Annotated in this window: 50 protein-coding genes (2 of these 50 running past the window's edge); 13 read left to right on the top strand and 37 right to left on the bottom strand. The window is 53.4% G+C overall.

Going from position 1 to position 57,671, the window contains the following annotated elements; genetic code table 11:
• Window positions 1–284, bottom strand: the 5' end (the start) of a protein-coding gene (locus HNR64_RS17025; RefSeq protein ID WP_338061800.1) for a TonB-dependent receptor domain-containing protein. Its footprint begins 625 nt before the window's first position; only the first 284 of its 909 coding nucleotides appear in the window; its start codon is at window positions 282–284; the stop codon falls past the left edge of the window.
• A 114-nt stretch (window positions 285–398) separates the two neighbouring features.
• A complete protein-coding gene (locus tag HNR64_RS17020; protein WP_239547431.1) occupies window positions 399–1,877 on the bottom strand; it encodes a TonB-dependent receptor in 1,479 nt (492 codons plus the stop codon).
• 234 nt (window positions 1,878–2,111) lie between these two features.
• Here HNR64_RS17020 and HNR64_RS02145 point away from each other — a divergent pair, with 234 nt between their 5' ends.
• Together HNR64_RS02145 and HNR64_RS02140 are read left to right on the top strand one after the other, a co-directional pair.
• Window positions 2,112–2,780: a pseudouridine synthase gene (locus tag HNR64_RS02145; RefSeq protein ID WP_239547429.1), complete on the top strand. Its 669-nt coding sequence runs from the start codon at window positions 2,112–2,114 to the stop codon at window positions 2,778–2,780.
• Between the two features lie 16 nt (window positions 2,781–2,796).
• Window positions 2,797–3,702: a DMT family transporter gene (locus HNR64_RS02140; RefSeq protein WP_288363562.1), complete on the top strand. Its 906-nt coding sequence runs from the start codon at window positions 2,797–2,799 to the stop codon at window positions 3,700–3,702.
• Here the strand turns inward: HNR64_RS02140 and HNR64_RS02135 are convergent.
• Window positions 3,699–4,607, bottom strand: coding sequence for a LysR substrate-binding domain-containing protein (locus HNR64_RS02135; protein ID WP_204994943.1), 909 nt, complete (start codon window positions 4,605–4,607; stop codon window positions 3,699–3,701). The genes HNR64_RS02140 and HNR64_RS02135 overlap by 4 nt on opposite strands.
• 144 nt (window positions 4,608–4,751) lie before the next feature.
• Here HNR64_RS02135 and HNR64_RS02130 point away from each other — a divergent pair, with 144 nt between their 5' ends.
• Genes HNR64_RS02130 through HNR64_RS02120 form a run of 3 tightly spaced genes read left to right on the top strand, consistent with a single transcriptional unit; the run spans window position 4,752 to window position 6,465 of the window.
• A complete protein-coding gene (locus HNR64_RS02130) occupies window positions 4,752–5,306 on the top strand; it encodes a carboxymuconolactone decarboxylase family protein (RefSeq protein WP_204994942.1) in 555 nt (184 codons plus the stop codon).
• A gap of 58 nt (window positions 5,307–5,364) precedes the next feature.
• A complete protein-coding gene (locus HNR64_RS02125) occupies window positions 5,365–5,952 on the top strand; it encodes a pyridoxamine 5'-phosphate oxidase family protein (RefSeq protein ID WP_204994941.1) in 588 nt (195 codons plus the stop codon).
• Window positions 5,953–6,465: a nuclear transport factor 2 family protein gene (locus HNR64_RS02120; RefSeq protein ID WP_239547427.1), complete on the top strand. Its 513-nt coding sequence runs from the start codon at window positions 5,953–5,955 to the stop codon at window positions 6,463–6,465.
• A gap of 164 nt (window positions 6,466–6,629) precedes the next feature.
• Here the strand turns inward: HNR64_RS02120 and HNR64_RS02115 are convergent, their stop codons facing one another.
• From HNR64_RS02115 to rpmH, 27 genes are all read right to left on the bottom strand, one after another.
• Complete coding sequence (locus HNR64_RS02115) at window positions 6,630–8,243, bottom strand: GMC family oxidoreductase (RefSeq protein WP_239547425.1); 1,614 nt, start codon at window positions 8,241–8,243, stop codon at window positions 6,630–6,632.
• A 110-nt stretch (window positions 8,244–8,353) separates the two neighbouring features.
• Window positions 8,354–9,631, bottom strand: coding sequence for a cytochrome P450 (locus HNR64_RS02110; protein WP_051171358.1), 1,278 nt, complete (start codon window positions 9,629–9,631; stop codon window positions 8,354–8,356).
• Window positions 9,632–9,648: 17 nt separating this feature from the next.
• Entirely contained in the window at window positions 9,649–9,969 is a 321-nt protein-coding gene (locus HNR64_RS02105; protein ID WP_027874990.1) for a 2Fe-2S iron-sulfur cluster-binding protein, read from the bottom strand.
• A 231-nt stretch (window positions 9,970–10,200) separates the two neighbouring features.
• Complete coding sequence (locus HNR64_RS02100) at window positions 10,201–11,229, bottom strand: helix-turn-helix domain-containing protein (protein WP_204994940.1); 1,029 nt, start codon at window positions 11,227–11,229, stop codon at window positions 10,201–10,203.
• A 272-nt stretch (window positions 11,230–11,501) separates the two neighbouring features.
• Window positions 11,502–12,539 carry a DUF262 domain-containing protein gene (locus HNR64_RS02095; RefSeq protein WP_204994939.1) on the bottom strand — a complete coding sequence of 346 codons (1,038 nt, stop codon included), beginning with the start codon at window positions 12,537–12,539 and terminating at the stop codon, window positions 11,502–11,504.
• Window positions 12,524–13,570: a hypothetical protein gene (locus HNR64_RS02090; protein WP_204994938.1), complete on the bottom strand. Its 1,047-nt coding sequence runs from the start codon at window positions 13,568–13,570 to the stop codon at window positions 12,524–12,526. Before HNR64_RS02090 ends, HNR64_RS02095 begins: the two co-directional genes overlap by 16 nt.
• Window positions 13,571–14,499: 929 nt before the next feature.
• Complete coding sequence (locus HNR64_RS02085) at window positions 14,500–14,925, bottom strand: F0F1 ATP synthase subunit epsilon (RefSeq protein WP_204994937.1); 426 nt, start codon at window positions 14,923–14,925, stop codon at window positions 14,500–14,502.
• A 39-nt stretch (window positions 14,926–14,964) separates the two neighbouring features.
• Entirely contained in the window at window positions 14,965–16,362 is a 1,398-nt protein-coding gene (atpD, locus tag HNR64_RS02080) for a F0F1 ATP synthase subunit beta (protein WP_204994936.1), read from the bottom strand.
• Window positions 16,363–16,416: 54 nt separating this feature from the next.
• Complete coding sequence (gene atpG / locus HNR64_RS02075) at window positions 16,417–17,283, bottom strand: F0F1 ATP synthase subunit gamma (protein WP_204994935.1); 867 nt, start codon at window positions 17,281–17,283, stop codon at window positions 16,417–16,419.
• A gap of 52 nt (window positions 17,284–17,335) precedes the next feature.
• A complete protein-coding gene (gene atpA, locus HNR64_RS02070; RefSeq protein WP_204994934.1) occupies window positions 17,336–18,880 on the bottom strand; it encodes a F0F1 ATP synthase subunit alpha in 1,545 nt (514 codons plus the stop codon).
• Between the two features lie 32 nt (window positions 18,881–18,912).
• Entirely contained in the window at window positions 18,913–19,449 is a 537-nt protein-coding gene (locus tag HNR64_RS02065; RefSeq protein ID WP_027873454.1) for a F0F1 ATP synthase subunit delta, read from the bottom strand.
• 11 nt (window positions 19,450–19,460) lie between these two features.
• Complete coding sequence (locus HNR64_RS02060; RefSeq protein ID WP_027873453.1) at window positions 19,461–19,931, bottom strand: F0F1 ATP synthase subunit B; 471 nt, start codon at window positions 19,929–19,931, stop codon at window positions 19,461–19,463.
• A gap of 56 nt (window positions 19,932–19,987) precedes the next feature.
• Window positions 19,988–20,227 carry a F0F1 ATP synthase subunit C gene (atpE, locus tag HNR64_RS02055; protein WP_022958922.1) on the bottom strand — a complete coding sequence of 80 codons (240 nt, stop codon included), beginning with the start codon at window positions 20,225–20,227 and terminating at the stop codon, window positions 19,988–19,990.
• 55 nt (window positions 20,228–20,282) lie between these two features.
• Window positions 20,283–21,221 (bottom strand): F0F1 ATP synthase subunit A, encoded by a 939-nt coding sequence (atpB, locus tag HNR64_RS02050; protein WP_204994933.1) that lies wholly within the window; start codon window positions 21,219–21,221, stop codon window positions 20,283–20,285.
• 35 nt (window positions 21,222–21,256) lie between these two features.
• Window positions 21,257–21,667 (bottom strand): ATP synthase subunit I, encoded by a 411-nt coding sequence (locus HNR64_RS02045; RefSeq protein ID WP_204994932.1) that lies wholly within the window; start codon window positions 21,665–21,667, stop codon window positions 21,257–21,259.
• A gap of 233 nt (window positions 21,668–21,900) precedes the next feature.
• Entirely contained in the window at window positions 21,901–22,821 is a 921-nt protein-coding gene (locus HNR64_RS02040) for a ParB/RepB/Spo0J family partition protein (RefSeq protein WP_204994931.1), read from the bottom strand.
• Window positions 22,814–23,638, bottom strand: a complete 825-nt coding sequence (locus tag HNR64_RS02035) for a ParA family protein (RefSeq protein ID WP_204994930.1) — start codon at window positions 23,636–23,638, stop codon at window positions 22,814–22,816. The genes HNR64_RS02040 and HNR64_RS02035 overlap by 8 nt, the downstream gene beginning before the upstream one ends.
• Window positions 23,639–23,648: 10 nt before the next feature.
• Window positions 23,649–24,305, bottom strand: a complete 657-nt coding sequence (rsmG, locus tag HNR64_RS02030) for a 16S rRNA (guanine(527)-N(7))-methyltransferase RsmG (RefSeq protein WP_204994929.1) — start codon at window positions 24,303–24,305, stop codon at window positions 23,649–23,651.
• Between the two features lies 1 nt (window position 24,306).
• Window positions 24,307–26,196, bottom strand: coding sequence for a tRNA uridine-5-carboxymethylaminomethyl(34) synthesis enzyme MnmG (mnmG, locus tag HNR64_RS02025; protein WP_204994928.1), 1,890 nt, complete (start codon window positions 26,194–26,196; stop codon window positions 24,307–24,309).
• Between the two features lie 416 nt (window positions 26,197–26,612).
• Entirely contained in the window at window positions 26,613–28,475 is a 1,863-nt protein-coding gene (locus HNR64_RS02020) for an ATP-binding protein (protein ID WP_204994927.1), read from the bottom strand.
• Window positions 28,476–29,360 (bottom strand): type 1 periplasmic-binding domain-containing protein, encoded by an 885-nt coding sequence (locus HNR64_RS02015; RefSeq protein ID WP_204994926.1) that lies wholly within the window; start codon window positions 29,358–29,360, stop codon window positions 28,476–28,478. It abuts the gene before it with no gap.
• Window positions 29,361–29,395: 35 nt separating this feature from the next.
• On the bottom strand, window positions 29,396–31,363 hold the full coding sequence (locus tag HNR64_RS02010; protein WP_204994925.1) for a TonB-dependent receptor plug domain-containing protein: 1,968 nt from the start codon (window positions 31,361–31,363) through the stop codon (window positions 29,396–29,398).
• Between the two features lie 112 nt (window positions 31,364–31,475).
• Window positions 31,476–32,831: a tRNA uridine-5-carboxymethylaminomethyl(34) synthesis GTPase MnmE gene (mnmE, locus tag HNR64_RS02005; RefSeq protein WP_204994924.1), complete on the bottom strand. Its 1,356-nt coding sequence runs from the start codon at window positions 32,829–32,831 to the stop codon at window positions 31,476–31,478.
• Between the two features lie 3 nt (window positions 32,832–32,834).
• Window positions 32,835–34,523, bottom strand: coding sequence for a membrane protein insertase YidC (yidC, locus tag HNR64_RS02000; RefSeq protein ID WP_239547424.1), 1,689 nt, complete (start codon window positions 34,521–34,523; stop codon window positions 32,835–32,837).
• Entirely contained in the window at window positions 34,520–34,780 is a 261-nt protein-coding gene (gene yidD / locus HNR64_RS01995; protein WP_204994923.1) for a membrane protein insertion efficiency factor YidD, read from the bottom strand. Before yidD ends, yidC begins: the two co-directional genes overlap by 4 nt.
• 3 nt (window positions 34,781–34,783) lie before the next feature.
• A complete protein-coding gene (gene rnpA / locus HNR64_RS01990) occupies window positions 34,784–35,161 on the bottom strand; it encodes a ribonuclease P protein component (protein ID WP_204994922.1) in 378 nt (125 codons plus the stop codon).
• A gap of 31 nt (window positions 35,162–35,192) precedes the next feature.
• A complete protein-coding gene (rpmH, locus tag HNR64_RS01985) occupies window positions 35,193–35,327 on the bottom strand; it encodes a 50S ribosomal protein L34 (RefSeq protein WP_084497939.1) in 135 nt (44 codons plus the stop codon).
• 505 nt (window positions 35,328–35,832) lie between these two features.
• Between rpmH and dnaA the strand changes: the two genes are divergently transcribed.
• The 4 genes from dnaA to gyrB all read left to right on the top strand — a co-directional run bounded on the left by dnaA (window position 35,833) and on the right by gyrB (window position 42,260).
• Window positions 35,833–37,305, top strand: a complete 1,473-nt coding sequence (gene dnaA, locus HNR64_RS01980) for a chromosomal replication initiator protein DnaA (RefSeq protein WP_204994921.1) — start codon at window positions 35,833–35,835, stop codon at window positions 37,303–37,305.
• 92 nt (window positions 37,306–37,397) lie between these two features.
• Complete coding sequence (gene dnaN, locus HNR64_RS01975; protein WP_204994920.1) at window positions 37,398–38,510, top strand: DNA polymerase III subunit beta; 1,113 nt, start codon at window positions 37,398–37,400, stop codon at window positions 38,508–38,510.
• A 107-nt stretch (window positions 38,511–38,617) separates the two neighbouring features.
• Window positions 38,618–39,757, top strand: a complete 1,140-nt coding sequence (gene recF / locus HNR64_RS01970) for a DNA replication/repair protein RecF (protein ID WP_204994919.1) — start codon at window positions 38,618–38,620, stop codon at window positions 39,755–39,757.
• Window positions 39,758–39,839: 82 nt separating this feature from the next.
• A complete protein-coding gene (gene gyrB, locus HNR64_RS01965) occupies window positions 39,840–42,260 on the top strand; it encodes a DNA topoisomerase (ATP-hydrolyzing) subunit B (protein WP_204994918.1) in 2,421 nt (806 codons plus the stop codon).
• 65 nt (window positions 42,261–42,325) lie between these two features.
• On the opposite strand, the gene HNR64_RS01960 is transcribed toward gyrB, so the two are convergent.
• From HNR64_RS01960 to glyQ, 3 genes are read right to left on the bottom strand one after another with little or no spacing between them, the layout of a single operon-like run.
• On the bottom strand, window positions 42,326–43,051 hold the full coding sequence (locus HNR64_RS01960; RefSeq protein WP_204994917.1) for a lysophospholipid acyltransferase family protein: 726 nt from the start codon (window positions 43,049–43,051) through the stop codon (window positions 42,326–42,328).
• A 27-nt stretch (window positions 43,052–43,078) separates the two neighbouring features.
• Entirely contained in the window at window positions 43,079–45,163 is a 2,085-nt protein-coding gene (gene glyS / locus HNR64_RS01955) for a glycine--tRNA ligase subunit beta (protein WP_204994916.1), read from the bottom strand.
• Window positions 45,163–46,113 (bottom strand): glycine--tRNA ligase subunit alpha, encoded by a 951-nt coding sequence (gene glyQ, locus HNR64_RS01950; protein ID WP_036255786.1) that lies wholly within the window; start codon window positions 46,111–46,113, stop codon window positions 45,163–45,165. The genes glyS and glyQ overlap by 1 nt, the downstream gene beginning before the upstream one ends.
• Before the next feature lie 141 nt (window positions 46,114–46,254).
• Here glyQ and djlA point away from each other — a divergent pair, with 141 nt between their 5' ends.
• Genes djlA through HNR64_RS01935 form a run of 3 tightly spaced genes read left to right on the top strand, consistent with a single transcriptional unit; the run spans window position 46,255 to window position 49,891 of the window.
• On the top strand, window positions 46,255–47,055 hold the full coding sequence (gene djlA / locus HNR64_RS01945) for a co-chaperone DjlA (RefSeq protein ID WP_204994915.1): 801 nt from the start codon (window positions 46,255–46,257) through the stop codon (window positions 47,053–47,055).
• 33 nt (window positions 47,056–47,088) lie between these two features.
• Window positions 47,089–47,670: a hypothetical protein gene (locus HNR64_RS01940; RefSeq protein ID WP_204994914.1), complete on the top strand. Its 582-nt coding sequence runs from the start codon at window positions 47,089–47,091 to the stop codon at window positions 47,668–47,670.
• 10 nt (window positions 47,671–47,680) lie between these two features.
• Window positions 47,681–49,891 carry a PKD domain-containing protein gene (locus tag HNR64_RS01935; RefSeq protein WP_204994913.1) on the top strand — a complete coding sequence of 737 codons (2,211 nt, stop codon included), beginning with the start codon at window positions 47,681–47,683 and terminating at the stop codon, window positions 49,889–49,891.
• Window positions 49,892–49,949: 58 nt separating this feature from the next.
• On the opposite strand, the gene HNR64_RS01930 is transcribed toward HNR64_RS01935, so the two are convergent.
• A complete protein-coding gene (locus HNR64_RS01930) occupies window positions 49,950–51,830 on the bottom strand; it encodes a putative bifunctional diguanylate cyclase/phosphodiesterase (RefSeq protein WP_204994912.1) in 1,881 nt (626 codons plus the stop codon).
• A 159-nt stretch (window positions 51,831–51,989) separates the two neighbouring features.
• Between HNR64_RS01930 and HNR64_RS01925 the strand changes: the two genes are divergently transcribed.
• Window positions 51,990–54,422 carry a penicillin acylase family protein gene (locus HNR64_RS01925; protein WP_204994911.1) on the top strand — a complete coding sequence of 811 codons (2,433 nt, stop codon included), beginning with the start codon at window positions 51,990–51,992 and terminating at the stop codon, window positions 54,420–54,422.
• Here HNR64_RS01925 and HNR64_RS01920 read toward each other — a convergent pair.
• The 3 genes in view from HNR64_RS01920 to trkA are tightly spaced (at most 12 nt apart) and all read right to left on the bottom strand, a layout consistent with a single transcriptional unit that may run on beyond the window.
• A complete protein-coding gene (locus tag HNR64_RS01920) occupies window positions 54,412–54,987 on the bottom strand; it encodes a class I SAM-dependent methyltransferase (RefSeq protein WP_204994910.1) in 576 nt (191 codons plus the stop codon). The genes HNR64_RS01925 and HNR64_RS01920 overlap by 11 nt on opposite strands.
• Window positions 54,987–56,435 carry a TrkH family potassium uptake protein gene (locus tag HNR64_RS01915; protein ID WP_204994909.1) on the bottom strand — a complete coding sequence of 483 codons (1,449 nt, stop codon included), beginning with the start codon at window positions 56,433–56,435 and terminating at the stop codon, window positions 54,987–54,989. The genes HNR64_RS01920 and HNR64_RS01915 overlap by 1 nt, the downstream gene beginning before the upstream one ends.
• Before the next feature lie 12 nt (window positions 56,436–56,447).
• Window positions 56,448–57,671: the 3' portion of a Trk system potassium transporter TrkA gene (gene trkA / locus HNR64_RS01910; protein ID WP_204994908.1), read on the bottom strand. It continues 150 nt past the right edge of the window; 1,224 of the gene's 1,374 nt are visible here — the last part of the coding sequence; the start codon falls outside the window, past its right edge — the gene reads right to left on this strand; it ends in the stop codon at window positions 56,448–56,450.

The raw sequence follows: 57,671 nt of genomic DNA, 5'->3' as shown, positions 1-57,671 counted from the left end.
TCCCAAAAGTCAGCTTTAATGCCTATTTCATAAGCATCCAGGAATTCAGGAGCGGCATAGGCGTCTTCAAATTCACGCTCTTCGTAATACACGCCAGCATTGAAGTTCCCCGCTCTGAAGCCTTTGCTATATGAGCCATATACCATCAGGGAATCATTCAGACGGTAGTCCATACCTATTTTTCCGGTCCATTCTTTTTCCTGAGCACTCAGCAGGGTCGCTGACTCCTCGGTGTAGGGACCGTGGGTATAGCCAGTTTGTGCCGTTAGCAAAAGGTCATTCACACTTATTTCTCCGGCGAGGAGCTCTTGTATCAACACCCCAGGCTCAAAGGGACTTTGCCCCGCTACATTTGCTGGAATGAAGATATTATCAACACCCGTATTATTCCCTGGAACTTAGGTACCCCTGGGCGATCCGTCATAGCCCACGCGTGAGATATTTAAATAGGGGAGGTCTATCTTGTCGTCGGTATAGCGTACGCCGAAATCAATACCAAAGTCCGCGGTGACGTTCCAACGCATCTGCGAATAGAGTGCAAAGCTCTCTTTCTCAGTTTCCATTTTTTGGTCGAGCGCACCAAAATCCAGTAGATATGGATAGTAACCCCCAACCCCTGGGAAGGTAGCTGCTACACGCGTATCCGGCGGCGTTTCATACAATCGATAAACGTTGTTTAGCTGTTGATCTTCGAACTGGTAGTAAGCGCCCGCTATCAGATCAAAATCCTCTTTAAACGTCGTCGATATCCGTAGATCTTGGCTAAATGCCTGGGTAGCGACCGCCCAATCGATTTCGAGAAGCCCATCAGGACTACCATCTACATTTTGCTGTTGCGCATAATCATTGTCGGTGTAAGACGTAACCGAGGTAACCGTAAAGGCATCATGGATATAATCTATTTTATGCACGTACTGGTCTAAATTAACCACTAAAGCACCAGTGTAGTTATCCTCAACCTCGTAATAGTCTAAGCCCCTCGCAGGCCGGGAGTAGCCGGTATTGTCGATATATCCATTGTTAGGCTGATCGTAGACACCGACCCCAGACGTCTCTAACGCAGTCACCAATGCCGGATTATTTGCCAACCTGCCACGCGGTTCATTGCGACTGGGGCTACCCAAGGCGTCGTTTCTTGCCTTGGTATACTTGAAGACCATATTGATATGATCTGTCATATCATAGTTAAGTACTAGGCGCGCACCCTGGAAATCCTGCTGAGATAGATCAGGTCCGCCAAGCGCATTTTTATAATAGCCGTCGCGACGCGAATAAGAGTAAGCAAGCCTCGCAGCCAGCTTATTTTGGACTAACGTACCCTCTACACCGTAATCGCCTTTATGGCTGTTGTAGTTCCCAACTCCCTGCTTAGCATCGAAGTGAAGACCATCGTCGATCTGCGGAGTTTTCGTAACAATATTGATAGCTCCACCCGTAGTATTCTTGCCGTACAGTGTTCCTTGAGGACCGCGCAATACCTCCAACCGAGCTACGTCAAAAAAACTCATCCCATGGGTATACACGGCACCCATATATGCTTCGTCGTTATACACACCTATTGGGCTTGCTTGGTTTGAGCTGTAGTCCGACATGCTAACGCCGCGAACCGAAAAAATCGGCTGTACTTCTCCGTAAGGGCCACTAACTTGCATATTTGGCACCTGGGCCGATATGTCATTAGCGCTAGAAAATCCAAATTTTTCCAGTTGATTCTCCGACATACCGGTAATTGCGATTGGTGTGTCTTGCGTGCTCTCAGATTTTTTCTGAGCTGTAACAATCACCTCCTCGAGCATAGGAGCAGCGACTGCTGTACTCCCAACACTAAGCAGACCAATACTAATAGCACTGCCTAGCAATAACTTCCGCGACTCCATTATTATTATCTCCCGCAACTTTAGATATTATGATTTATAACCTCACGCAAGATACGCTTGTGCGTTTATGAATAGCCGCCATTATTATTCAAATCAGGTCAAGCTATTGCCCGTCGCCAAAGGTACTTACACGATAATTACCAAAGCGGGTCCCCATCTACCCGCAATAATACGCGCATGACTGCCAACACGACTCGCCTCGACCGTTTCATCCGCCAGCATACGGCGTTCGCTATGTCGGATACGCGGCTGTTATTGGCGCAGGGGCGTATCCTGGTGGATGGGGAGCTGGCCCAGTCGATTAACCAACGTATTGATCGCTTTAGTCGCGTTGAAGTGGATGGGCTGTGCCTGCAAGCGGACTCACCGTTGTATATTGCCTTGAATAAGCCGAAAGGGGTGGTGAGCGCGACGAAGGATGATGCTCACCGCACGGTGATTGATGTGCTGGATCACCCGCGCAAGGCGGAGCTGCATTTCGTCGGTCGCTTGGACTTTAATACCACGGGTTTGGTGTTGCTTAGCAATGACGGCGGCTGGTCGCGGCGTATCAGTTTGCCGGAAACGAAGCTCGCCAAGGTGTATTGGGTGGAGGTGGCCACGCCGCTCTCCCAGGACTATATCGATGCCTTTCAGCGCGGTGTTTATTTTGCTTATGAGGGCATTACCACTCAGCCCGCGCAGTTGCAGATTCTGTCGGCCACCACGGCGCGGCTAACGCTTACCGAGGGTAAGTACCACCAGGTGAAGCGGATGTTCGGCGCTTTTGATAACGAGGTGTTGGCACTGCATCGCGAGTCGGTGGGGCCGGTAGCCTTGGCGGACTTAGCCCTGGGTGAAAGCCGCTTGTTGAGTAGTGAAGAGCTTGCGGCGATAGCGCGATATACTGCCCCGCCAACGTAAGGACGCGAAGACGGCAGTGGACGCATTTCATCATCAACAAACGCCCCGCGCGGCGGCCTGGATGGCTGGCGCCTTGGCGTCGTTCAGCACAATGGCGATATCGGCGCGTGAGCTGAGCGGCGAAATTGCCGTACACCAGCAACTGTTCTTTCGCAGCGCTATCGGTTTGCTGTGTTTGTTACTGATTATGCTGGTGGCCAGGTTTTCCCACTCAAACCACTTAGCGTCATCAGCGCTGCGGCTGCGCAGTCAGCGCCCGGGTTTGCATGTGCTGCGCAATGTTTTTCACTTTGGCGGCCAGTACGGTTGGTTTGTCGGCATTGGTTTGCTGCCATTAGCCGAGGTGTTTGCGCTGGAATTTACCGTGCCGTTTTGGACGATGCTGATTGCCGCCGTTGCCTTAAACGAGGCGATAACGCGCCGAAAATTATTGGCCATTTTGATGGGCCTGCTGGGCGTGTTGGTGATTGTTCAGCCGGGCTACAGCATTGTCGATAGCGCATCGCTTATTGTGTTGGCGGCGGCCATTGGCTACGCCGTTTCTCACACCTGCACGAAAGCACTCGGCGGTGCCGACTCGCCGTTCACAATTATTTTTTATATGTGTCTGGTGCAGTTACCCATTGGTTTTGCCCTGTCGATTGCCCACTGGCAGTGGCCTGATTCCGGGCAGTGGGGGTGGTTGCTGCTGATAGGCCTTATGGCGTTGTCGGCACATTTTTGCATGAGCAAGGCCATGCACTATGCCGAGGTAAGTGTGGTAGTTACGCTGGACTTTTTGCGTTTGCCATTGATAGCGCTATTGGGTGTGGCGCTGTACGCCGAGGCGTTCGACTGGGCAATATTATTGGGTGGTACATTAATGCTGGCCGGAAATATCATTGCCTTGCAGCCGCTACGAAAACACGGTCAAGCGCGTTAATGTAGAGCTGAATGGCCCGCAAGTTCTTTAGCTAACATATCAATAAAGGCGCGAACCTTTACCGCTGGATTGCGATCTTCTCGATGGAGAATGGTGATCGGTTTGGCGGCTGGTTGATAGTCTTCCAGTAGTATTTCTAACTTGCCTGCCGCGACCTCGTCGGCCACTTGGTAGGACAATACGCGGGTAATCCCCAGCCCATTCACGGCCGCTTCAACGGCGGCATCATTCGTTGTGACCGTGAGTCGTGGCGCAATCGTAATGCGCTGTTGCGCGCGGGCTTTGTCCGGCGATTGAAAGTGCCAGTGCTGGTTTTCGCCAACCGCCAGTGAGGCGATCAAGCTGTGCTTGCGCAGTTCGTCCGGGCGTTCTGGGCGATCATAGCGCTGCAAGTAGTCCGGCGAGGCGCAGACCACCATACGCACGCTGCCGACGTTGCGGCCGCGCAGTGACGAATCCGGCAGCTCGCCAATGCGTATACCGACATCAATCCCTTCTTCCAGCAGGTTAACCACGCGGTCGAGAAACACGGCATTTACCGTGGTTTTGGGATAGCGCTCCAGGTAACGAACAATACTGGGCGTAATAAAGCGCCGCCCAAACAGTACGGGCGCGGTGACGGTGAGCTGGCCCTGGGGTTCGGTGTTGATCCCGCTTGCGGTGTGGTCGGCGGCCTCCAGCTCGGCAAGAATCCGTTTGGCATCGTCCAGATAACGCCTGCCGATATCGGTCGTGCGCACGTAGCGGGTGCTGCGCTGCAACAGCTTTACGCCCAGGTTATCTTCAAGTGCGGCAATGGCGCGGGTAACGGCGGGGGGCGACAGCTCCAAACGCCGCGCGGCGGCGGCAAAGCCCTCGGCTTCGGCAACGGCCACATACACCTTAAGCAAGTGAAATTTGTCCATAAGTCTTGCGCGCCATTATTCCGGTTAAAGTAATAATGAATTGCAATGTACGCCGATTCTTCTTCTATGTGAAATTCGGCAAGGTAGCGGTGTCGGGCAGTTACGGCGGTAGCTGCACCAAACCACTTACTTGAGGATGCCACGATGAGCCGTTTACCTATTATCGACCATGACAACGCCAGTGCCGAGCAGCAAGAGTTGCTTGATGCAATTCAACAAAAGCTGGGCATGGTGCCAAATTTTCTGAAGATCTTTGCCAATTCCCCCGCGGCGCTGCGCGCCTTTCTCGGCCTGCACGGTATTGCCGGTGAGGGTGAGTTGCCGCCGGCTACCCGCGAGCGCATCGCTCTGGCGGTGGCTCAACAAAATGCCTGCCAGTACTGCGTGTCGGCGCACACGGCCATTGGTCGCAAGGCCGGTTTGAACGGCGACGAAATTGCCGCCAATCGCGCCGGTGGCAGCCAGGATGCCAAAGCCGCGGTGGCGGTGAAGTTTGCCAATACGCTGGTTGAACACAGTGGCAGTGTCACCGCCGCCGAGATCGCCGAGCTGCACAGCGCGGGCTACAGCGACGCGGAGGTGGTGGAGATTATCACCCACGTTGGCATGAACATTCTGACCAAATTCATCGGCAAGGCCAGCGAGGTGGAGATCGACTTCCCCACGGTAGAACTGAGCCTGAGCCAAGGCGCTGCCTGAGCGTTTTCAGCCACGGCCCCTTGGCAGTCGAGGGCAAGGGGCCACCGGAGGCAGCACCATGGGACACCGCTACGCCAAGCTAATGTTTAGCCCCGCCGCCAAAGCGCTGCAAAGCCAGGGCCGCAGCCGCGACACTTATGCGCGAATGGAGCAGGGCGAGGACTACAACTATTTGCTCAGCGACAAGGAGGCGCAATTTATTCGTCAGCGCGACAGCCTGTATATGGCCAGCGTTAGCGAGTCGGGCTGGCCCTATGTGCAACATCGCGGTGGCCCGCCGGGGTTTATCAAAGTGTTGGACGCGGCGACGCTGGGCTTTGCCGACTATCGTGGCAATCGCCAGTACATCAGTGCTGGCAATGTGCAGAGCAATAATCGCGTGTCGCTGTTTTTGATGGACTACCCAAACCGCCGCCGTCTGAAAGTGGCGGGGCGGTTGGAGTTTATCGACCCAGATGATGCGCGCTTACAGGCCTTGCTGGACCCGAACTACCGCGCCCGCATTGAGCGCGGCGTGCTGATACACATTGCCGCCTTTGACTGGAACTGCCCCCAGCACATCACCCCCCGTTATACCGACGCGGATATTGATCGCATGGTCGAGCAGCGCTTGCGCGAACTCGGCGTAGACCCCAACCAACAGTAAATGCCAACCCTAATAGCCAAGCACAAGGAAATGATGATGACCGACCCCAATACTCGCCCACCGCTGCCCCCGTTTAGCTACGAAGAAGCGGTAGTGAAAACCCGCAAGGCAGAAGATGCCTGGAACAGCCGTAACCCCGAGGCCATCGCCCTGGCCTACACTGAAGATTCTCAATGGCGAAACCGCGCTGACTTTCCGGTGGGCCGCGCAGAAATCATCGCGTTCTTAGCCAACAAGTGGCAGCGCGAGCAGGAATATCGTCTGATTAAAGAAGTGTGGGCCCACAGCGGCAACCGCATTGCCGTGCGCTTTGCCTACGAATGGCGCGATGACGGCGGTCAGTGGTATCGCTCCTACGGCAATGAAAACTGGCAGTTCGACGAGCGCGGCCTAATGGCCTACCGCCACGCCAGCATTAACGACATGGCGATTAGCGAGGCCGACCGCAAGTTCCACTGGCCGCTGGGCCGTCGCCCTGATGATCACCCGGGCTTGAGCGAGCTGGGGCTGTAAGGATAGCGATAAGGGCGGCCTGGGCCGCCCCTTTTATATGACTGGCCGGTTAGCCAGCCATAGCATTGCGAACCAAGAGAACAGTCGGGTAATCTCCACCATATCCGTTGCGTTTATAAACTTAGCTTTCGCTTTGGTTAAATAAAAATATTTCACCTCTTAATCTACTGTACTTTGTTAGGAATGAAGCTCATGGCACGTTCTGCCAGAGCGGTAATGGTCAGACTAGGGTTGACGCCTAGATTGGCGGACAGCATAGAGCCGTCGATGATGTAGAGGTTTTTATAATTAAAAACGCGGTTTTTTGCATCGATCACGCCGGTCTCGGGTGAGTCAGACATAGCGCATCCGCCCATACAATGTGCGGTCGTAGGAACGTTAAATGCAATTTCCGATAATGAGCTTAGTCCGATGCCCCCTGTAGCCTGAGCGACTTTGCCGGTGAAATCATTGGCTTCCGGAATAAATGTAGGGATAGGCTTCCCCTCACTATTAAGGCTCTTAGAAAAGGGCCAATACCAGCGACGTTTCCAGCGCATGTTGATATGCCCTTCGATGGTTTGCATAACCAGAAAGATCACGGTCTCTCGTGAAAATCGCCATGGAAGTAGACTTCGCAAGCCACTGATAGGCTGGGTGCATAGTAGTTTTATTATTGCTTTGAGCCAATATAGAATTCGCACAACACCGGGTCGGCCACCAGTCAATACGGTGAAAAGCCCGCTTAGTAAGTTGGAGCCGTCGGGATAGCGAACTGCTTCAATATGGGTATTCTTATCTATGTGGATACCTGAACCTATAGCGATACCTTTTGACAAGTCCTCATCTGTACCGGGATAACGAATTCCTAATATTGATTCTGAGTTAGTACGAACGCGATTACCTAGGTCAGAGGAAATATTCGGTAGCGAGCCCTTGTCTTTAAGATCAAATAACAAGCTTTGCGTACCTAGGGATGAGGCTGAAAAAATTACCGATCGCGCAGTATAGAATTTCGGTTTTTTTGAAAAAAAAGCAAAGCTGTTAACCGTCTTTACACGATAGCCCTCTTCACCGTCACCGGAGGTGCCCAGTGGTGATACATCCACAACACGCGTTTCAGGAAGCAACTGAACGCCATTATGTTCAGCCAGGTATAAGTAGTTTTTGTCTAAGCTGTTTTTCGCATTATAATGGCAGCCCACCATACAACCACCGCAACCGATACAGGAATTGCGAGAGGGCCCCTTGCCGCCAAAATAAGGGTCGCTATATTCAGTGCCAGGTGCGTCGTGCTTTTCTCCGAAGAAAACGCCAACATCGGTATAGTAAAAGCTATCTTCTACGTCTGCCGCCTTTGCCATCTGCCGAAGTTTTTCATCCGCCGCCGCTCCGCGTTCATTGCGCGTGACGCCTAACATTTTCTTGGCCATGGCATAGTACGCTGGCATGATATTCTGCCAATCATCAAGAGACGACCAGCCACCATCATTCCAAACTGAATCGGGGGGAATAAGCAGAGTTTGGGCATAGGTGATAGAGCCTCCACCTACGGCATTGCCATGAAGGACCATCACATGTTTAAAAAGACGAAGCCGGAGAAAGCCGTGCAAACCTAGTATTGGTTGCCAAAGGTAAGACCAAATTTTCCAGTTCGTCGACGGTAAATTCTCGGGAGTCCATCGCTTTCCTTGTTCGATGACCAGTACACTATAGCCTTTTTCGCTTAATCTATATGCGCTAACACTGCCACCAAAACCCGAACCGACGATAATATAGTCATAATCGAACTTATTCATAATATCGGCCAAAATAGTAAAAAAGCCTCTCAGGAAAAATCCTGTGTGATAATAAGCGTGCCAGATCCGATCACATAGAGGCGTAAGGGGAGGGTGATTAGTTATAATAATTACGAGGCTTTAGGAATCACTTTAACTTGCATATTTACATAACCATTCACAAAATTTGAATGTACTCTCTCTGGCTGTTTAAGAACTTCTATATTATCGAATCGCTTGAGTATCTCTTCCCAGGTAATTCGAAGCTGCATCTCGCCAAGCCGATTACCCATACAGCGGTGAATTCCCATACCAAATGATAGGTGTTGACGCACTCGAGGCCGATCAATAATTACCTTATCAGGATTGTCGATCACTCTTTCATCGCGGTTTCCGGAGATATACCACATAACGACCTTGTCGCCTTTCTTGATCAATTTGCCATTGAGGTTGAAGTCAGATTTAGCTATGCGGCGCATATAGGACAAGGGGGTCTGCCAACGAATAATCTCGGAAACCATGCTGGGGATTAGATCCGGATTATGCTTAAGTTTCTCGAGCTCACCTGGAAACATGTTCATGGCTAGAACACTACCTGTGATCGAATTGCGAGTTGTATCATTGCCGCCGACGATTAACAGGCCTAAATTGCCAAGAAACTCAGCAGGGCGATTGATCATATCTCTGGTGTCGGCATTAGCTTCCATTAAGCTAATTAAATCGAAGGTGGGTTCATGTCCGGCTTCTCTTAGCGCCGCTTTCTGAAACCACATTTTCGAAAACGTTTCTGCCATATCTTGGAGTGCCGCATTCCTCTCTTCTTTATCGGCGGTGCCTCCCGACAGTTCGGGGGCGCCTGTGGCAATATCAGACCAATACGGCAACTTATGACGATCTTCATAAGGAAAGTCAAAAATCGTTGCCAGCATTTGCGAGGTTAGCTCGACGGAAACTCGAGATACCCAGTCAAAGCTTTCATTGAGCGGCAGATTATCTAAGATCACGCCGATTCTTTCGCGAATGAGGCCCTCCATTGCCGATAAATTCCGCGGCGCCACGACTGGTTGAACCGCTGCGCGCTGAACGTCGTGTTTTGGCGGGTCCATCGCAATAAAATTTTCTAGCGGGAGGTCGGGCTCCGGGTCACCGATCATAATAAAAGGTTCAGCAGAGAAAACCTCATGATTGGTGTCTACGGCAACGATATCCTCAAAACGAGTAATAGACCAAAAGGGACCGAATGGACTGTCCTCTAGAAAGTGCACAGGGTCTTCGTCACGAACGCGCCGGAAGTATTCCGGCCACCTGTGTTGTGAATAAAGACGCGGATCGCTGAGATCGATTCTATCTAAGGGAACACTGGTCGCATCCGGCAAGGTATTATTTTGTGGGTCTAGCTGATTTGCCATTACTATCTCCTGATGAGCTACATCTGAAATTCTGGAAGTTTTACAACCAATCCGTTTAAAGGCGTCTCAACAGTTATTTGGCAAGCTAACCTGGACATTTCGTTTTTTTCTGGGGTCATTTCCAGCATTGCACACTCCGATTCGCTGGGCTTGCCGGCTTTGTCCATCCAGCTAGTATCGATGAAAACGTGGCATGTGCCGCAGGCACAGCTACCACCACAATCAGCATCAATACCTGGGACGTTGTTATCCAGCGCAGCCTGCATTAGATTGGTACCAGGTGCAGCGCGTACGTTATGTACTTCGCCGTTATGTTCAATGAAAGTGAGTTCAATCAACGTCGTTCTCCTTATTTTGGGTAATGCTGATATTGTCGAAAGAAATATAGGTTGGAACGACTTGTCATTTTCAGTCCATTCCTGTTCATAAGACGACAGCATGCTCAGCCTGTTGGAACTCAAGGAGAGAAATTATCTGGATGGAACGAAAAATTGTGCGCCGATTTGGACTACGGATAAAGTATTTGAAATATATAAGGAGGAGAGCAGGCAATATCAACGGTTTTAAGCCTATTGATCTTGACGAAATCTCTTGGGTGTTTTGCCGGTAAAATTTTTGAAGGCGCGTGAAAAATTGGAGTCGCTGTTATAGCCACAAGCGTGCGATATTTTACAAATTGGATCGTCGGTGCTGGCTAGTAAAAACTTCGCATGTTCGATCGAAACTTGTTGTTTTAATTCAAGAAATGATGTGTTTTCGCTCTGTAGGTGGCGCGCGAGCGTTCGCTCTGAATAATGCATTTGTTCGGCAATAGGAGCGATATGTATCGATAAGCCCTTAGTGAGTCGTTGCCGAAGAAGGTTTTTTACTTTACTGGATAATGACGGCGTCGACGGTGGGGTAGCGGTTTTTAAACTAGCGTAGACCTGCTCAAACGTGGATTGGTTATGGGTGTGAAGGTGTTGAATTAGATGATGGTTGTCGAAAATTACCTCAATAATGCGCTTTGAGAAAGCAAAGGTCGCTTTGAAATGATATTCATACCGGGAAATATCATTTTCAATGCAATGAGTCAGATGAATTCTTGGGGCAGGCAAAGGCAAATTACAAAAATATCGCAGGTTTAAAAAATAGCCTGCAACAACCTCATCTAAGTAATGCTGTACATCACCAAAATCGATGACCGGACGCATAACTATGTGGCACTTTCCGCCGCTATCAATTCTTTCGAAGTGATATGCGGGCATTACGGTATGTGAGTAGTCAACCATTAATTTCAGTGCCTGATCCACTGTTTTGGCTGTGAAGGATGCTAATCCAAACATACCGCCAGGTACCGTTATCGGCGCAAACTCCGAAAGTAAGACGGAAAGTGGTTGGCCCGGAATGGCGATGTCTCGACAGCTGCGGAGCATCTCGCGTAGTTGCCAGCCTGAAATATAGCTATCGCTACGGTTAATCTGATCGGCTGTGATCTCGCAGCGGTCGTATAAATTTTTTACATCTACTTTTCTGTGTTCAAAAAAATTTTCTCCTAAGTCCAGTAAGGAGATAGAGAAGGTTGAACCATCGATAGGGAGGAGCGTTGCTGTCGTCATTATTATCGTGTCTATTTTTCTGCGGATGGCGGGAAATGAATATAAACACTGAGCGTTAAAGAGTCCAGAGGATTGTGATTTACCGATATGGCGGTGATGCCCGTACACGCGGCTATGGGAGCCGCGCGAATGTAGATTATTGAACTTACGGAAATGAGATAGGCGGGTGCTAAAAACTTCACCCTATAAGCATACAGAAGCTGTTCGACATTCAACCTTCAAGCACCAGCGCAGATTAGATGCCTGCGTCCGAGAGCATTGAGTTTTAAAGTCTATAGAGCAACATAATCCCAAAGTGCTTGAAACCTGCGCTTTCTTTGGCCTTGATCTTTAGTTCTCGCTGACATGCTTTTTTTATAAATATCTATGTGTTCATTTTCAATATTACCGGATCGTAGCTCCGTAAAAAAATCATTCAACTTATTCTTAACATCTTCAACAGGAATCCGTTCTTGAACACATTTATTTGCCAAGCACCAAATACCGTACAAGTGAGAAACACCACCTACTCGATACGCATCAAAATCGATATCAATATTTTCAATATAAGTTGTCACTTCAATGAATCTAGATTCCAAGCCATTCCAATCTAAAGTCTCATTAACATATTTTTCGTACAAATCATCAAGTTCTTGTTGATTCGCGTGTAAGGGAGTGTCCTCGATTAACTGAAATAATATTTCTGATACAAACTCATAGTGCTCCATTCTTGCAACATCTGTTTTTGATAGCCTTTCCTTCCAAAATGGCAAATCTGCGATTCTCTCTACGAGTAGCAACAAACCTGTTCCGTGATATACAGATTTTCTCAACTCTTGGCCATTAAGCGGTTCTCCATTACGATTTAGTCTATCGAATATATTATCAATAACCTTTTTATCTGATGTATCGATATATTCAATTGGTATTACATATCTCCACAGTTTTCTCTTGTATTCTGTGAGCCCTTTTTTATCCAAATCGCTAAAATACACACCTGCAATATTTTCATCATAGAAGGGACTATTTTCAAACTCATCAGATGCTGGGATTTCATTTTTTAAAAAACGTATTAGAGAGGTCAACCTTTGCTTCCCATCAATGATATCGTACTTTGTTTTACCCGTATCATCATCGATCTTTTGATGAAGAAATATTGGAGGCATTGGAAAGTTTTTGAGAACACTATCTATAAAGAATGATTGTTTCTCATCACTCCAAACACTTTTTCGTTGGTAAGCAGGATCAAAATTATATTTATCAAGGAGAAAGTTTTCCCAAAAGTTTGCAACTGTGATGGTATTTGTTTCTCGGCTCAGTATGCTTGACATGTTATTTTCTCCTTCAATGTGGCAGAGCCAGAATACGTTACAAAATTGCTAAATATACTGGTTAATACAGCATTTATTGTACGCTTTGGATTTGGATTTATCATAGTAACGTCTAGGAGGGGGTCGCAGCTTACAAAAAGCTCATCGAGCTCGGCTCGATCCACATGCCAATAAGAAAGGCCACAAATTATCATTTCGTCGTTTTTATCTAAGCGTGTTGCCTTGTGTTTTGCAGTTCCTCTTATTTGCGAAGCCCAAGTGTGATTAAATCTAGAGGATTCTCCAGCTGGCGGAATTAAAGCGCTTACTAAATAATTATCATCTAGATTTTCGTAGCTGACTGTAAACTCGTCTGTTGACCCATCTAAAAGTTCATTATTGAGCTTGATGAAATATGAATCTTTATCCATTTTTTGTTTATGTGTGAAGCTTATAGAACCATGAGGCTTCAATATATTAATTTTCACCATGGGATCATTTTCGCCAATCATGCCAACGTTAAAGGGTATATCGAACTTCTGCAAAACACGTTCAAGCCATATATCATAGTTATAGGTAACTATAACTATTTCACTGTAATAGTCGCTCTCGTTTGCGTATTTTATAAATTTTAACCATGGCCAATTCTCAGCTGAGTCCGGAATATCCTCAATTTTCCGATTATAAAATATGAATAAATGTTTCAAGTATTGAAGCAATTCTTTGTAGGCATAAATGTATATATCATTAGGCCTATATTCATGGCCAACAGGGTTGCGTTTCTCCTTTGATGCGTAAACATTTACACAGGTGATTATATCCTCAATTAATTGCATTGCGCTGTCATTATCCATGTTCGGCCTCGCGCCAAGGTTCCAAAGATGGGGGCAGTGTTTGAACGATAAAAAACCAGGCATGCCTGTTGTTGGCCATGGAACTTCAGCGCCACGCTTGAATAGATTTACAACATCAATCTCGCCCTCTCGGTTTATATGATGGAGAAAGTCAACGGTGAACCCATTTCCTAGAGCTATAAATAGTTTTTTTCTCAAAAGTGATTCTCCAAATTCAGGGACGAGTAGCGAACAGCTCGTTTATCAGACTATTGGCCTCATAATTAATATTACCGAGCTGCCATCTATCACTTTCAGGCCATTATTTTACGCCGCTTTATTGAAAGTACTAATTCTCTAATTAATTAGCCCTGAGTTCATTAATAGGGCCAACAGAAGCTCGGTTTAACTGTTAAGTGGGTTGCCTTGTTAATAGCGAGGGAAGTTGGAGGAAATTTAGTAAAATTCTTACCGTTCCTTCGGTATTGGGGGCAGGACATCCTTAACTGCGTCGCGTTTATACCCTAAATTTTCGCTCCACATTAGGCAAGTATTTATTGGAGCTAAATCTCTGGCACGGACGAACTCTCCCCTCAGCACTGCCGAGCACGGCGGTGCTCAAGCGGATGAGAGCGAGGACTGTTTGAGCCGATAGGCGAGTTCCGCAGCGACCGCTTGGGCAGCGCCGCGCGCAGGGTATCGGCGGCGACCAGCCGACGACAGTGATGCGGGGTGCCTTTTTACTCGGCATTGCATGCCTTCGCCCTTCGGGTCGCCGACGAGCGGCGCTCAATGCAGAAAACACATTGTCTTTCCCCCCTTTCTCTTTGGGCAAGCAAAGAGAAAGGGGGTCGCCCAGCAGGGCGAAACCATTGGTATCAGCATCTGGGAGAATGAATATTTCAGCGGGCCATCATAAAGGGACCACGTATCGGAATCGCGGTTAAGATCGCGGTTAAAACCGCTCCTACAAGTAACTCGGATCGGTCGCGGTCACAGCCACTATGATGGTAGGCAGTGCCAAAACGCTCCTACATTGATGCGAACACGTTGATAGAAAGGAAGGGAATTGTTGAGTTGGTAGGGCTGTTTTGCAGGCATAAAAAAAGGCGGCCTAAGCCGCCTTTTTCTGTAACTCCCAAAGGGAATTACTTGCCCATCGCCTTGCGAATTTGCTGCAGGGTACGCAGCTGTGCAGTGGCTGCTGCCAATTGAGCCGCAGCGCGCGAGTAGTCTACGTCGGCGCTTTGGTTCAGCATGGCTTGCTGAGCTTGCTTTTGTGCTTCCAGTGCAGCGGCTTCGTCGAGGTCGTCGGCACGCAATGCTGTGTCGGCAAGAATGCTCACAACATTGGGCTGGACTTCGAGGTAGCCACCGGAGACGTAGTAAACCTGCTCTTCGCCGTTGTCCAGTACGAGGCGTACGGGGCCGGGCTCGAGCGAGGTTAACAGCGGGGCGTGACCGTAGGTCACACCCAGGTCACCCTGAATGCCATTGGCAACGATCAGCTTGGCGCGGCCGGAGAAGATTTCTTCTTCGGCACTTACGATGTCGCAATGTATTGTCATAGCCATATCTTCAGCCTCTTAGGCGTGAAGCCCGCTTGCGCGGACTTACAGTTTCGACGCTTTCTCGATTGCTTCTTCGATGGTACCAACCATGTAGAAAGCCTGCTCTGGCAGGTGATCGTAGTCACCGTTCAGAATGCCTTTGAAGCTGGCGATGGTGTCTTTCAGAGACACGTACTTACCGGGGCTGCCGGTGAAGATTTCGGCAACGTGGAAAGGCTGTGACAGGAAGCGCTCGATTTTACGTGCGCGCTCTACGGTCATTTTGTCTTCTTCAGACAGCTCGTCCATACCCAGGATGGCGATGATGTCTTTCAGCTCCTTGTAGCGCTGAAGTACAGTCTGTACGCCGCGGGCTACTTCGTAGTGCTCTTGACCAACCAGCAGTGGGTCGAGCTGACGTGAAGTAGAGTCCAGTGGGTCTACCGCTGGGTAGATACCTTTTGCTGCGATGTCACGGCTAAGTACTACCGTTGAATCCAAGTGAGCAAAGGTGGTTGCTGGCGAGGGGTCAGTCAAGTCATCCGCCGGTACGTATACCGCCTGGATAGAAGTGATGGAACCGGTTTTGGTTGAGGTGATACGTTCCTGAAGAACACCCATCTCTTCCGCCAGTGTGGGCTGGTAACCTACCGCTGAAGGCATACGACCCAGCAGTGCTGATACTTCGGTACCGGCCAGTGTGTAACGGTAGATGTTGTCGACGAACAACAGTACGTCACGACCTTCGTCACGGAATTTTTCAGCCATGGTCAGACCAGTCAGTGCTACACGCAGGCGGTTGCCCGGTGGCTCATTCATCTGGCCGTATACCATTGCTACTTTAGATTTCGCGAATTCTTCAACGTTTACAACGCCGGCTTCCTGCATTTCGTGGTAGAAGTCGTTACCCTCACGAGTACGCTCACCAACACCTGCGAATACAGACAGACCGCTGTGCTCAGTTGCGATGTTGTTGATCAGTTCCATCATGTTTACGGTTTTACCAACACCGGCACCACCGAACAGACCAACTTTACCACCCTTGGCAAACGGGCAAACCAGGTCGATAACCTTGATGCCGGTTTCCAGCAGGTCAGAAGACGCTGCAAGCTCTTCGTACTTCGGTGCAGCGCGGTGGATTTCCATGCGCTCTTTTTCACCGATGGGACCACATTCGTCGATGGGGTTACCCAGTACGTCCATGATGCGACCGAGTGTTTCGGTGCCCACGGGTACTTTGATTTTTTCTTTGGTGTTGTCGACATCCAGTCCGCGACGCAGGCCTTCAGAAGAACCCAACGCGATCGCGCGAACTACGCCATCACCCAATTGCTGTTGTACTTCCAGCGTCAGGCCGCTGTCAGTCACTTTCAGTGCATCATAAACCTGTGGCACGGCATCGCGCGGAAACTCCACGTCGATAACGGCGCCGATGACTTGTACGATACGTCCGCTACTCATGTTAGGTTCCTCTTAAAAACCTTAAAAATTTCAAAATCCGTTGCCGGTATCGTGTTATGACGATACCGCTGCAGCACCGCCAACAATCTCTGACAGCTCTTGCGTAATGGCTGCCTGACGGGCTTTGTTGTATACCAGTTGCAGACCGTCGATGATTTCGCCAGCGTTGTCGGTAGCGCTCTTCATCGCGATCATCCGGGCAGCTTGTTCACATGCTCCGTTTTCAACCACTGTTTGGTATACCTGTGACTCAACGTAGCGAGTCAGCAGACCTTCCAGCAGTTCTTCTGGAGTGGGCTCGTAAATGTAGTCCCAGTGATGTTTTAAGCTGTCGTCTTGCTCTGCTTCCAGTGGCAGCAGTTGGCGAACAAACGGCGTTTGAGTCATGGTGTTGATAAACTCATTGCCCACCAGGTAAAGACGATCAATCCGGCCTTCGCTATAGGCGTCCAGCATGGTTTTAACAGAGCCGATCAGATCGCTAACGCTGGGCGCTTCGCCCATGTCGCGCACTGATGCAACGATGTTGCCGCCAAAGCTGTTGAAGAAGCCCGCTGCTTTGCCACCAATCAGGCAAAGATCAACGTCGACGTTTTTGTCAGACCAGCTGCGCATGTCTTTAATAGCTTGCTTGAACAGGTTGGTGTTCAGGCCGCCACACAGACCGCGGTCTGTAGAGACAATAACGAAGCCAACGCGCTTAACGTCACGCTCTTCCATATATTGATGACGGTATTCCGGATTTGCATTGGCGATATGCCCAACCACTGCGCGCATACGCTGCGCGTAGGGCTTACCCACTTCCATGCGATCTTGAGCTTTACGCATTTTACTCGCCGCAACCATTTCCATGGCGCTAGTGATTTTTTGCGTGCTCTTGATGCTGGAGATCTGGGTGCGTATTTCTTTTGCACCTGCCATGATTAAAAATCCTCAAGCAGTAAAGCGCTCCCGGGAGAGCGCTTTATCCGTCTTACCAAGTCTGTGTTGACTTGAACTTTTCGACCAGTTCTTTGAACTTGCCTTCCAGCTCGTCATTCCAGTTGCCGGTGTCGTTGATCTGCTTCATCACGTCGCCGTATTCAGCGTGTGCGTAAGCCAGGATCGCCGCTTCGAAGTCCAGTACCTTGCTAACATCAACGTCTTTCAGGTGACCTTCGTTCGCGCAGTACAGTGACAGAGCCATGTCGGCAATGCTCATTGGGCTGTATTGCTTCTGCTTCATCAGCTCGGTTACGCGCTCACCTTGCTCAAGCTGAGCTTTGGTTGCGTCGTCGAGGTCAGAAGCAAACTGGGAGAAGGCCGCCAGTTCGCGGTACTGAGCCAGTGCGGTACGAATACCACCGGACAGTTTCTTGATTACTTTTGTCTGCGCTGCACCACCAACACGCGATACCGAGATACCGGCGTTCATTGACGGACGAATACCGGCGTTGAACATGTCGGTTTCGAGGAAGATCTGACCGTCGGTGATCGAGATTACGTTGGTCGGTACGAAAGCAGAAACGTCACCAGCCTGGGTTTCGATAACAGGCAGTGCGGTCAATGAACCGGTTTTGCCTTTTACTTCACCGTTGGTGAATTTTTCTACGTACTCTTCAGAAACTCGTGCAGCACGCTCCAACAGACGCGAGTGGAGGTAGAATACGTCACCGGGGTAGGCTTCACGGCCTGGCGGACGACGCAGCAGCAGCGAGATTTGGCGGTAAGCCCAGGCTTGCTTGGTCAGGTCATCGTAGATGATCAGCGCGTCTTCACCGCGGTCGCGGTAGTATTCGCCAATAGTACAGCCGGTGAACGGTGCGATGAACTGCATAGAAGCAGGATCAGACGCGGTCGCGGCTACGACAACGGTGTGGTCCATTGCGCCGTGTTCTTCCAGTTTGCGCACAACGGCGGCAATAGAAGAGGCCTTCTGGCCAACAGCGACGTAGACACACTTAATGCCTGAGTCTTTCTGGTTGATGATGGCGTCAACAGCGATGGCTGTTTTACCGATCTGGCGGTCACCGATGATCAGCTCACGCTGGCCACGGCCGATGGGTACCATGGAGTCAACGGCTTTCAGACCGATTTGCACGGGCTGGTCAACCGACTTACGCCAGATTACACCGGGAGCAACTTTTTCAACTGCGTCGGTGAGTTTGGCGTCGACGGGACCTTTACCGTCGATGGGGTTACCCAGTGCGTCGATAACGCGACCCTGAAGTTCGGGGCCTACGGGTACTTCCAGGATACGGCCGGTACATTTACAAGTTTGGCCTTCGGCGATGTCAAAGTAGTCACCCAGGACTACCGCGCCGACTGAATCGCGCTCGAGGTTAAGTGCCATACCGAAATGGCCACCTTCGAATTCGATCATTTCACCGTACATCACATCGGTCAGGCCGTGGATACGTACGATACCGTCTGATACCGAGACGATAGTGCCCTCGTTTTGGGCTTCAGCGGTCACATCTAATTTTTCGATGCGCTGCTTGATAATATCGCTAATCTCGGAGGGGTTCAGTTGCTGCATGCTCTGTTCCTCAATCCTATTCTCTAAAACGCTCAGGAATTTACTGCTTCAGCGAGTTTCGCTAAGCGACCGCGCACCGAGCCATCTATAACCAGGTCGCCGGTGCGAACCACAACGCCGCCCAACAGGCTGCGATCTTCGTGGCTGCTTACCTTCACCTGGCGTTGCAGTTTTTTGCTCAAAACGTCGGCAAGACGTTGCTCGGATTCTGAGTCCAGCGCGAAGGCTGTCGTCAGCTCGACGTCCACGGATTTCTCCTGGACGGCTTTGTGCGCGTCAAACAATTCGCTGATTAACGGCAGTAATGCCAAGCGCTTGTTTTCTGCGAGAATCCTGATGAAATTTTCACCGCCGGCATTGAGTGCATCGCCGCAGACGTCGATAAATTTCTGCGCTTGCTGCTCGCTGGTGATGGCCGGAGAAGACAGCAGCTTGGCTACCGCTTCCTGGCTGGCGACAGCGGCTGCCGTTGCCAGCATTTGTGACCACTCACCTAATGCCGAAGAAGCCAGGGCGTGCTCGAAAGCCGCCTTGGCGTAGGGTCTAGCCATTGTGCTCAATTCAGCCATGTCAACCTCGCTTACAGGCCTGCGGCCAGCTTGTCGACCATGTCTTTATGAACAGACTCATCGATAGACGCTTCCAGTACTTTTTCAGCACCTGCCAATGCCAGTTTAGCCACCTGTGAACGCAGTGCTTCTTTCGCACGGTTCATTTCCTGCTCTACTTCGGCTTGGGCTGCTGCTTTCAGGCGATCGCCTTCAGTACGTGCAGACTCTTTCGCTTCATCAATAATTTGATTGGCGCGCTTGTTGGCAGCATCAATGATGGAAGCCGCTTCCGCTTTGGCTTCGCGAAGCTGCTTGGCAGCTTTTTCCTGAGCAAGCTCAAGATCGCGACCCGCGCGGTCTGCGGCATCAAGACCGTCAGCAATCTGCTTTTCACGCTCTTCCATTGCCTTGCGAATGTATCCCCACACAAATGCGTGGCAGAACCATACGAAGAACAGGAAGGTGATCGATTGTCCAATCAGTGTGAGATTAATATTCACGCCGATACCTCTGCTATATCAAGTTGCTGAACGTGTCGTATTCCGAATGCGTGCAATTAAGCGGGCAGGCCGGGAACAACAACGAACAGAACGTACATAGCGATACCAACACCGATCATGGGAACGGCGTCGAGCAGACCAGCGATCAGGAACATTTTACCTTGCAGCATTGGCGCCAGTTCAGGCTGACGAGCAGAGCCTTCCAGCAGTTTACCGCCCAGCAGTGCGAAACCAATCGCAGTACCCAGTGCGCCAAAACCGATCATCAGTGAAACAGCAATCAGAGCCAAACCCATGGTAGTTCTCCTACATTTTAAGTTAAGAAAAGTTTAGTTAGTTAAAGCAAATACCTTAGTGGAACTGGTCTTCTTCTTCGATCTGGTGCGCCGTTGCCATGTAGACAATGGTCAGTACCATGAAGACGAAGGCCTGCAGTGTAATAACAAGGATGTGGAAAACTGCCCACGCCCACTGCAACACACCTGCAAAGAGTCCCAGAATCAGTCCGGCGCCGAACATTGTGGCGATCAGAATGAAAATCATCTCACCGGCGTACATGTTACCGAACAGTCGCAGACCGAGTGAGATCGGCTTGGAGATCCACGAGATCGCCTCAAGCGCGAAGTTGATCGGCACCAGGAACACGTTCACGTACCACTTGGGGTGGTGGAACGGGTGCAGAGTGAGTTCTTTTACAAAGCCCATAAAGCCTTTTTTAGCGATGGTGAAGTAAACCATCAGGCCGAAAATGGTGAAGCCCATGCCCAAGGTGATGTTGGGGTCAGTCGTGGGAACCACTTTGAAGTAGAAGTGCGGGTCGCCGCTGATCAATGCAGCAAGCTGTGGAATCCAGTCGACGGGCACAAGGTCCATCGCGTTCATCAGGAAGATCCACATGAAAATAGTCAGTGCCATTGGCGCGATCATGGCGTTTTTGTGGTGGAAACCGTCTTTAACTGTTTGGTCGATAAAGCCGATAACCATTTCGACGGCATTTTGTGCGCCGCGGGGAATGCCACTGTGAGCGCGCTTGGCGATGCGGGCAAAAAACAACAGAAACAAAAAGCCCAGACCAATTGACCACAACATGGAGTCAACGTGGATAGCCATGAAACCCATGTCCGCCGCTTCCTGGCCGCTGTGTGCCAGCGTCCAAGTATCTGCCGCCAGCACTTCGTGCACGTGGCCTTCGCTATCAAGGCGCTCGTAGCCAGCGGGAAGCTTGCCATAGGTGAGATTGGTTAAATGGTGCTGGATATATCCAACAGTCGACTGCGATTCAGCTGCCATATGTCACTCTCATTGCAAAACTTAGAAACTGTGTTTTACCTTGCGCCGGGGTTTCTCAACACGGCCACCAGCAAGGTGTTTAAAAGCATACCCACCAGGTATGCCGAAAATACGGCGACGGCAGAGAGGGGTCTGACCATTGCGAACGTGGCGGCAAACAGCCCAACCGTCGCAATAAATTTGCCCGCTTCTGCCCGGTAGAATGATTGATTTACCTCGCGCGCGTATGCCGCGCCGGCGTACTTAAAAACCTGGCGCGCAAAATAGGCATTGGGTAAAACGGAAATCAGCCCACCGATTAACAGGGATTTTGCTACCACCCCGTTAATTGAATATGTAAACCCGCTTGCGACAAGCAGCACGATGCATTGCAGGCCATAAATTTTTAGCAGTGGGGGTTTGACGGTGGCTAGCGCAGTTTTCTGCTGCCGCTGTGTTGCTGTCATTGCCCTGTTTACCTGCCGCTGCAACGCATTTTTCGCTTGTCCAAAAAGCGGGGCGAATTATAGGTGGTCATTGGCTAAGGATCAACCGATTTACCATTTATGCGACCAAAGTCTGCAATAAGCACAATTCGCAATTCGTTAACAATATCAGGAATTTAGCAGCACAATTCGCGGGGTTATTTTACCTGGCTACCAGATGGGGTAGCACCGCTACATTGTTGCCACCAAATAAGCTATTTCATATGGCTTAGAATTCCGTCCAATTCGTCCAGGCTGCTGTATTTTATGGTGAGTTTTCCGCGGCCTTTGGCGCCGTGCTGAATTTGCACAGGGGAGCCGAGTTTTTCGGACAGACTGTCTTGTAATTGTTTGATGTCGGGGTCGATGCGCGTGCTGGATTTGGCGGGGCTTTTGGCCTCGTCAACCAAGCGTCGCACCAGGGCTTCGGTCTGGCGCACCGATAAACCGCGGCTGACGACAGTAGCAGCGGCGCTGCTCTGCTGCTCGGCGGGCAGGCCCAGCAGGGCGCGACCGTGGCCCATTTCAATATCGCCATTTTCCAGCAGGGTTTGCACGTCGTCGCGCAGCCCGGTGAGGCGCAGCAGGTTGGTGATGGTGGTGCGCGATTTGCCCACCAGGCCGGCAATTTCAGCGTGGGTGAGTTCAAATTCTTGTTGCAGGCGAACCAGCGCCAAGGCCTCTTCCATGGGGTTGAGGTCTTCACGCTGCAGGTTTTCGATCAGTGCCATCGCCGCCGCGGCTTCGTCGGGCACTTCGCGAATCAGCGCGGGTACGGACTCTAAACCGGCCAATTGGCTGGCGCGCCAACGGCGCTCACCGGCGATAATTTCATAGCGATTGTCGGCGATGGGGCGCACAACAATCGGCTGCATAATGCCCTGGGAGCGAATGGACTCGGCCAGTTCTTCCAGGCCTTCGGCGGGCATTTCGCGGCGCGGTTGGTATTTACCGCGTTGCAGGTATTCGATGGGCAGGTTTTTCAATTCGCCATCCACGGCGGCGTCGCTCACTGCCGCTGAGGTTGTCTCGCTGGCTTGCTCCACACTTGTCGCGGTATCGGCGATCGCTACCGGTTCTGCGGAGGCGCCCAGCAGGGCGTCCAGGCCTCGTCCTAAACCTCGTTTCTTAGCCATTGATGTGTTCAACCTGTTGTTCGTTCTGGCCGCCTTTGGCAGGCGCTTCAGTGGATGTTGCGCGACGCAAAATTTCCCCGGCCAAGGCCAGGTAGGCCAGAGCCCCTTTGGATTGTTTGTCGTAGTACAGCACCGGCAGGCCGTGGCTGGGCGCCTCGGCCAGGCGCACATTGCGCGGGATGACGGTGCTGTAGAGTTTATCGCCAAAGTGGTGGCGCAGTTCGTCGGTGACCTGATTGGTCAGGCTGTTGCGGCCGTCGAACATGGTGCGAAGTATTCCCTCAATCCGCAGCTGCGGGTTTATCAGCTGAGTCACGCGGCTGATGGTATTGAGCAGCGCACTCAAGCCCTCAAGGGCATAGTATTCACACTGCATGGGAATGATCACGCCATCGGCAGCCGCCAGTGCGTTAACGGTAAGCATATTGAGCGACGGCGGGCAGTCGATCAGCACGTAGTCGTAGTCGTCAGCGATATCGCCAAGCGCTTCACGCAAGCGGAATTCGCGACCGATCTCATTGATCAGCTCAACCTCTGCCGCGGTGAGATCCTGGTTAGCGGGCAGTACATCAAAGCCGCTCTCGGGTGCCACGGTGCGGGTATCTGCAATGGCGCGCTGGGCGACCAATACGTCGTACACCGTGTGCTCCGCCGCGTTTTTATCCACCCCGCAACCCATGGTGGCATTGCCTTGCGGGTCGAGGTCGATAAGCAGCACGCGGCGTTTTGTCGCCGCCAGAGACGCAGCCAGGTTAACACTGGTGGTGGTTTTCCCCACGCCGCCTTTCTGGTTGGTGATCGCGAATATGGTGGCCACGGCCCGGTCCCTATTGATCGCTCGCAGAATGTTCACCGCTGTGCTGAGAGGCGATCACCATCAAGTGGCGGGCCTCGTCGACACCGGGAACGGAAAGAGTATGACAGGCTTCGACGATAAAGTGTTTTGGCAACTGACTCAACTCTTGCTCGGGGTATTGCCCCTTCATGGCATAGAGTTTTCCCTGCGGGGCGAGTAAGTGCTCACAACCGCCAGCCATGTCGGCGAGCGAGGCAAATGCCCGCGAGGTAATGCCGTCAAATCCCTGTTCGTCGCGCAGGGATTCTACGCGGCAACAGTGCACCTGCACATTGTCGAGGCCGAGTTGCAATTTGGCCTCGATCAAAAACCGCGTTTTCTTGCCGTTGCTGTCGAGCAGCTCAAACTGGCGCTCGGGGAACAGTATTGCCAGCGGAATGCCCGGCAGCCCGGGGCCGGTGCCCACATCGAGAATGCGCTGGCCATCGACCAGATTGGCAACACTCAGGCTATCCAGCAAGTGGCGGCTGACCATTTGCATGGGGTCGCGCACCGCCGTGAGGTTGTAGGCGCGGTTCCACTTCACCAGCAAGGCGAGGTAGTTGAGCAGTGCGTCGATATTGGCGTCGGTAATCGAGAGCCCAAGTTTTTGGACACCCCGCGTTAGGAATTGGCGTTCGTCATTCACCTCAGGCGGACTTCCTTTCCAGCAGACCGCGCTTTTTCAGCGTAATCAGTAACAGCGATACCGCGGCCGGGGTCACGCCGGGAATCCGCGAGGCTTGAGCGAGGGTTTGCGGTCGCGCGTCGCCCAGTTTTTGTTTGATCTCGTTGCTCAGACCTTCGATCACGCTGTAGTCAAAGTCCAGTGGCAACGGCGTTTCTTCATGGCGACGCAGGCGCTCGATTTCGTCTTTCTGGCGCTCGATGTAGCCCGCGTATTTCACGCCAATTTCAATTTGCTCGGCGACATCGTCCACCACTGCTTCGCCGTCTTGCACCATGTCCGCCAAGTCGGCATAGCCAAGCTCCGGGCGTTTTAGCAGGTCGAGCAGGTTGTATTCGTGACTGATCGGTTTGCTGAACTTGGCCGCCAATTGCTCGGCTTGCGGGGTATTCGGTTGAATCCACGTGCTGGCCATACGCTGGCGCTGGCGCTCAATGGCTTCGCGCTTTTCGCAGAACGCGGCCCAGCGCGCATCGTCGACCAAGCCCAGTTCACGGCCCTTTTCGGTGAGCCGTTGGTCGGCATTGTCTTCGCGCAGCAGCAGGCGATATTCCGCACGTGAGGTAAACATGCGATAGGGCTCTTTGGTGCCCATGGTAATCAGGTCGTCAACCAGCACACCGATGTAGGCTTCGTCGCGACGCGGACACCACGACTCTTTGCCCTGCGCCAGCAAGGCGGCGTTGGCACCGGCCAATAGGCCCTGGGCAGCGGCTTCTTCGTAACCGGTGGTGCCGTTGATCTGACCCGCAAAAAATAAACCGGCAATGAATTTGGTTTCCAGCGAGTTTTTCAGGTCACGCGGCTCGAAGAAGTCGTACTCAATGGCGTAGCCGGGGCGCGTCATATTGGCGTTTTCAAAGCCCTTGATCGAGCGAACCAACGCCAATTGAATATCAAACGGCAGACTGGTGGAAATGCCATTGGGGTAAAGCTCGTGTGTTTTCAGGCCCTCGGGCTCGATGAACACCTGGTGAGAGTTTTTATCGGCAAAGCGATGGACTTTGTCTTCGATCGACGGGCAGTAGCGGGGGCCGATTCCCTCGATTACGCCGGTGTACATGGGCGAGCGGTCTAAACCACTGCGAATAATCTCATGGCTGTGCTCGTTGGTGTGGGTAATCCAGCAGCAGACTTGCTCGGGGTGCATGCTTCGGTCACCCAGGTACGACATTACCGGACGGGGTTCATCGCCCCACTGTTGCTCCAGGCCAGCAAAGTTGACGGTTTTTGCGTCAATGCGTGGCGGCGTGCCGGTTTTAAGGCGATCTACCCGGAAAGGCAGTTCGCGAAGGCGGTGCGCAAGTGCAATGGAGGGTTGGTCGCCGGCGCGACCACCGCTGTGGTTATCCAGACCGATGTGGATTTTTCCGCCGAGGAAGGTGCCTGCCGTCAGGACAACGCTGCTGGCATAGAATTTCAGGCCGATATTTGTCACCACGCCGCGAACACAGTCGCCTTCGACGATCAGGTCGTCTACGGCCTGCTGAAAAATGGCGAGGTTTGCCTGGTTTTCCAGTATTTCTCGTATGGCGGCTTTGTAGAGCACGCGGTCAGCTTGTGCGCGGGTTGCCCGCACCGCGGGCCCTTTACGGGCGTTAAGCACTCGAAATTGGATGCCACCGCGATCTGTTGCAAGGCCCATCGCGCCGCCGAGTGCATCCACTTCTTTGACAAGGTGGCTCTTACCAATGCCACCAATGGCGGGATTGCAGGACATTTGCCCCAGCGTCTCGATGTTGTGGGTAAGCAAAAGGGTTTGGCTACCCATACGGGCAGCAGCCAAGGCGGCTTCAGTACCGGCATGGCCACCACCGATAACAATGACATCGAATCGCTGCGGATAGTCCACAAAACACCTGAATGAGTAATTTTACTGGGGGCGAAATTATACGGGGTTCTGGATGCGCTGCAATGAATTGGTGAATTTTTAATCAATTCTTTTTTTGTGTTTAAAGAATAAGATTTTATGAATATATATGTTGATAGTTTTATGTTTTTTTATTCTTGATACTGATGTTAAGGAACCGCTTTTCTGTGAGTAAGTTGTCTAAGTCATTGTATTTAAATGTTTTTATTTATTTATAACTACCGTTTTTATCCACAGATATCCTGTCATCTTGGTGTGAGCGGTTTGGGGATGAAATGTGGATAAATCGGCGCGCGTTGGAGGCTTGTGAGTAAGTGCCGCCTTATCGACGGGTTTTTCACAGGCTCAGACGCGGCTATCCCGATCTTATCCTTGGGATAAATAGTAGAAAAAAGGGCTTAGGGCAGCTGTTCAGCAATGCTATTGCGCAATTGCTCTAGCGATACCGGTTTGGAGAGGAAGGCGTTCATACCTGCATTTAAGCAGCGACGTTGGGTTTCTGGATCAGTGTTAGCCGTTAGGGCGATCACAGGGATGTGTTGGTGCAAGCGCCTGCGGAGCTGCAGCGTTGCTTCAAAACCGTCCATTATCGGCATTTGCAGATCCATTAAGATCACATCGGCGTGGTGTTGCTCCAGTTGACTAATCGCTTCGGCGCCATTGTTAGCCGTAATGACGTCTGCCCCCCAACCTTCGAGACTGCGAGCGACCAACAGCTGATTGACGGGGTTGTCTTCAACCACCATTGCGGTGAGCCCAGAGAAACACTGTTCGTCATCCACCGTGTTTTCCTGCGCTTGTGCAGCGAGCTTGCGGTAGTGCGTACGCCACACCACGGTGAAACAGGAACCCTCACCGGGCTGGCTGCTCAGCTGGATGTCGGCCTTCATCAGCTCGCTCAGTCGCTTGACGATGGCCAGACCCAGCCCTGAGCCACCATAGCGGCGAACCGTAGAGTTATCGGCCTGGTGGAAGCTCTCAAATATGTGGGCTTGTTGTTCTGGGGTAATGCCGATGCCGGTGTCGCTAACGCGCAGTGTTAATTGCAGGGTTTCTGCATCGACAGGCTGTTGCTCCAGACTGACATCGACCTTGCCCTGATGGGTGAATTTGACCGCATTGGCCGCGAGGTTGATAACGATCTGTCGCAGTCGGGTTTCATCGCCACGTATTTCGATACGGCGCAGAACGGGGTCGATCTGAGTATTGAAAACGATGCCTTTACTTTGCGCATCCAGCTGCATGGGTTGAAGGATTTCACCCAGCAGAGACTGGGGTGTGAAGAAGCGCTCTTCGAGCTCCATATCGCCTTTTTCGATGCGCGAGTAGTCGAGGATATCGTTAACGATGTGGAGTAAATGCTCGCTGGAGCTTTTGGCAATATCCAGGTAGTGGCGTTGGGATTCATTCAGTTCGCTCTTGGCCAACAGCTGCAGCATGCCCAGTGCGCCATTCATGGGCGTTCTGAGTTCGTGGGTCATGGTGGCCAGGAACAAGCTCTTGGCCATGCTGGCCTCTTCTGCTTTGCCTTTGGCGAGTTTTAGCTCTTCGACATAGTCGCTGAGTTCGCGCTGCTGGGCTTCGATGGCGTCGGCCATGTCGTTGATGTGGCGCTGCAGTTCGCCGAGTTCACCACGCTCTAAGTGTTGGATACGGCTGCCGTGCTTGCCGCTGGCGATCTCTTGCGTGACGTGCTGGATTTCGCTGAGCGGTTGCGACAAACGGCGGCTGACGCGAAGGGCAAAGGCGGCGCCAAGAAGAATTGCCAGCAATGCAATACTGATGGACACGGCGATTATGCTGCTCTGCAATGCGTTGAGCCCGGCATTGGAGATATCCAGCTCCAGTCGTCCGAGAATATTGTTGATGGGCGGCAGCTGTTCACCGGTGATGGCGTCAGTTAGCGCGATGCTGCGCTGTTCCAGCAGGATACTTATGGTGTTACCAGGCCCGTTAGCGGTGTTTCGGCTGACGCTAATGGGTTTGCTATCGCCAAAGCGATACACGCGTAAGGCGATGATATCGCCCTGCAGCGCCGACTTGAGAATGTCATTGAGTTGTTGGTCGTTACCGCTAATCAGCGGTAGCTCAATCAAGGCCGCGACGTTTTCCGCAATGCGTTCACCCAGATCGATCTGATAGCGTTGAGCATCGCTGAGTCGTGCGGCAAGTGAGTAGGAAAACAGGGCAATAAACAACACCAGCATCGGAGCCAGGCTGGCAATTAAAATTTGTTGAAAGAGGCTTCTTCGCGCGCGCATTTACTGCCCCCTCAAGGTGTTGAGTAGGCTTTGCTCATCGTCGATAACCAGGCCCAGAGAATCAGCGACGTTGCGGTTGATGGTAATACTGTAGCGCTGTGGATAGCGCGCCATGGGCAGACGGCCGTGATCGCGGTAATGGTTGATCATTGCCTTTGCTTCAGCGGCGTAGTCGCTGGGCTTTGATACGACAGACGCCAGCGCTCCCGCGCTGACAAAACCGGCGTTGGGGCCAATAAGAAAGTTCTGGTGGCGGTAGGTTGCCAGCAGTACGCCGCGGATGGTGGCGGCGTTGTAGAGATTTTGCTCGGGTGTTGCCAGCAGCACATCGCTGCGCTGGATTAAGCGGTTTAGCTTGCGCTGCGAGGCGGATCCGTCGGCCGGTATTTGTTCGCTATTAAATTGGTACTGAGGATATTGGTCGGTGAGCTGGTGGAGTTGTTGATGGTAACTGGGGCTTTCCCAGGCCATGGCAATGCGCGCCGGTTTGCCCTTGAGTATTGCGTCGATCAACTTTATTTGTCGTGCGATAGGTTGGTCTGAGTAAACGGCGCTGGCATTCTCAGCGCGATAGGGGCTAAAGCGCACACTGTTTGCATACAGCGCCAGTTTGGCCGGGTAGTGAGCGCTGTTGATCATTGGCAGCAGGCCGTCGGAGACAAGCAACAGCACATCTCCGGCCTGCGTTGGGTCTGGGAGTTCGTTGATGTAGACCTGTAATTGGTAGTCGCTCGGGCTGGCAATTTCACTGGCAAGTTGCCGCAGGGAAACGTTATCCACAGGGAGCACTAGGTCGACCTTTAAAGAGGGTTTATCACTACCATACGCCGCCACTGCCAGGAGCAGTAAGAGCGCGTATTGAAGTCCTTTAAGCAGTTTTTTCAAGGATTCCTTCCTCGATGGTTGCCAGGTCACAGGCCTTAGTAGCGCAGGCTCAGTGTGAATAGCTGTCGCAGTTCTTCACGGTAAAAGTTATCCGATAACAGTTCGCTGTTATCGTCATGCTGATATCGTGCCACGTAGGCTAACTGCACTTCGGTGCCGCGCAGATTCAGGGTGTGAGCCAGCCGTAAATCTGATCGTGAAAAGGTATTTTTCCCCCGGCGACGCGTGTTTTGACTGTAGTAGCGGCTGAGTGAAAGTTGAGTATTACTTAAAAATTTATAACTGAGCAGCGCGCTGAAATTATTGCTGGGGGTGAAACTCTCTTCATTTTGGGTTGTGGTGTCGGAGTTGATGTAGGCGTAGCTGGCGTGGAAAAGCCAGTTGGGCGATGGGCGATAATCCAGCTCGGTTTCTATGCCCTGTTGGCGCAGGCGGTTGCTGTTCTCTGGGGAGAATTTATCCAGTGCGGTTGAGTCTGATACAAGGTTGCTTAGGTGGTCGCGGAACAGTTTTATATCCCACTGTAAGCCGATGTGTTGAAAGTTGGCGTAGTAGCCAATTTCGCGAGAGGAAATTTTCTCCGCGCGCAAATCTGGGTTCCCCGTAGCTTTAACAACGTACTCGCCGGTGGTTTGGCCATTGTGAGTGGGGGTGATGTTTTTAGCGCGATAGGTCCAATCGGCCGTGGTTTCCAATAAGTCGGGGCTGCGCACTGCTTCGGAGTAGACGGCGCGAAAACTGTGGTGATTGTTCAGGTGGTAGTGCAGTGAAACCCTGGGCGAGAGATGGTCTTTGTTGTCGTTGCTGTCCCGTTCCCACGAGGCACCAACATTGCCGGTAACATGGTCGCTGATTCGGTATTCGGCATTGGCAAACAGCTGGATGCTGTCGCTGCGGCGGCTGCCATCGTAGTACGTCTCGGAGCTAACTCGGTTGTGCTTGATGTGAATGCCAGCCACTGTCTTTAAGTCTGGTGACCACACCATGGTGTCCTGAAACTCAATGTCTTGGCGAGTTTGCCGGCTGTTTTCGTTGGCATCAACGCGCACCAGTGGTGAGGGATGGGTGGGCTGACCGATAAACGCCGGCGGCAGTACCGCCTGCCATTCTTTTTGCTGCTTTTGACCGGAGTAGTCAATGCGCAAGTGTTGATGGTGGTCTTTGCTTAAGTCCCAACTCATTTTGGCGGAAACAAAATGGTTGCGGTGACGGGTATCGGGTGAGGTGACATCGATATCGGCGAAGTCATCGGTCACCCACCCCTGTTTGTAGCCCATCGCCAAGCTGATATTGGCCTGGTCGAGGGCCTTTTCATAGCGCAGGTTGAGTGTGTCGCTATTATCGCTGTCGCGGCGGTCTTCACCGTCGCGGTTGACTTCAAAACCATCATCGCGACGGCTTTGTAGGCTCAATCGGTACTTACCGCCCTCGAAGCTACCGGCGTGGCTGAGCAGGTAGTCCTCGACCTGATTATCACCTTTGCGGGCTTGTAGGTAGAGTTTGTCGGCATCGTCGGGGTGACGGGTAATAATATTGATGACGCCCAAAAACGCATTGGCGCCGTAACTTGCCGTGGAGGGGCCCCGGACGACTTCGATACGTTCGATGTCTTCAATTGCCAGGGGAATATCGTTCCAGTTTACCGTTGCCAGGCCTGCTTGGTAGATGCTGCGTCCATCTACCAGCACCTGCATGCGCCGCGAGTCGCGATAATTTGTGCCGTGGTAGCTGACCACGTGGTTCCAGCCGTCGCGTGCGCCGACTGATGTGCCGGGTATCAGCCGGAATAATTCGGGGATACGGCGTATTCCCGATGCGATGATCATTTGACGGTCGATCACACTGACACTGGCGGGAACCTCGCTGCGGCTTTGTTTCAGGCGGGCAGGTGTAAGCACAACGGGCAGTGCCTCGTTATCCCACAACTGGGCATGGCTGGGTAGGGTGGCGGCGCTGCTAGCGACCAGTAGTAATAATAGAAAGTGGCGGGTAGCGTCAGCCATAGAGACGTCCTTGTGGCGGAAAATTTTAACGGTAGTAACTTACGATAAGTGTAGCTGGGGTCTCACATCTATGTCGCAAATTGTACTGCGCATGAAGTGATAATAGGGATAGCTATTTTCCGATACAAAAACTGGAAAAGATGCGGCCTAACAGATCGTCGGATGTGAAGGCACCGGTGATTTCTGACAGGCTTTGCTGGGCGAGGCGGAGCTCTTCGGCGAGCAGTTCGCCGGCATTATAGTGGTGGAGCTGGTGTTCGCCTTGCAGGAGATGCTCGCGGGCAGTATTCAGTGCTTCAATATGCCGCCGCCGGGCAATGAACGGGCTGTCGCCGTCTTCAAAACCAACGCAGCGTTTGAGGTGGTTGCGCAGCAGGTCGATGCCCTGCTCTGCCTTGGCACTGAGGTAGAGCGTGGGCAGCTCGCCTTGCGTGTCCTCGCGCACCGTTTCGCCACTCAAATCACATTTATTGAATATCAGGCTGAGTTTGCCGGCATTGGCGTGCTCGGCGAAGGTATCGGGTATATCGGCGTGGCGCTGTTGGTGGCTATCGACGATCAGTAGGACGCGGTCCGCTTTGTCGATTTCCTGCCAGGCTCGACGAATGCCCTCTTGTTCCACCGGGTCATCGCTGTCGCGCAGACCGGCGGTATCAATAATGTGCAGCGGCATGCCGTCAATCAGAATGTTTTCGCGTAGTATGTCCCGCGTGGTGCCGGCAATGTCAGTAACGATGGCAGACTCTCGCCCGGCCAGGGCGTTCAGCAAGCTGGATTTACCCGCATTGGGTTTCCCGGCAATAACAACGGTCATACCGTCGCGAAGCAAACTGCCTTGCTGGGCGGCGTTGCTGACATGCTGAAGCTGCTGTTTGATGGCGCTCAAGTCGTCGGCGACGCGGCTGTCGCTGATGAAGTCGATTTCTTCTTCCGGAAAGTCTATCGCCGCTTCGACATAGATCCGCAATACGGTGACCGCTTCGACCAGTTGGTCTATCTCGCGACTAAAGGCGCCGTCTAGTGAACGCATCGCCTGGCGAGCGGCCTGCTCTGAGGCGCTATCGATCAAGTCGGCGATGGCTTCAGCTTGGGCGAGATCGATTTTGTTGTTCAGAAACGCGCGCTCGGAGAACTCGCCAGGCCGCGCCATGCGAGCACCGGCACGCAGGCAGGCCTTGAGCAGGCGGTCCATAATTACCGGGCCGCCGTGACCCTGCAGTTCCAGAACATCTTCGCCGGTAAAGGAGTTGGGGCCGGGGAAAAACAACGCCAGCCCCTGGTCGATAACATCCGTTCCGTTGTCGATAATCTCGCGAAAATGGGCGAAGTGGGCACGCCGAGGTTGCGGGCTGCGATCCATCAGCGCAGCGGCAATGGCCAGGCTTTTACTGCCCGAAATGCGGATGATACCAACGCCGCCTTTGCCGGGCGGCGTGGCAATGGCGGCGATGGTGTCTTGCTGGCTCATCGCTTAACGAGACGGCAAGCCAGCTTTTTCGATGCGCTTGGTAATAATGTACTGCTGAATAATCGACAGGGTGTTGTTGACCACCCAGTACAGTACCAAGCCCGCGGGGAAGAACAGGAAGAAGAAGGTGAAGACGATGGGCATCCACTGCATGATTTTCGCCTGCATAGGATCTGCCGGTGGCGGGTTCAGCTTCTGCTGAATGAACATCGACGCACCCATAATCAGCGGCAAGACAAAATAAGGGTCCATTGCTGACAGGTCATTAATCCACAACATAAAGGGTGCGTGGCGCAGCTCAACACTTTCCATCAGCACCCAGTAGAGGGCGATGAATACTGGCATTTGCACCAGCATGGGCAGGCAGCCGCCGACGGGGTTAATTTTTTCTTTCTTGTACAGCTCCATCATCGCCTGGGACTGCTTTTGACGGTCGTCGGCGTAGCGCTCGCGCAGCTCCATCAGTTTAGGCTGCACCTTGCGCATATTTGCCATGGAGGTGAAGGCCTTGGCATTGAGCTGGAAGAAGGCGGCTTTTACCAACACGGTAACGCCGATAATCGCCCAACCCCAGTTGCCGAAGACGCTGTAGAGTTTGGTCAGCAGCCAGAACAAGGGTTGCGCTATCCACCACAGCCAGCCGTAATCGACGGTGAGTTCCAGACCAGGAGAGATTTCCTCTAAACGGTATTGGTCTTTAGGACCGATATAAATCGCCGCGCTCAAGGTGCCCTGCTCACCGGCAGCAACCGTTTGCGACGGCGAGGTGAAGCGAACAATATTTAAGCCCTGGCGTGTAACAACGGTTTTAAAACTGTTGTTGGCAGATTGGTCGGGCACCCAGGCGCTAAGGAAGTAGTGTTGGATTATGGCGACCCAGCCACCTTCCATTTGCTCGTTGAGTGGCTTTTCTTTCAGCTTGTGGAAGGCCAGTTTGTTGTAGGGATCTTCGCTGCTGGAATAGGCGACACCCATAAAGGGTTTCATGGCGAACAAGCCGTCGTCGCTGACACCGGGGTCGACACTGTTGTCGCGCTTCAGCTGGCCAAACAGTGAGGCACTAAAGGCTTCACTAGAGCGGTTTTCAACAAGGTAGTCGAGTTTTACCAGATAATCGCCACGCTGCAGGGTGTAGCGTTTGGTGATAAGAATGTCGTCGCTGTATTGATAGCGCAGATTCGCGGAAACACTGTCCTGACCTTCTTCCAAGGAGAAGCTCTCAAGGCTGGCGCTAAACATGGGTCGGCCCTGCGCCGTGTCGGTGGCGTTTTTACCGATTAAGCCGCTCTGGGCCACATAGCTGCGACGCTGGTTGTTTTCCAGCAGTACGAAGGCTTCTTCTTCCTCGATGCTGTCGCGGTGCTCCAAGGTTGCGGCATAGACAATGTCGCCGCCCTGTAGGTCGATTTTCAGGTCCAGAACATCGTTACGAATATGGATGTAGCGGCTGTCTACGCCCTTATCGGCGAAGTCTTCAACGCTGTTGTCGACATTGTCGGCGGTGGGTAAATCGTCACTGCCAGCGTCGTTGGTGGGTAGAGAAACGTCGACGTTGGCCGGTTGCTCAGCCAGTGCAGCGGCCGCGGCCAGCGGAGCAGTGTTGCCGCCATCAAAGTTTTTCCATTCAACCAGCAGCATAAATGAGAGCGCGGCGATGGCGGCGATAAGTAGGTAGCGCTGAATATCGATCATTGCTTAATAGCCTTGATTGAGTTGTTTTCGTTTTGGCAGTGATGGCAGAGTGGAACGGGGTCGTAGCCGCCGGGATTTAACGGGTGGCAGCGACCGATGCGGCGCAGGGCAAGCCAGCTGCCACGCAGGGCACCGTGCTCGCGGATCGCGTCGATAGCGTAATGGGAACAGCTGGGATAGAAACGGCAATGTGGTGCCATCAGCGGACTGATGCACAGGCGGTAAAACTTGATGCAGGCAATAAGTAGGCGCTGCAAGGTTTAACCCTCTTGCTTGCGCAGTTGCTTCTCGGCGCGCTTTTCTAACTGTCGCCACAACTGTTTGCAGGTTCTATGCAAAGTGGGATTGTCGAGGTTGTCGACGCCCTTTCGAGCCAGCACGATAACATCGATACCCGGCAATCGCGACTGCTGCATTCTGAAACTCTCTCGAACGATGCGTTTCAGGCGATTTCGCTGTGCGGCTAAGCGTACGTTCTTCTTGGCAACAACAAGGCCAAGCCGGGGATGGTCAAGGCCGTTGGCATTCGCTAGAAATAATAATTCGGCGGTAGAGACCTTCAGACGAGATTGGTCGAATACAGCCTGGTAGTCGCCGGCATTGAGTAGACGCAGTGATTTATCAAAGCCGAATTCCACTGCAATACCGGTACTTTAATCTAGCGCTTAATTATGCAGACAGAACAGCACGGCCTTTAGCGCGACGACGGTTCAATACTTTGCGGCCGTTCTTGGTTGCCATGCGAGCACGGAAACCGTGAGTGCGGGCGCGTTTCAGGTTGCTTGGTTGAAAAGTTCTTTTCATGATCTTGTCCGTTCACAGTGTCGTTATACGACGAGTTCTTTGTCTCCTGCCAGAATAAGTGGCTGGAGCACGAAAAATCGGATCGCGAATTTTAGTGGACAGCACCGCTAATAGCAATGCCTGTAAGGGGTTTATTTGCCAAGCCTCTCACTGGCTTCGTTATCGGAATTTCCGGCTGGTTGAGGGTCTTCGCTAGATGATTTCGATGATAACACCCTATTGACAAGTTATTCACATCTTGATCCCGAGCTTATCCACATGTTGTTCTGTTTTATCCATAGAGTCTTATTGTTTATTGTTATATATCATTGAAACTTAGGTATTTTTTAACGATTCGCGATTGTTGATAAAGTCGCGTAGGTGTGGATAAGTTTGGGTTGAAGGCGTAGAATGTCCGGCCTGTTTATAGGTTTAGCTGGGTTTTACCTCGTTTACGCGGCGCCTTTGTTGTGGTTACAAGGTCGGTGTTCGCTGGGCGGGTATTTTTGGTTTTGGGAGTGTTATTTTGTCTGACGCCATATGGCAGCGGTGCTTAGCGGTTCTTCAAGAGGAGTTGCCCGCGCAGCAGTTCAATACCTGGATTCGGCCGCTGCGTTTAGAGGCTGGAGAAGGTTGGTTGCGCCTGCTGGCGCCTAATCGCTTTGTTAAAGATTGGGTCAACGATCGATTTTTTGCTCGGATTGAAGAGCTGGTTGCAGAGTTCGCCGGCGGCCAAGGCTTCAATGTTGAGCTGGCCATTGCCGATCGCCAGCAATCGGCAATGGCGCGCCAACGCCCTACTCCTCCTGCCAGTTATGGTGAGGACCTGAGTCAAAGCCCTGCTGCCACAGAAAGTGCACCCGCGGGGGATGAGGGCGTTGCCCCGGTACCTGCTCCGGCAATTATCCAGTCCTCCACTGCGGCAGCACCCACTACCACCCCTCAGCGGCAAGTGGAAGTTGAAGGCGGTATTCGCCATCAAAGCTCTTTGATGGAGGGCTATACCTTCGAAACGTTTGTAGAGGGTAAGTCCAACCAGCTTGCCCGCGCGGCAGCAAGCCAGGTCGCTGAGAACCCGGGGCGCGCGTATAACCCGCTATTTTTATATGGTGGGGTTGGCTTGGGTAAAACGCACCTTATGCACGCGGTGGGTAACTCCCTGGTGCAACAAAACCCCAATGCTCGCGTGGTATATCTTCACTCTGAGCGCTTTGTTGCCGATATGGTTAAAGCCTTGCAGCTCAATGCGATCAATGAATTTAAGCGCTATTACCGCTCGGTGGATGCGCTGTTAATTGACGATATTCAGTTTTTCTCAGGAAAAGAGCGTTCCCAGGAGGAGTTCTTCCACACCTTTAACGCCTTGCTGGAAGGCGGTCAGCAGATGATCCTTACCTGTGACCGCTACCCCAAAGAAATTAAGGGGCTGGAAGAACGGTTGAAGTCGCGTTTTGGTTGGGGGCTTACCGTTGCGGTAGAGCCGCCAGAGTTGGAAACGCGGGTAGCTATTTTGCTGAAAAAGGCAGAGCAAGAGAATATCCCCCTGCCCTCTGATGCGGCGTTTTTTATTGCTCAGCGTGTTCGCTCGAATGTCCGCGAGCTTGAGGGTGTGTTGAAGCGGGTTATCGCGAGTTCACGGTTTATGGCCAAGCCCATCGATATTCCGCTTATTAAAGAATCGCTAAAAGACTTGCTGGCGCTGCAGGATAAGCAGGTGAGTTTGGATAATATCCAGCGCACCGTCGCAGAGTATTACAAGATTAAAATCGCCGATTTAATGTCCAAGCGTCGCAGTCGTTCGGTGGCGCGTCCGCGGCAGTTAGCAATGGCGCTTTCCAAAGAGTTAACCAACCACAGTTTGCCCGAAATCGGCGAGGGTTTTGGTGGTCGGGACCATACGACCGTGTTGCATGCCTGCCGTAAAATAAAAGAATTGCGCGACGCTGATGCCGATATCAGGGAAGACTATAAGAATTTGATAAGACTTCTGACAACCTAATGTTTTTAGGTCAGTTTTTATAATAAAGTGTAGTTTGTTATGGCCTGGGAAAGCGGCCCTGCGACCAGCAAAAACCAACGGGAAGACAACGAATGAAATTTTCTATTTCTAGGGACGCTTTGATCAAGCCCCTGAACCTTGTTGCCGGTGTTGTAGAACGCCGCCAAACGCTGCCTATTTTGGCGAATGTTCAGTTAGTGCTGGATGGTCAGCAACTTTCGCTGACGGGTACGGATCTCGAGGTGGAGTTGATCGGTCGTGTGGATTTGGCGGAAGAGGGCCAGGCAAGCGAACCGGGAGAAATCACGGTACCCGCCAAGAAGTTGGTGGATATTTGTAAGGCCCTGCCCGAGGGCTCGGTGATCGATGTCAGCCAGGACGAGCAGAGGCTCATTATTAAATCGGGACGCAGCCGCTTCCAGCTGTCCACCCTTCCCGCCAGTGATTTTCCCAGTGTTGAGCAGGGTCACGGCGGTCAGCGTTTCAGCCTGAAGCAAGGTGATTTAAAGCGCTTGATCGATCGCACCAGCTTTGCCATGGCGCAGCAGGATGTTCGCTACTATCTGAACGGGATGCTGTTTGAGGTGAACCCAGGTTTGTTGCGAGTGGTTGCGACAGATGGTCACCGGTTGGCGATGGCCAGCTTCAATGGCGACATCAATGTGTCTAACAGCGCTCAGGTGATCCTGCCACGTAAAGGGGTTATCGAGCTGGGTCGTCTGCTTATTAATGAAAACGATGATGCGGAGCTTTTCGTGGGTAGCAACCACATCCGCGTGGTCACCCGTGATTTCACATTCACGTCTAAGTTGATAGACGGAAAATTCCCCGACTACGAGCGTGTACTGCCTCGTGGCAGCACCAAGACGGTATTAGGTAGCCGCGCCGAGCTTAAGCAAGCCTTCGCACGTACTGCAATTTTGTCTAACGAAAAATACCGCGGCATTCGCCTGTTACTCAGCAGTGGCAACTTGCAGATAGTGGCTAACAACCCCGAGCAAGAAGAAGCGGAAGAAATCGTAGCGGTGGATTACGAGGGCGATAGCTTGGAAATTGGTTTTAACGTGAGCTATTTGCTGGATGTGATGTCGGCAATCAATGGCGAGACCGTGAAGTTCTCGCTGTCGGACGCCAACAGCTCAGCCTTGGTTGAAGAGTCTGAGAGCAGCGATAGCCAATACGTTGTTATGCCAATGCGCTTGTAAGCTGTCGGCAATTACGGATGTTTGCGATTTTGATAGCGGCCGCCAGCGATGGTGGCCGTTTTTGTATTCTTCCCCTTCCCTCCTGTTTGCGGAGTTTGTGACGCCCGATGCGGTTAAGTGAATTACATATCTCCAATTTTCGTAATTTGCGGCGCTGTGTGTTGAGTGATCTCTCTACCTTTAATTTCATCCATGGTGTGAATGGTAGTGGTAAGACTTCGGTGCTTGAGGCGATACATATGCTTTCCCTCACGCGGTCATTTCGTTCACGAAAAATTAATAGCGTGGTGAATTTTGACTCCCCTTCTTTATTGGTAAGGGGAGAGTTGGTTGACGGTGCCTTTGACGATAGTCGGATGCTTGGCATCCAGCGCGGGCGGGATAAGTCGCTGCTGGTCAAGTATGCGGGCGAACGACTCCGGTCCTTCTCGGAGTTAGCGGGCTTGCTTCCCGTGCAGTTGATCAATCCCGATAGCTTTCAATTGTTTGAAGGTTCGCCAACTGTGCGCCGGCAGTTTCTCGATTGGTCAGTGTTCCACGTGAAACATCTTGGTTTTTACGAGGAGTGGTCAAGGTATAGAAAAGCGGTAAAGCAGCGAAATACACTGCTCAGACGTGGTAAACTATCGGATGCAATACTCTCCCCCTGGGAGGAGGAAATTGCGCTGACAGGGGCGAAAATCACGGCTATGCGCCGCGCTCAGTTTGCGGAGCTAGAGGAAGCGTTTGTAGGTCTGCTTAACGAGCTTCAGGGTGGGTCTGGGCAGGACGCAAGCCACCTTCTGGATGCCTCGCGTTTTACTATGCGCTTTATCAGTGGCTGGGATGACGACGAGGGTCGTTTAGGCGCAGAGGATTTGCGTAGGCTCTTAAATGAATCCAGAGAGCAAGATCTGCGGCAAGGGTTTACGCGAGTAGGTCCGCACCGCGCCGATATTCGCTTTAGTTACGGTGGTACTAATGCGGCCGAGGTATTGTCGCGCGGGCAGATTAAAACGCTGGTATGTGCGCTGAAATTAGCACAATGCGGGTTGATGCGACGGCAAAACCTAGATGTGCTGTTGTTAGTCGATGACTTGCCCGCAGAGTTGGATAGAGAGCGCCGCGCTGCCCTGTTTGGTGTGATCGCGAGCATGGATATGCAGGTTTTCGCGACATCCATAGAAGCATCAGATCTTGATGACGCTTGGCTGGGTGACGCAAAAGAGATAAGAAGGTTTCACGTGGAACATTTTACCAACGCCTGATTCCAGCCAATGGCGTGTGGGCGACAGGTAAATAAAAAGGACTTGCTGCTGGGCAAGGCTCTTGTGTGTAGAGGTTCAAAGAATGACAGAAGAAAACAAAAATTACGATTCCTCCAGTATCAAGGTGCTAAAAGGCCTCGACGCCGTGCGTAAGCGTCCCGGCATGTACATCGGCGACACCGATGATGGTTCAGGCCTTCACCATATGGTGTTCGAAATCGTCGATAACTCGATTGATGAGGCTCTGGCAGGCCACTGCAGCAAGATACAAATTATTATTCACCCCGATGAGTCCGTTACCGTCTGTGACGATGGGCGCGGTATTCCCACCGAGATCCATGATGAGGGTGTATCGGCGGCTGAAGTTATCATGACCGTCCTGCACGCGGGCGGGAAATTTGACGACAATACTTACAAGGTTTCTGGTGGTCTCCACGGTGTTGGTGTATCCGTGGTAAATGCCCTCTCTGAAGAGTTGCGCCTCACCATTCGTCGGGGCGGTAAAGTTCACGAGCAAGTCTATCGCCACGGTGTGCCCGACGCGCCTCTGGCGATTATTGGTGATACTGAACGCAGCGGAACGGAAGTCCGTTTTAAGCCCAGTAAAGAAACCTTCAGCAATATTGAGTTCCACTTCGATTATCTAGCGAAGCGTATTCGTGAACTGGCATTCCTGAACTCCGGTATCAACATCGAGCTGATCGATGAGCGCAGTGGTGAAAAAGAAGTTTTCTGTTACGAAGGTGGTCTTAGCGCCTTTGTTGAGTATCTCAACAACAATAAAAGCGCTGTTAACGATGTTTTCCACTTCACTACCGAAGCAGATGGCATAGGTGTTGAGGTCGCCCTTCAGTGGAATGACGGCTTCCAGGAAAATATATTCTGTTACACCAACAATATTCCTCAGCGCGACGGCGGCACCCATTTGGCGGGTTTTCGGGCCGGTCTGACGCGCAACCTGAATAGCTACATTGAAAGTGAAGGCCTGGCGAAGAAGGCTAAGGTTTCCACTACAGGCGATGATGCGAGAGAGGGTCTAACCGCCGTTATTTCAGTTAAAGTCCCCGACCCCAAATTCTCCTCGCAGACCAAAGACAAGCTGGTTTCCAGCGAAGTGAAAACGGTTGTCGAGCAAGCAATGACGGCCAAGTTTGGTGACTTCCTACTGGAGAGCCCCAACGAAGCTAAGCAGATCGTCCAGAAAATGCTGGATGCGGCCCGTGCCCGTGAAGCTGCTCGTAAAGCCAGAGAAATGACCCGCCGCAAAGGCGCTCTGGATATTGCAGGCCTGCCAGGCAAGCTTGCAGACTGCCAGGAAAAAGACCCCGGTCTTTCTGAATTGTACTTGGTGGAGGGTGACTCGGCGGGTGGATCGGCTAAGCAGGGCCGCGACCGTCGCACTCAGGCTATTCTGCCCCTCAAAGGTAAAATATTGAATGTTGAGAAGGCGCGCTTCGATAAGATGCTCTCCTCTGCTGAAGTCGGCACCATTGTCACGGCCCTTGGCTGCGGCATTGGCAAAGAGGAATTCAACTTAGAAAAGCTGCGTTATCACCACATCATCATCATGACCGACGCCGACGTAGACGGCTCGCACATTCGTACCCTTCTGCTTACCTTCTTTTTCCGTCAAATGCCGGAGCTGATTGAAAACGGTTATGTCTATATTGCCCAACCGCCCCTGTATAAAATTGGGCGCGGAAAGCAGCATCAGTATTTGAAAGATGAGGCTGCACTGGCCAGCTACTTAACCCAGAACGCGCTAGATGGTGCAGCGTTATACGTAAACCCGGACGCGGCCCCTATCACTGGTGCAGGCCTGGAAAAGTTGGTGACCAACTTCAGGAAAGTTGAAGATATCACCCAGCGGCTATCGCGTATTTATCCTGCGCGATTATTGCGTGAAGTTGTCCACCTACCCACCGTTAAGGCCGATCAACTCGGCGACCGGGCTGTGATGGATAAATGGTGCACCGCGCTGGCAGAGGTCACCGTAGAGCTAGAAGCCCGCGATCCGCAACACCGCTACGATGTGCGAGTAGTGGAAGACAATGAGCTGAATATCTTTGTCCCTGAGGTGGAAATAACCTCCCACGGAGTAAGTACCCACTATCGATTTGGGCGCGATTTCTTCAAGTCTTCAGATTATCAAAGCATTGCAGAACTCGGTGAAAGCCTGCAGGGGCTGCTCGAAGACGGCGCCTATATCAAACGCGGAGAGCGCACCCAAGAGGTGGAAAGCTTCGACGAGGTGATGAACTGGCTAATGGCCCAGGCAGAGCGCGGCATCAACGTGCAGCGCTATAAAGGGCTGGGTGAAATGAACCCAGATCAGCTGTGGGAAACCACCATGGATCCAGATGCACGACGTATGCTGCGGGTCACGATTGAAGACGCGATTGCCGCCGACCAGATCTTTACCTGCTTGATGGGCGATCAAGTCGAGCCTCGCCGCGATTTCATCGAAAGCAATGCCCTGAAAGTGGCTAACTTGGATGTCTGATCCCAGGCACTAAAAAAGCCCGCGAGTCGCATCGATTCGCGGGCTTTTTTTTGTGTTGATTCTGGCTAAGGCATTTTATCGCAGTGTTGCTCGATCCATTCTGCGGCCTGTTCGGCCAGGGCCTTTGGGTCACCGTCGCGAGTGTCAATCAGCTCCCCTATCCACAGCGTGACGGTGCCTGGCCGAATAAGCAGGCTCTTGGGTGGCCACAGCCTTCCGGCGTTGTGAGCGATGGGTAAAATGGGTACGCCGGCTTTGACGGCAATGCCTGCCCCTCCCCTGGCGTATTTACCGCGCACGCCGTGGGGGACACGGGTTCCCTCTGGGAAGATAAGCAGGTTGCAGTTATTCGCTAGGTGTCGGGTGCCCTGCTCCATGGTTTGGCGCATGGCCGCCCGGGGGTTGCTGCGATCGATGCCGATCGCATTCATCATGCGCAGCGCCCAGCCGAAGAACGGCACGGACAGCAGCTCCTTTTTAACCACGGTGGTAACGGGAAAAAGAAACCACTGCAAATAAAAGGTTTCCCACTGGCTTTGGTGTTTTGCCAGGGCGACATAGGGCTGCTGCGCAGGCAATTCGCCGACGACGCGCGTGCGTACGCCACAAAATAGTCGCAGACTGAAAATGATCAGCGCATTGCCGATGACAAAGTAGCGGCCGCGAACATGGAAGGGTAGGAACCACGTGAACACGATACCTGTAACGCTAAAAAACAGCGTAATCAGCGCATAGCTTACAAAAAACAGCCCCGAGCGCAGTCCGAGCCACACTTTGTACGGTAACGTCATCCCTGCTCCCTTCGCATCGCTTGCCCGCTATTTTTTAGCAGGCACCAGCAGTGATATATCGGCCACTTCCAAGAACAAGGCTTGTAGCTGTTTGAGTAAGCTGAGACGGTTATTCTTGAGAGCCGGGTCGTCGGCGTTCACCATGACATCGTCAAAGAAGCGATCTACAGGGCCCTGCAAGACCGCCAGTGACTTCAAGCCTGCGGTATAGTCGCCGGATTCAAATAGCGCCAGGGCTTCTGACGAGCACGCCCCCAAGGCTGAGTGCAGCGCTTGCTCGGCGTCTTCTTGCAATAAGCTCGCATCGACTGTCGGCGCTACATCCCCTTCCGCTTTGGCGAGAATATTCGATACCCGCTTGTTGGCGGCGGCCAATGCACTGGCTTCCTTCAACTGGGTAAAGGCTTGAACAGCGTTAACGCGGCGATGAAAGTCGAGGGCATGAGTGATGCCTTTGGCATTGACGGCGAGGAAGATTTCGCTGGCCACGCCTTTGTCGTCATACCAGGCGCGCAGTCGCTCGAACATGTAGCCGAGGATGCTCTCTACCAGCTCGTCGCTGCCCTTCACCGCGCTGTGTTGAGCAATGGCCTTAACGACCAGCGGGCGCAGATCCAGGTCCAAGGCTTTTTCGATCAGAATGCGCATGACCGCCAGTGACGCGCGGCGCAGGGCAAAGGGGTCTTTCGACCCGGTGGGCAGTTGGCCGATGCCGAAAATACCGCTTATGGTGTCCAGGCGGTCTGCCAGGGCGACGACCGTGCCGACATCACCAGCCGGTAATTCATCGCCGGCAAAGCGAGGCAGATACTGCTCCTGCATGGCCTGGGCAACCGCGGCGGGCTCGCCATCATTCTTGGCGTAGTAGGTACCGGCAATGCCCTGCATATCGTCGAATTCCAGCACCATCTCTGACACCAGATCGCTTTTGCTAAGCTCGGCGGCACGGCGCGCCTGCGCGGCGTCGACATTCAATTGCGAGGCAATAAGCGCCGAGAGTTCGGCAACGCGTTCGGTTTTATCGAAAATGCTGCCAAGCTTTTCCTGGAAAACGACTTTCTTCAGCCGCTCGCGGCGCTCTGCCAATGTCGTTTTACAGTCGGTTTCGAAAAAGAAAGCGGCGTCGCTCAGGCGCGGGCGAATAACCCGCTCATTGCCATCGATGACTTTTTCCGGCTCGCGACTTTCGATGTTGGACACCGTGATAAAGTGAGGGAGCAACTCCCCCTTGGCGTCTACCACGTGAAAATACTTCTGGTGTTCCTTCATCGAGGACACCAAGGCCTCGGCGGGAACCTGCAAGAAACGCTGCTCAAAATTACCCGCTAAGGCCACCGGCCATTCAACCAGTGCGGTGACTTCGTCCAGCAGTGCCGGGTCGATCACCGCTTCACCGCCGAGGCGCTGCCCCTGTGCGGTGACTTGTTGGCGAATTAACTCACGGCGACGGCTAAAGTCGGCGATAACACGGCCTTCTTCTTCAAGCTGGCGCGCGTAATCTGCGGGCTTGCCCAGTTGCAGCTCGCCTTCGCTGTGAAAGCGGTGGCCGCGGGTTTTGTTGGAAGCGGTGATACCGAGGATGTCGAATTCAAGCACTTCGTCGCCGAAGATTAAAACTACCCAGTGTATGGGGCGAACGAACTGTTCACGCTTTGCACCCCAGCGCATACGCTTGGGTATCGGTAACGAAGCTAACGCCTCTTCAACTATATGATCAATCATGCTTTTCGTAAACCCGCCCGAGGCAATCGTTCGGAAGCACAACTTGTCTTGCTTGCCGTCATTGGCGATGTAATTACTCAGCTCATCCAGTGCCAAACCATTGCTCTTTGCAAAGGCCTCGGCGGCTTTGGTGGCCTGGCCGTCCTTAAAGGCGACTTTGACAGGTGGCCCCCACTTTTCTATGTCTTTGCTGGGCGCCTGTTCGTCGAGTTGACTAACGACCACAGCAAGGCGACGTGGCGAGGCGAAGCCTTCTACGCCGTCGAAGCTCAGTTCCTCAGCGGCCAATTGCTGGGTAATGCTGTTGGTGAAGGCCTCGGACAGGCTGCTGAGAGCCTTCGGGGGGAGTTCTTCTGTGCCGATCTCTATCAGCAGATCACGCTTGCTCATCAGGCTGTTCCTTTGTCTGCGCGAAATTGTTCGCGCCATACGGCTTTTCGCTCGTCGCTGGCTAGCGGGTAGTCAAGTTGGTTTCGCGCTTCGTCGTAGGCATGGGCCACTGCGCGGGCCAGGCCACGAACACGCAAGATAAAGCGCTGGCGCTCGGTGACCGAAATGGCGTGGCGAGCGTCGAGCAAGTTAAAGGCGTGTGAGGCCTTCATGACCATCTCATAGGCGGGAAGAGGCAGGCCTTTCTCTACCAGGCGCTGGCTTTCTGCCTCGTAGTGGTCGAAATTGCTGAACAGTTGTTCGACGTCGGCCTCTTCAAAGTTAAAGGTCGACATCTCCACCTCATTTTGGTGGAACACATCGCCGTAGGTCACTTTGCCTTCGGGCCCGTCGGTCCACACAAGGTCATAGATGCTGTCCACGCCCTGCAGGTACATGGCGATACGTTCCAGACCGTAGGTGATCTCGCCGGTAACCGGGAAACACTCAATACCGCCCACTTGCTGGAAGTAGGTAAACTGGGTGACTTCCATGCCATTCAGCCACACCTCCCAGCCGAGTCCCCAGGCGCCCAGTGTCGGCGACTCCCAGTTGTCCTCAACAAAGCGTATGTCGTGAACCGTTGGATCGATACCCAGCATGCGCAGGGAGTCGAGATAGAGCTCTTGAATATTATCGGGCGAAGGCTTCATGACTACCTGAAACTGGTAGTAGTGCTGAAGGCGGTTAGGGTTCTCGCCATAGCGGCCGTCGGTGGGGCGTCGGCATGGCTGCACATAGGCGGCATTCCAGCTCTCGGGGCCGATGGCCCGCAAGAATGTGGCTGGGTGAAAGGTGCCTGCACCGACTTCCATATCGAGGGGCTGCAAAACAACGCAGCCCTGCTTGGCCCAAAACTGTTGCAGGCTCAGGATGAGTCCCTGGAAGCTGCTTACATCTGCCTGGTTCACTGTGATCCCCGTCTACCGCTGTGCGTGGAATAAAAGAAGCGAGGATTATACAGCGTTGCGTGGCTCGCGGCGACGCGTGTGGCCGAGGAATAGACTTGTTATGATCTAGGACCTGTTCACAGTGGTGTGGAGCAACACAGCATGGGAAAACTCATCGGCGCAGTACTCGGCTATTTTACCGGCGGAGTGCTATTGGCAGTGGTCGGATTGGCCATTGGGCATTTTTTCGACCGAGGCCTGAAGCAGGCGATGGGCTTCAACTACGCCGCGCGCCGGGAGCAGCTTCAGCAGGCGTTTTTTGACAGCACCTTTCGCATTATGGGGCATCTCGCTAAAGCCGATGGCCGCGTGTGCGAGCGAGAAATTCATCAGGCAGAAGCCATTTTTACTCAGCTGGGCTTGAGCAGCGAGCGGCGGCGCAGCGCTATTGAGCGGTTTAAGGAAGGTAGCGGCGACGCCTTTGTGCTCGAGGACGAGGTGTCCCGCTTTTTGGAACACTGCGCGGCTCAGCCGCTGTTAAAGCAAATGCTGATAGAGGCGTTGCTGGCAATGGCGATCGCCGACGGCGAAATAGATGCCGCCGAAGAGGCTGTTTTATCCCGCGTGGCGCAGTTCCTCGGTTTTGCCACGCGAGACTTTGAGCAGCTGCTAAAAATGAGTCGCGCTCAGCAGCACTTTAATTACCATCAACATTCATCCCGAGAACAGGCCCACCGCCAGCAACACAGTGACCTCGAGGATGCCTACACTGCCCTTGGAGTTAGCGCTGATGTCAGCAATGCTGAATTGAAGAAGGCTTATCGCCGGCTGATGAGTGAGCACCACCCAGACAAGCTCATTGCGCGCGGTGTACCTGAGGATATGCTGAAGATAGCGACCGAAAAGTCTCAGGAAATCAGGGCGGCTTACGATCTGATTCGCCGCCATCGAGGCGTGAAGTAACCCTCCTGTCACATTTAACGTCGATGTCACATAGTGGCGCTACACTCCCCGTTTTCACTGATTGGTCTTGTCGACGTGTTTGCCATTCGAAGCGGTTTTATCGCCTGTTGTATCATTCTCAGCGCCTGTGGTGGCGGGAGTTCATCGGACAGTGACAACAGTAGTGCGCCCGCTGATAACAGCGAGCTGACGATTATTGGCGAAACGGAAGTCGCCGCGCAAAGTACGCAAATTCTGTTAGCGCAGGATAACAGCGATAGCGCGACGACTGCGCCGTGGCAGTGGACGGTCGTCTCCGGCCAGTCCCTGCTGGAAACCGCCGAGGTTGATGAAGAGCGTTTTCAATATCGCAGCGTGGCGCTAAACGGCCCTGCCAGTATTCGTGTGCGTGTGCAGCGCCAGGCTGCCGACGGGGAGCCGCGATCTGCCGAAACCTCGATTCAGTTGAGGCCGGCTAACGATACAGCAATGGCGCCGGGGGTGGATGCCGGTTCAGATAAAGTGGCTGATGAAGGGGAAGAAATTACGCTCTATTCCTCGGTAACGGCGCAGTATCAGGGCCCTTTCCTGGCAGCAAACGGCGGGGCCGAGTGCCACGATTATTGGCGCCAGTGACCAAGACAGCTTGCACCTCCGCCTGCCCCAGGTTGAGCACGATGACACCCTGCGCTTTCGTCTGAGTGCCCGGGACAGCGGCGGCTTTATCGGTAGTGACAACACCTCGGTGCAGTTGCGCAATGTGTTTCAAAACCGTCTACCCATTATCGATGTAGGCGATAGTTTCGACGCGCGTGGCCGTGAGCGGGTGAGCCTTAGTGCATCGGCGATTGATCCCGATGGCGACATTGTCAGTGTGCGTTGGCAGGGCTTGGGTGAAGATAACGACCTTGTAATAGATGGAGCCGACACCCTGCAGGCAAGTTTTGTCGCACCCAATCCCAGTGAGGCACGAGACCTGGTACTGAGGTTGACGGCAACCGACAACAGCGGCGGTAGTGCCAGCGCCGACCTGCGTATCCATCTGTTGCCGGTCGCAAATCGGGCGCCACAAATCGAGCGTGTTGAGGTCGATCCCGGGGTTGCCTACAGCGGCGAAACCGTTTTCTTGCGCGGCATCGCCAGCGACGCTGACGGTGATGCTTTGCAAACAACTTGGCAGCAGGGCGAAACGAGCGGCGATGTGCGTTTGGGCCTGCGCGATGCCGACAAGCCCAATGCCAGCTTTATTGTTCCAGCGCTCAGTGAGCCCGTGCTTGTTGAAATAGCGTGGCAGGTGAGCGATGGTCGCGCGCGCACCGAGGAGCGTCGCAGCTTGCAGTTGGTGCCGCGGGAAGCGCAAAGCCCTGATCCTCTGTCGTGCTTAATGGACCCACTGCAACCCGGTTGTCCCCTCTACCCGCTTTCTTCGATACTTGATCCGCAAGCTTTTCTGGCTTGTTCAGACCCGTTAAGCAGCGACTGCATACTTGGCGACCTCATCGGCCCGTCGCTGCGCCAATGCTTGCGCCAACCTTCTGCCGAGGGCTGCGCGGAGGCCCTGCTGGATGTTACCGAGCCAAGCTATGTGCTTGAGCAAATTGGCCCGGAGGCACCCGCCGATGCCTGCACCCCCGCGTATGATCCCGATAGCTTCGAGGATTACATCGGTGCGATGCACGAGCACACCGCCTACTCTGACGGCACGCCGCTAACCAAGCCTGCGGATGTGTATCGTCGGGTGAAGGAACTTGGCTACGACTTCGTTGCCTCCTCTGACCATTCCGATAACCTGGGCATCCCCCTCTCCACGGGCATAGGCCGGGCAGAATGCCCACCTGAAAACTTCCTCTACTGCCTGTTTTTGGTTGACGAGCAACGCCCGCAGGATGCACTGGCCAAGTGGGCGGCGACGCTAAGTCAAAGCAATGCCGCCACTACCGATAATTTCACGGCTATACGCGGCTTTGAATGGACCTCGGACCGATTCGGCCATGCGAATGTCTACTTCTCGCGCAATATCATCAATGCCAAAACCGGCCCCGGATACGCGGTGAGTATGGCCTTGTTTTGGCAGTGGTTTACCTATCCTGCGCAGTTTGGCGGCGGCAGTGATGGACTACTTAGCTTTAATCACCCCGGCCGTGAAGATGCCTTGGAATCCGCCTTTGAGTTTGCCGGCGGTGACCCGGCTTTTACATTCAATGATTTTCGCTATGTCGATACCGCTGACTACCGCGTTGTCGGTATTGAGGTCTTTGGCAAGGGCAGTGAATACGATAGCGATGGGCCTGGCGGGAGCTGGTTGAGTTATGCCCTGGATAAGGGCTGGCACCTCGCGCCGATCAGTTCAGAAGACCATCACGGCATTCACTGGGGTGACCCCGACTTGCCTAAAACCGTGATCCGGGCGCGCTCTCGCAGCCTTGATGATTTGCGAGAGGCGCTGTTGGCAAGGCGGATATATGCCGTGGCGCAACACTACAGTGAATTGCGTTTGGACTACCGCGTGGCTGATGCCACCCTGGGGGCGAGAATTCGTCAACCGGCGGGCAGCGTGTTGCCTTATCGAGTATCGGTGAGCCTGCATGGCCAAGTTATGTCGAGCGCGGTGGTGCAGTTGGTTGGGCCGGGGAACACCGTGTTAGCACAGGCGACAGGCGGCGAGCTACAGGGTGAGCTTTCCGTAGGCAGCAACAAAAAATACGCCTTTGTTAGGGTGTTAGATTCGGCGAATAATAACCGTCCGGTGGCGTTTTCAGCGCCGATTTGGCTGCTGCCAGGCGACACACCGCTGCCATTGTGCCGCCCGCCTTCGGTCTGGGAAGGGGATAGTTTGCTCTATCCCGAGCTGCCTTAGCCTCGCCAGTGCACGCGAGAGGCTCCGCTGAGCCATTACCGAATTAATCAGAGCTGCCTTAAATATGCTGAGCTTCGTGGACGTCGGCGTAGCGTTTAGCCCAGTCTGAGAAGGCTTCGGCATTTAGCGCGGGGGTGTAGAGGAAGCCCTGTACCATGTCGCAGTGATGATCTTTTAGCAGGCGTCGCTGTTGCAGGTTTTCGACACCTTCGGCAATAACCGACATGCCGAAGCTGTGCGCCATCGCAATAATGGCGTTTACCAGCGTGACGCTATCTTGGCTTTGGTCGATATCGTGAACAAAGCTGCGATCGATTTTTAGAATATCGAAGGGGTAGCGCTTCAAGTAGCTGAGCGAAGCATAGCCGGTGCCGAAATCATCCAGTGACAGGCGAACGCCGAGCGCCTTCAATTCCTGAAAGCACTGGCGAAGATTGGGTGTATCGTTGATCAACAGGCCTTCGGTGATCTCGAGTTCCAATTGCCGTGCCGGCAGACCCGATTGCTGCAGGGCGCGCCGCACCGTATCGACAATCTCGGACTCTTCAAACTGCCGCGCAGAGATATTCACAGCAATGTTAATTTCGGGCAGCCCCGCGCGCCGCCACCGCATTGCCTGTTGGCAGGCGTTGATCATCACCCACTCGCCGATCATGCCAATCATGCCGCACTCTTCTGCAACAGAGATAAACTGATCCGGGCCGGGGTTGCGCAGTTCGTTATTGTGCCAGCGCAGCAGCACCTCCGCGGCAACCAGGCGGTTGCTGCCAAGCTCGATAACAGGTTGAAAGTGCAGCTTAAATTCATCGCGCTCTATCGCGCGGCGCAGTTGCGACTCTGTTTCCAGCCGGTATTCGGCCTGGCTGCTCATACCCGCTTGATAGAAAGAGAATTGGTTGCCGCCTTTGCCCTTCGCCGCGAACATTGCCGCCTCGGCTCTGCGTAACAGGGTTTCGGCGTCGCGGCCGTGGTCGGGATACTGGCTGATACCAATACTGGCTGAGACGTTAATCTCATTAGTGTCTATCAGGTAGCGCTCACTCACTTTGCTCAGCACAGTTTCGGCGAAAATACTGGCTTCATCGCTGCAGCTGCCCTCGCCGAGAATGATCAAGAATTCGTCGGCGCCCAAGTGAGCGAGTAGCTGTTCGTCGTTGATACAGCGTCGCAGGCGCTCGGCTGTCTCGCGAAATAAGCGATCCACCACGTGGTGGCCCAGCGAGTCGTTTATAAAGCGGATGCGGTCGAGGTCGAGGTGCAAAATGGCAAATCCGCTGGCGTCCTCGCCCTGCTGTTCAATAGTGCGCTGCAGATTTTTTAATGCCAGCTGGCGATTGGGCAAGCCGGTTAACACGCTGTAGTGTTCGCGAACAAAAAGCCGGTTGGCGATCGCCTTGTTCTCAGAAATATCCTCACAGCTGAATATATAGTGTTCTATATTGCCCTGTTCGTCTTTGGTTGCCGAGGCCACCGCGGCAACATATTCCTCGCGGTCGGCGAGCTGAATATGTAGCTCGCCCTCCCAGCTTCGGCCTTGCTCAATTGTGCTGCGAATGCGTTGGCGCGTTTCCTCGGAAATCAGCGATAGCAGTCGCTCTATGTCGGCGGTGTCCGGAACGCTGTCATCACTGATGCCGCTGAGGCTGTGAAACTTCTGGTTGGTGTAGATGGGCCGAAAGTGCTTGTTAAGCAAAATCAATGCGGCGGGGCTGTGATCCAACAGGGCCTGCAATTGCTGCTCTTTCGCCTGGCTGCGGCCGAGTCGTGCGCGCAGTGCGTCCAGCTTGCCGCTAAAGGCGATCAGGAAGCACAGCATACTCATCGTGAAGATGGCCAGGGCTAATACCGCCGAATCGTAGCGGTTTTCAGGCAGTAACAGGCTTGCGGCTGCTAAGGAGGCCGAGCTGGCGAGTGCTAGGGCGAGTTGCGCGTAAGCCATAGTCCATCTTTTATGTCAGATTACGGCGCTATGATGGCAGGCAAGGGCCATTTTCGCCAGCATTGTTGCTGACTGTCCTTCCTTGCAATGGCGCATTTATTGATAATAGGGTATTAGTGTCGCCCAATAACGATAAATCTGCTGTAAACGAGGCTAAGGATGATTCACTCCCATCAAATTATGAAAGGCGCTGTACTGAGCGCCGTGGTTCTGCTCACTGCCTGCGGCGGCGGAAGTAGCGGCAGTAGCTCCGGGGGTGGCCAGGGCGAGGCGAAGCAGTACGATGTTGAAGTGAGGCGCAGCGAGCACGGCATTCCCCACATTAAGGCCGACAATTACGCCAGCATGGGTTATGGCTACGGCTATGTGCATGCGCAGGACAATATTTGCGTGCTGGCCGAGGACTTGATGACCATTCGCGGTGAGCGCGCCCAATACCTCGGTCGCGACGGCAGCTATACCATTATTCCTAACGGTTCGACGGCGTCGAATGTCGACTCGGACTTCTTTTGGCGGGCGGTGGCGACTGATGACGCGATTGCGCCGATCAAAGCAAACAGCGATCCAGAGGTCGTCGAGGCAACCCGCGGCTTTGTTGCCGGTTACAATCGCTACTTGCGGGAGCTGAAGTCGGGCGAACACAGTGGCCGCCACCTCGCCTGTCGCGATGCCGCGTGGCTGACGGAAATCACCGTTGATGACCTCTACCGCCGCTATTTCCGCTTGTCTATTTTGGCGTCGTCGTCGGTATTTGTGAGCGAGGTGGCCAATGCCGCGCCACCCTCCCCGGATAACCTGCCACTACCGGTCAGCATTCCTGCAATCTCTGCACTGGACCCCTCTGAGATGCCGCTGGCAGGTGAGCAGCCTTTTGCCAGCAATATGTATGCCTTGGGCGCTGAGGCCAGCACCGATGAATCCATGCTGTTAGTGAATCCTCACTTTCCCTGGGAGGGCACTGAGCGCTTGTATCTGGCGCATATGCAACTGCCCGATGCCGAGATTATGGGGGCGTCGCTGTACGGTGTTCCGGCAGCGTTAATTGGCTTCAACCAACATGTTGCCTGGAGCCACACGGTGTCTACCGCATACCGCTTTACTTTTTACGAGCTTACCCTGAATCCCGCTGATCCCACTCAGTACTTCTATGAGGGGGAGCTTCGCGATATGGAAGCCAGCGAAATAACCGTCCCTATTCTCGAGGGTGACGGTACCTTGGGAAGTGAAACGCGAACCTTGTACCGCTCGCACTTCGGTCCCATGCTTGAGCTGGCCGTTTCCGGCGTGCCGGTGTTGGAATGGTCACCTGCTAAGGCTTATACCCTGCGCGATGCCAATGCTGAGAACAACCGCCTAATCAACCAGTTCTTCCGCTGGAATCGCGCGCAAAGTTACGAGGAATTTGTCGATTTACACGGCAGTGTGCTGGGTGTGCCATGGGTGAATACAACGGCGACGGGGCCGGGCAAGCCCGCCTACTATGGCGATATTACGGTGGTGCCCAATGTGCCCGACAGCAAGGTGCAGAGCTGTGGTGCCCAGCCGCTGCAAACGGCGCTGGGGGCACTGCTGCCGGGTTTGCCCATACTCGATGGGTCGCGGGCAGCCTGTGAATGGGATACTGACCCGGATGCGCCCGCGCCGGGTATTTTCGGGCCCGCTAATCTGCCGTCGCTGGAGCGCAATGACTGGGTTCACAATTGCAACGACAGTTACTGGCTGAGCAACCCGGCGCAGCCACTGACCGGCTTTGCTGCCATCATTGGCGATGAGGGTGCCGAGCGAACGCTGCGCACGCGACTGTGCATGCTGCAGGTTCAGCGTCGTTTAGATGGCAGTGACGCGCTGCCGGGCAACCGCTTTACACCAGACTTGCTGCAAACCGTGGCGCTCGATAGTGCTGTGTATTCGGCGGAGCTGGGTCGGCAGGCGGTGTTGGATAGCTACTGCCAGTTGCCGACCTTGCTCGGCAGCAGCGGACCCGTTGATATCAGCCAGGCCTGTTCGGTGCTGTCGGCCTGGGATGGTAAAAATAATCTCGATTCGGTCGGCGGTCATATTTGGCGAGAGTTCTGGCGCGGTGTTAACGCCAGTTCGATTCCCGCTGCGCTGCGCTGGACCACGCCCTTCTCGGCCGACGATCCGGTGAATACCCCTCGGGGCCTCAATGTGCTCAACCCGGATATTGCCCGGGCCTTTGCCGATGCTGTGCAGGCGCTGCAAAGTGCGGGGGTGAGCGAGACTGCCGCCATTCGGGATATACAGCGATCAGGCGTTCACGAGCAGGAAATTCCCATCTTTGGCGGTGAGAGCTTTGCCGGTTCATTTACCATTGCCGGCAGTGAAGGGGACTTGCAAGATGGTGCGTATGACGTCACCTATGGCAACAGCTATGTGCAGACCGTGACCTGGGACGCCGAGGGCACCCCCAGGGCCGAAGGCTTTATCACCTATTCGCAATCCACTGATCCGGCGTCGCCTTACTACCAAAATATGACGGAAGCTTACTCGGCCAAAAACTGGATTAAATTCCCGTGGACGGAGGCCGAGATCGCCGAAAAGACCGTTGAGGTATTGCGCCTTAGCGAATAGTGGCGGGTTTGCGGCCGATATAGCCGGTCTGCAGCGCGTGGTCGGGGCCTCGCAAGTCGAGGTCTTCGCGGTGAAGCAGTGTTTCGAGGCTGGCGTAGGCGCGGCTCAGTTCGCCCTCGCCGAGCAAAAAATCCGGGTTGCTTGGGCCGCGGAGCGCCGGGCGGCGCGAATTAAAGGTTTGGTAGAACAATAGTCCGCCGGGAGCGAGAGCGTCAGCCAATTGAGCCAATAGCGGCCGGTGCAAATAGTAACTCACCACAATAACATCGTAGCGCCGCTCAGCGTTGAGGCCCTGCGATTCCAGGTCTCCCCATTTGGCGCTAATCGACAGCTGCTCACGGCGTGCATAGTCGTTGAGCTTGTCTACGGCGTTGTCTGCGTAGTCGAGGGCGTCGACCGTCAGCCCAGCCCTGGCGAGTGCCATCGCATTGCCACCCAGGCCGCAGGCGACATCCAGGCCGTAGCCTCTGTCGGGCAGCCAGTGGCTGTAGGTATTGAGCAGCCAACACGGCGGTTGAGGCAGCCTGGCGTCAGCATAGCGTTGTTGCCATTTTTGCCGGGACATTAGCGGCGCCAAAAAGCCGGTAACAACAATACCAGCAACGTGAATATTTCCAGCCGCCCCAGCAACATGGCATAGCAGAGAATCCATTTGCCGGTGTTGCTAACAGTGCTGTAATTCGCGGCCACTTCGCCGAGGCCAGGGCCCATATTATTGATCGACGCGGCCGTTGCCGAGAACGCCGATAAGAAGTCGAGGCCGCAGGCCATCATTGCCAGCGTGATGCCCATAAAAGAGATCAAATACACGCCGACAAAACTCCACACGGCGCTGACGACCTTGGCCTCTACGCGCTGTGAACCGATCTTCAATGGAATCACGGCGCTGGGGTGAATCAGTTGCTTGAGCTCTCGAATCCCTTGTTTGGCGACCAGCATGATTCTGACCGCCTTCATACCACCGCCAGTTGAACCGGCGCAGCCGCCAATAAACGACAGCATCAACAGGCCGATTGGCAAGAAGCTGGGCCACACCGAGAAGTCGTCGGCGCCAAACCCTGTCGTCGTCGCAATAGACACGGTGTGGAAAATGCCGTTCACCACACTATCGGGCAAGTCCTGGGTGCCGCTCAGTAATAGGTAGCCGCACACAGAAACCGTGGCGGTCGCCATTACGCCAAGGTAGAACTTGGTTTCGGAGTCCATTAAATAGGTGCGGGGGCTGCGCGCGCGCCAGGCGTGGAAGTGGATGGCAAAGCTCATGCCGGACAACAGCATGAACACGCTGCAAATCATCAAAATTAACGGGCTGTCGAAAAAGCCCATGCTGGCATCGTGGGTTGAAAAGCCGCCGATGGCCACCGTGGAGAAAGCGTGGCAGATCGCATCAAAGGGTGTCATCCCCGCGAGCCAGTAGGCCAGCCCGCAGCTTGCCGTTAGCGCCACATACATCAGGAACAGCACTTTCGCGGTGCCGGTAATACGTGGCGTCAGCTTGTTATCCTTCACCGGCCCGGGTGTTTCTGCGCGGTAGAGCTGCATGCCCCCGATGCCGAGTATCGGCAGGATCGCCACGGCGATAACGATAATACCGATGCCCCCCAGCCACTGGAGAAATTGTCGATAAAACAATACCGACACCGGCAGTTCATCGATCCCAACGATTACCGTTGCCCCGGTGGTGGTTAACCCGGAGATCGACTCAAATACCGCCGCGCTAAAGGACAGGCCCGGATTGTCGGCAAGGAAGAACGGCAGCGAACCGAAAACGCCCAGTACCGTCCAGAATAGCGACACCACCAAAAAACCATCGCGAATACCGAGGTCGGGCTGCTTGCCCTGGCTGATCAGCCACAGCACCAGCCCGACACTAAAGGTCAGTGCAAAGGCGTAGCCGAAGGCGTGCAGTGCACCGTCTTGATAGATCGCCGCCAGCGCTGCGGGCAACGCCATGGTCAGGCTAAATACCATGAGCAACATGCCGATAATGCGACTTATCGTGATCAGGTGCATGCGCGGTCTCGTTTAGAAGAAGGTGAAGCCGACGGAGAATAGCTTTTCCACCGCCTTAATTTTGCTTTTATCCACCAGGAACAGGATCAGGTGGTCTTCACTGGCTACCGTCAGGTGGCTGTGGGCAATAAGCACCTCGTCGCCGCGAACGATGGCGCCAATCGTTACGCCTTCGGGCAGGTCTATTTCGTCTAGCCGACGGCCCACTACTTTGGAGGAGCGGCTGTCACCGTGGGCAATAATTTCCAACGCCTCCGCCGCGCCGCGCCGCAGTGAGTGAACGTTGTAAATATCCCCGCGACGAACGTGGGTAAGCAGGCTGCCGATGGTGATTTGCTGCGGGGAAATCGCAATATCGATCTCGCCGCCCTGCACCAGCTCCACATAGGCCGGGTTGGTGATCAGTGTGACGACTTTTTTCGCGCCCATGCGCTTGGCCAGCAGCGACGACATAATGTTGGCCTCGTCGTCATTGGTCAGCGCGAGAAAAACATCGGTTTCTTCGATATTTTCCTGGGCCAGTAATTCATGGTCCGAGGCGCTGCCATGCAGCACAATGGCCTTGCGCAACTGCTCTGACAGGGTGCGACAGCGATCGTAGCTGCGCTCGATAATTTTAACGTTGTAGCGACTCTCTACGGCGCTGGCCAGCCGCTCACCAATATTGCCGCCGCCGGCAATAATTAGGCGCTTGTAGCGTGTATCTACCCGCCGCAGCTCGCTCATTACCGGCATAACGTTCTTCTTGGCGGCGATAAAAAATACTTCATCGCCGGCTTCAACAACGGTTGTACCGCTGGGGACGATGGCATTCCCGCGGCGGAAGATTGCCGCCACACGCGTGTCGATCTGTGGCATGTGCTCGCGGATTGTCGCCAACTCGTTGCCAACCAGCGGGCCGCCGTAATAGGCCTTAACGGCGACCAATTGCACCTTGCCGTCGGCGAAGTCCAGCACCTGCAGGGCACCGGGGTACTGCAGCAGACGTTTTATATAGCGGCAAACCAGCTCTTCCGGGCTGATAAAAACATCGATGGGAATGGCGTCGCTGCCGAACAATTTCGACTGGCTGGTATAGGAGCTAGAGCGTATGCGCGAGATCTTCGTCGGTGTGCGGTAAAGCGTTGCGGCAACTTGGCAGGCGACCATATTGATTTCGTCGCTGCTGGTCACGGCGATCAGCAGATCCGCGTCTTCGGCCCCGGCGCGGTCGAGTATGTCCGGGTGGGAGGCTGA

The sequence above is a fragment of the Spongiibacter marinus genome, from assembly GCF_016906995.1.
Taxonomy (GTDB): domain Bacteria; phylum Pseudomonadota; class Gammaproteobacteria; order Pseudomonadales; family Spongiibacteraceae; genus Spongiibacter; species Spongiibacter marinus.
This window is presented reverse-complemented; position numbering and strand designations above follow the sequence as displayed.

What these genes read in the sequence shown, in the direction of transcription:
- HNR64_RS17020 (WP_239547431.1), bottom strand. Translation starts at nt 1,877, where the DNA reads ATGGAGTCGCGGAAGTTATTGCTAGGCAGTGCTATTAGTATTGGTCTG.
- HNR64_RS02145 (WP_239547429.1), top strand. Translation starts at nt 2,112, where the DNA reads ATGTCGGATACGCGGCTGTTATTGGCGCAGGGGCGTATCCTGGTGGAT.
- HNR64_RS02135 (WP_204994943.1), bottom strand. Translation starts at nt 4,607, where the DNA reads ATGGACAAATTTCACTTGCTTAAGGTGTATGTGGCCGTTGCCGAAGCC.
- HNR64_RS02130 (WP_204994942.1), top strand. Translation starts at nt 4,752, where the DNA reads ATGAGCCGTTTACCTATTATCGACCATGACAACGCCAGTGCCGAGCAG.
- HNR64_RS02125 (WP_204994941.1), top strand. Translation starts at nt 5,365, where the DNA reads ATGGGACACCGCTACGCCAAGCTAATGTTTAGCCCCGCCGCCAAAGCG.
- HNR64_RS02120 (WP_239547427.1), top strand. Translation starts at nt 5,953, where the DNA reads ATGCCAACCCTAATAGCCAAGCACAAGGAAATGATGATGACCGACCCC.
- HNR64_RS02115 (WP_239547425.1), bottom strand. Translation starts at nt 8,243, where the DNA reads ATGAATAAGTTCGATTATGACTATATTATCGTCGGTTCGGGTTTTGGT.
- HNR64_RS02110 (WP_051171358.1), bottom strand. Translation starts at nt 9,631, where the DNA reads ATGGCAAATCAGCTAGACCCACAAAATAATACCTTGCCGGATGCGACC.
- HNR64_RS02100 (WP_204994940.1), bottom strand. Translation starts at nt 11,229, where the DNA reads ATGACGACAGCAACGCTCCTCCCTATCGATGGTTCAACCTTCTCTATC.
- HNR64_RS02095 (WP_204994939.1), bottom strand. Translation starts at nt 12,539, where the DNA reads ATGTCAAGCATACTGAGCCGAGAAACAAATACCATCACAGTTGCAAAC.
- HNR64_RS02085 (WP_204994937.1), bottom strand. Translation starts at nt 14,925, where the DNA reads ATGGCTATGACAATACATTGCGACATCGTAAGTGCCGAAGAAGAAATC.
- atpD (WP_204994936.1), bottom strand. Translation starts at nt 16,362, where the DNA reads ATGAGTAGCGGACGTATCGTACAAGTCATCGGCGCCGTTATCGACGTG.
- atpG (WP_204994935.1), bottom strand. Translation starts at nt 17,283, where the DNA reads ATGGCAGGTGCAAAAGAAATACGCACCCAGATCTCCAGCATCAAGAGC.
- atpA (WP_204994934.1), bottom strand. Translation starts at nt 18,880, where the DNA reads ATGCAGCAACTGAACCCCTCCGAGATTAGCGATATTATCAAGCAGCGC.
- HNR64_RS02065 (WP_027873454.1), bottom strand. Translation starts at nt 19,449, where the DNA reads ATGGCTGAATTGAGCACAATGGCTAGACCCTACGCCAAGGCGGCTTTC.
- atpE (WP_022958922.1), bottom strand. Translation starts at nt 20,227, where the DNA reads ATGGGTTTGGCTCTGATTGCTGTTTCACTGATGATCGGTTTTGGCGCA.
- atpB (WP_204994933.1), bottom strand. Translation starts at nt 21,221, where the DNA reads ATGGCAGCTGAATCGCAGTCGACTGTTGGATATATCCAGCACCATTTA.
- HNR64_RS02045 (WP_204994932.1), bottom strand. Translation starts at nt 21,667, where the DNA reads ATGACAGCAACACAGCGGCAGCAGAAAACTGCGCTAGCCACCGTCAAA.
- HNR64_RS02040 (WP_204994931.1), bottom strand. Translation starts at nt 22,821, where the DNA reads ATGGCTAAGAAACGAGGTTTAGGACGAGGCCTGGACGCCCTGCTGGGC.
- HNR64_RS02020 (WP_204994927.1), bottom strand. Translation starts at nt 28,475, where the DNA reads ATGCGCGCGCGAAGAAGCCTCTTTCAACAAATTTTAATTGCCAGCCTG.
- HNR64_RS02010 (WP_204994925.1), bottom strand. Translation starts at nt 31,363, where the DNA reads ATGGCTGACGCTACCCGCCACTTTCTATTATTACTACTGGTCGCTAGC.
- mnmE (WP_204994924.1), bottom strand. Translation starts at nt 32,831, where the DNA reads ATGAGCCAGCAAGACACCATCGCCGCCATTGCCACGCCGCCCGGCAAA.
- yidC (WP_239547424.1), bottom strand. Translation starts at nt 34,523, where the DNA reads ATGATCGATATTCAGCGCTACCTACTTATCGCCGCCATCGCCGCGCTC.
- rpmH (WP_084497939.1), bottom strand. Translation starts at nt 35,327, where the DNA reads ATGAAAAGAACTTTTCAACCAAGCAACCTGAAACGCGCCCGCACTCAC.
- dnaN (WP_204994920.1), top strand. Translation starts at nt 37,398, where the DNA reads ATGAAATTTTCTATTTCTAGGGACGCTTTGATCAAGCCCCTGAACCTT.
- recF (WP_204994919.1), top strand. Translation starts at nt 38,618, where the DNA reads ATGCGGTTAAGTGAATTACATATCTCCAATTTTCGTAATTTGCGGCGC.
- gyrB (WP_204994918.1), top strand. Translation starts at nt 39,840, where the DNA reads ATGACAGAAGAAAACAAAAATTACGATTCCTCCAGTATCAAGGTGCTA.
- HNR64_RS01960 (WP_204994917.1), bottom strand. Translation starts at nt 43,051, where the DNA reads ATGACGTTACCGTACAAAGTGTGGCTCGGACTGCGCTCGGGGCTGTTT.
- glyS (WP_204994916.1), bottom strand. Translation starts at nt 45,163, where the DNA reads ATGAGCAAGCGTGATCTGCTGATAGAGATCGGCACAGAAGAACTCCCC.
- djlA (WP_204994915.1), top strand. Translation starts at nt 46,255, where the DNA reads ATGGGAAAACTCATCGGCGCAGTACTCGGCTATTTTACCGGCGGAGTG.
- HNR64_RS01930 (WP_204994912.1), bottom strand. Translation starts at nt 51,830, where the DNA reads ATGGCTTACGCGCAACTCGCCCTAGCACTCGCCAGCTCGGCCTCCTTA.
- HNR64_RS01925 (WP_204994911.1), top strand. Translation starts at nt 51,990, where the DNA reads ATGATTCACTCCCATCAAATTATGAAAGGCGCTGTACTGAGCGCCGTG.
- HNR64_RS01920 (WP_204994910.1), bottom strand. Translation starts at nt 54,987, where the DNA reads ATGTCCCGGCAAAAATGGCAACAACGCTATGCTGACGCCAGGCTGCCT.
- HNR64_RS01915 (WP_204994909.1), bottom strand. Translation starts at nt 56,435, where the DNA reads ATGCACCTGATCACGATAAGTCGCATTATCGGCATGTTGCTCATGGTA.